Annotated in this window: 52 protein-coding genes and 2 tRNA genes (1 of these 54 cut by a window edge); 31 read left to right on the forward strand and 23 right to left on the reverse strand. The window is 66.7% G+C overall.

Annotation, left to right across the window (positions count from 1 at the left end; all coding sequences use genetic code 11):
* Positions 1–128 precede the first annotated feature (128 nt).
* The 3 genes from ACWEOI_RS25425 to ACWEOI_RS25435 all read right to left on the reverse strand — a co-directional run bounded on the left by ACWEOI_RS25425 (position 129) and on the right by ACWEOI_RS25435 (position 2966).
* The gene (locus ACWEOI_RS25425) at positions 129–449 is read right to left on the reverse strand and encodes a hypothetical protein (protein ID WP_433671900.1); all 321 of its coding nucleotides are present in this window, start codon (positions 447–449) and stop codon (positions 129–131) included.
* Positions 450–465: 16 nt separating this feature from the next.
* Positions 466–2307: a dihydroxy-acid dehydratase gene (ilvD, locus tag ACWEOI_RS25430; protein WP_452361236.1), complete on the reverse strand. Its 1842-nt coding sequence runs from the start codon at positions 2305–2307 to the stop codon at positions 466–468.
* A 158-nt stretch (positions 2308–2465) separates the two neighbouring features.
* Positions 2466–2966, reverse strand: coding sequence for a PH domain-containing protein (locus ACWEOI_RS25435; protein WP_433671902.1), 501 nt, complete (start codon positions 2964–2966; stop codon positions 2466–2468).
* A 321-nt stretch (positions 2967–3287) separates the two neighbouring features.
* On the opposite strand from ACWEOI_RS25435, the gene ACWEOI_RS25440 reads away from it, so the two are divergent.
* The 3 genes from ACWEOI_RS25440 (at position 3288) to ilvC (ending at position 6821) form a co-directional block, all read left to right on the forward strand.
* Positions 3288–5246: an acetolactate synthase large subunit gene (locus ACWEOI_RS25440; RefSeq protein WP_433671903.1), complete on the forward strand. Its 1959-nt coding sequence runs from the start codon at positions 3288–3290 to the stop codon at positions 5244–5246.
* Positions 5243–5746, forward strand: coding sequence for an acetolactate synthase small subunit (ilvN, locus tag ACWEOI_RS25445; protein WP_040860049.1), 504 nt, complete (start codon positions 5243–5245; stop codon positions 5744–5746). Before ACWEOI_RS25440 ends, ilvN begins: the two co-directional genes overlap by 4 nt.
* Before the next feature lie 73 nt (positions 5747–5819).
* Positions 5820–6821: a ketol-acid reductoisomerase gene (gene ilvC, locus ACWEOI_RS25450; protein WP_357097642.1), complete on the forward strand. Its 1002-nt coding sequence runs from the start codon at positions 5820–5822 to the stop codon at positions 6819–6821.
* Positions 6822–7026: 205 nt separating this feature from the next.
* Here ilvC and ACWEOI_RS25455 read toward each other — a convergent pair whose 3' ends face one another.
* Positions 7027–8463, reverse strand: a complete 1437-nt coding sequence (locus tag ACWEOI_RS25455; RefSeq protein ID WP_452361237.1) for an RNA-guided endonuclease TnpB family protein — start codon at positions 8461–8463, stop codon at positions 7027–7029.
* Between ACWEOI_RS25455 and ACWEOI_RS25460 the strand changes: the two genes are divergently transcribed.
* The gene (locus tag ACWEOI_RS25460) at positions 8447–8740 is read left to right on the forward strand and encodes a hypothetical protein (protein WP_452361238.1); all 294 of its coding nucleotides are present in this window, start codon (positions 8447–8449) and stop codon (positions 8738–8740) included. The genes ACWEOI_RS25455 and ACWEOI_RS25460 overlap by 17 nt on opposite strands.
* 79 nt (positions 8741–8819) lie before the next feature.
* Here the strand turns inward: ACWEOI_RS25460 and ACWEOI_RS25465 are convergent, their stop codons facing one another.
* On the reverse strand, positions 8820–9125 hold the full coding sequence (locus tag ACWEOI_RS25465; protein ID WP_452361239.1) for a hypothetical protein: 306 nt from the start codon (positions 9123–9125) through the stop codon (positions 8820–8822).
* Positions 9126–9306: 181 nt separating this feature from the next.
* On the reverse strand, positions 9307–10077 hold the full coding sequence (locus tag ACWEOI_RS25470) for an SDR family NAD(P)-dependent oxidoreductase (protein WP_213557158.1): 771 nt from the start codon (positions 10075–10077) through the stop codon (positions 9307–9309).
* Between the two features lie 123 nt (positions 10078–10200).
* On the opposite strand from ACWEOI_RS25470, the gene ACWEOI_RS25475 reads away from it, so the two are divergent.
* On the forward strand, positions 10201–10839 hold the full coding sequence (locus ACWEOI_RS25475) for a TetR/AcrR family transcriptional regulator (RefSeq protein ID WP_452361240.1): 639 nt from the start codon (positions 10201–10203) through the stop codon (positions 10837–10839).
* A gap of 227 nt (positions 10840–11066) precedes the next feature.
* Here the strand turns inward: ACWEOI_RS25475 and ACWEOI_RS25480 are convergent, their stop codons facing one another.
* Positions 11067–12362: a DNA cytosine methyltransferase gene (locus tag ACWEOI_RS25480; RefSeq protein ID WP_452361241.1), complete on the reverse strand. Its 1296-nt coding sequence runs from the start codon at positions 12360–12362 to the stop codon at positions 11067–11069.
* A gap of 146 nt (positions 12363–12508) precedes the next feature.
* Here ACWEOI_RS25480 and ACWEOI_RS25485 point away from each other — a divergent pair, with 146 nt between their 5' ends.
* Positions 12509–12961, forward strand: coding sequence for a very short patch repair endonuclease (locus ACWEOI_RS25485; protein ID WP_452361419.1), 453 nt, complete (start codon positions 12509–12511; stop codon positions 12959–12961).
* Between the two features lie 80 nt (positions 12962–13041).
* On the opposite strand, the gene ACWEOI_RS25490 is transcribed toward ACWEOI_RS25485, so the two are convergent.
* Positions 13042–13827, reverse strand: a complete 786-nt coding sequence (locus ACWEOI_RS25490; protein WP_452361242.1) for a hypothetical protein — start codon at positions 13825–13827, stop codon at positions 13042–13044.
* Positions 13828–14074: 247 nt separating this feature from the next.
* Between ACWEOI_RS25490 and ACWEOI_RS25495 the strand changes: the two genes are divergently transcribed.
* The 3 genes from ACWEOI_RS25495 (at position 14075) to ACWEOI_RS25505 (ending at position 18090) form a co-directional block, all read left to right on the forward strand.
* Positions 14075–14749 carry a hypothetical protein gene (locus ACWEOI_RS25495; RefSeq protein ID WP_452361243.1) on the forward strand — a complete coding sequence of 225 codons (675 nt, stop codon included), beginning with the start codon at positions 14075–14077 and terminating at the stop codon, positions 14747–14749.
* Positions 14750–14836: 87 nt separating this feature from the next.
* A complete protein-coding gene (locus ACWEOI_RS25500) occupies positions 14837–16270 on the forward strand; it encodes a transcriptional regulator (RefSeq protein WP_452361244.1) in 1434 nt (477 codons plus the stop codon).
* Complete coding sequence (locus tag ACWEOI_RS25505) at positions 16267–18090, forward strand: DEAD/DEAH box helicase (protein WP_452361245.1); 1824 nt, start codon at positions 16267–16269, stop codon at positions 18088–18090. The genes ACWEOI_RS25500 and ACWEOI_RS25505 overlap by 4 nt, the downstream gene beginning before the upstream one ends.
* Before the next feature lie 407 nt (positions 18091–18497).
* On the opposite strand, the gene ACWEOI_RS25510 is transcribed toward ACWEOI_RS25505, so the two are convergent.
* On the reverse strand, positions 18498–19361 hold the full coding sequence (locus tag ACWEOI_RS25510; RefSeq protein ID WP_452361246.1) for a DUF559 domain-containing protein: 864 nt from the start codon (positions 19359–19361) through the stop codon (positions 18498–18500).
* Between the two features lie 125 nt (positions 19362–19486).
* Between ACWEOI_RS25510 and ACWEOI_RS25515 the strand changes: the two genes are divergently transcribed.
* From ACWEOI_RS25515 to ACWEOI_RS25525, 3 genes are all read left to right on the forward strand, one after another.
* A complete protein-coding gene (locus tag ACWEOI_RS25515) occupies positions 19487–20362 on the forward strand; it encodes an alpha/beta fold hydrolase (RefSeq protein ID WP_452361247.1) in 876 nt (291 codons plus the stop codon).
* Positions 20363–20632: 270 nt separating this feature from the next.
* Positions 20633–22702, forward strand: coding sequence for a neutral/alkaline ceramidase (locus tag ACWEOI_RS25520; protein WP_452361420.1), 2070 nt, complete (start codon positions 20633–20635; stop codon positions 22700–22702).
* Positions 22703–22706: 4 nt separating this feature from the next.
* Positions 22707–23204: an N-acetyltransferase family protein gene (locus ACWEOI_RS25525; RefSeq protein ID WP_452361248.1), complete on the forward strand. Its 498-nt coding sequence runs from the start codon at positions 22707–22709 to the stop codon at positions 23202–23204.
* Between the two features lie 116 nt (positions 23205–23320).
* On the opposite strand, the gene ACWEOI_RS25530 is transcribed toward ACWEOI_RS25525, so the two are convergent.
* Positions 23321–24328 carry an MBL fold metallo-hydrolase gene (locus tag ACWEOI_RS25530; RefSeq protein ID WP_452361249.1) on the reverse strand — a complete coding sequence of 336 codons (1008 nt, stop codon included), beginning with the start codon at positions 24326–24328 and terminating at the stop codon, positions 23321–23323.
* 276 nt (positions 24329–24604) lie between these two features.
* Between ACWEOI_RS25530 and ACWEOI_RS25535 the strand changes: the two genes are divergently transcribed.
* Complete coding sequence (locus tag ACWEOI_RS25535) at positions 24605–26650, forward strand: ATP-binding protein (protein ID WP_379347923.1); 2046 nt, start codon at positions 24605–24607, stop codon at positions 26648–26650.
* A 375-nt stretch (positions 26651–27025) separates the two neighbouring features.
* Positions 27026–27244, forward strand: a complete 219-nt coding sequence (locus ACWEOI_RS25540; RefSeq protein WP_452361250.1) for a cold-shock protein — start codon at positions 27026–27028, stop codon at positions 27242–27244.
* 237 nt (positions 27245–27481) lie between these two features.
* Here ACWEOI_RS25540 and ACWEOI_RS25545 read toward each other — a convergent pair whose 3' ends face one another.
* Both ACWEOI_RS25545 and ACWEOI_RS25550 read right to left on the reverse strand, forming a co-directional pair.
* Positions 27482–27934 (reverse strand): hypothetical protein, encoded by a 453-nt coding sequence (locus ACWEOI_RS25545; RefSeq protein WP_452361251.1) that lies wholly within the window; start codon positions 27932–27934, stop codon positions 27482–27484.
* Between the two features lie 163 nt (positions 27935–28097).
* Positions 28098–28901, reverse strand: coding sequence for a nucleotidyltransferase domain-containing protein (locus tag ACWEOI_RS25550; RefSeq protein WP_452361252.1), 804 nt, complete (start codon positions 28899–28901; stop codon positions 28098–28100).
* A 735-nt stretch (positions 28902–29636) separates the two neighbouring features.
* Here ACWEOI_RS25550 and serA point away from each other — a divergent pair.
* Positions 29637–31235, forward strand: a complete 1599-nt coding sequence (serA, locus tag ACWEOI_RS25555; RefSeq protein WP_433671921.1) for a phosphoglycerate dehydrogenase — start codon at positions 29637–29639, stop codon at positions 31233–31235.
* An 82-nt stretch (positions 31236–31317) separates the two neighbouring features.
* On the opposite strand, the gene ACWEOI_RS25560 is transcribed toward serA, so the two are convergent.
* The gene (locus tag ACWEOI_RS25560) at positions 31318–31551 is read right to left on the reverse strand and encodes a hypothetical protein (protein ID WP_404205294.1); all 234 of its coding nucleotides are present in this window, start codon (positions 31549–31551) and stop codon (positions 31318–31320) included.
* A 181-nt stretch (positions 31552–31732) separates the two neighbouring features.
* On the opposite strand from ACWEOI_RS25560, the gene ACWEOI_RS25565 reads away from it, so the two are divergent.
* Positions 31733–32740 (forward strand): 3-isopropylmalate dehydrogenase, encoded by a 1008-nt coding sequence (locus ACWEOI_RS25565; RefSeq protein WP_379277562.1) that lies wholly within the window; start codon positions 31733–31735, stop codon positions 32738–32740.
* A 227-nt stretch (positions 32741–32967) separates the two neighbouring features.
* Here the strand turns inward: ACWEOI_RS25565 and ACWEOI_RS25570 are convergent, their stop codons facing one another.
* Positions 32968–34146, reverse strand: coding sequence for an MFS transporter (locus ACWEOI_RS25570; RefSeq protein ID WP_433671922.1), 1179 nt, complete (start codon positions 34144–34146; stop codon positions 32968–32970).
* A 326-nt stretch (positions 34147–34472) separates the two neighbouring features.
* Here ACWEOI_RS25570 and ACWEOI_RS25575 point away from each other — a divergent pair, with 326 nt between their 5' ends.
* The 4 genes from ACWEOI_RS25575 to ACWEOI_RS25590 all read left to right on the forward strand — a co-directional run bounded on the left by ACWEOI_RS25575 (position 34473) and on the right by ACWEOI_RS25590 (position 37098).
* Positions 34473–35246, forward strand: coding sequence for a fumarylacetoacetate hydrolase family protein (locus ACWEOI_RS25575; protein ID WP_452361253.1), 774 nt, complete (start codon positions 34473–34475; stop codon positions 35244–35246).
* Positions 35247–35259: 13 nt separating this feature from the next.
* A complete protein-coding gene (gltX, locus tag ACWEOI_RS25580; protein WP_433671924.1) occupies positions 35260–36726 on the forward strand; it encodes a glutamate--tRNA ligase in 1467 nt (488 codons plus the stop codon).
* A gap of 159 nt (positions 36727–36885) precedes the next feature.
* Positions 36886–36957, forward strand: a tRNA-Gln gene (locus ACWEOI_RS25585).
* Positions 36958–37025: 68 nt separating this feature from the next.
* Positions 37026–37098, forward strand: a tRNA-Glu gene (locus ACWEOI_RS25590).
* A 54-nt stretch (positions 37099–37152) separates the two neighbouring features.
* Here the strand turns inward: ACWEOI_RS25590 and ACWEOI_RS25595 are convergent.
* Entirely contained in the window at positions 37153–37653 is a 501-nt protein-coding gene (locus ACWEOI_RS25595; protein WP_357279204.1) for a pyridoxamine 5'-phosphate oxidase family protein, read from the reverse strand.
* Between the two features lie 242 nt (positions 37654–37895).
* A complete protein-coding gene (locus tag ACWEOI_RS25600) occupies positions 37896–38597 on the reverse strand; it encodes an IclR family transcriptional regulator (protein ID WP_357097580.1) in 702 nt (233 codons plus the stop codon).
* A gap of 135 nt (positions 38598–38732) precedes the next feature.
* Between ACWEOI_RS25600 and leuC the strand changes: the two genes are divergently transcribed.
* The 3 genes from leuC to ACWEOI_RS25615 all read left to right on the forward strand — a co-directional run bounded on the left by leuC (position 38733) and on the right by ACWEOI_RS25615 (position 41622).
* Positions 38733–40157 (forward strand): 3-isopropylmalate dehydratase large subunit, encoded by a 1425-nt coding sequence (gene leuC / locus ACWEOI_RS25605; RefSeq protein ID WP_433671925.1) that lies wholly within the window; start codon positions 38733–38735, stop codon positions 40155–40157.
* 57 nt (positions 40158–40214) lie between these two features.
* Positions 40215–40823 (forward strand): 3-isopropylmalate dehydratase small subunit, encoded by a 609-nt coding sequence (gene leuD / locus ACWEOI_RS25610; RefSeq protein ID WP_357097576.1) that lies wholly within the window; start codon positions 40215–40217, stop codon positions 40821–40823.
* Positions 40824–40980: 157 nt separating this feature from the next.
* Positions 40981–41622, forward strand: coding sequence for an HU family DNA-binding protein (locus ACWEOI_RS25615; protein WP_452361254.1), 642 nt, complete (start codon positions 40981–40983; stop codon positions 41620–41622).
* 199 nt (positions 41623–41821) lie between these two features.
* Here ACWEOI_RS25615 and ACWEOI_RS25620 read toward each other — a convergent pair whose 3' ends face one another.
* From ACWEOI_RS25620 to cofC, 3 genes are all read right to left on the reverse strand, one after another.
* Positions 41822–42784 (reverse strand): NUDIX domain-containing protein, encoded by a 963-nt coding sequence (locus ACWEOI_RS25620; RefSeq protein WP_433671927.1) that lies wholly within the window; start codon positions 42782–42784, stop codon positions 41822–41824.
* Positions 42781–44988, reverse strand: a complete 2208-nt coding sequence (locus ACWEOI_RS25625) for an RNA degradosome polyphosphate kinase (protein WP_433671928.1) — start codon at positions 44986–44988, stop codon at positions 42781–42783. Before ACWEOI_RS25625 ends, ACWEOI_RS25620 begins: the two co-directional genes overlap by 4 nt.
* Positions 44989–45050: 62 nt before the next feature.
* Positions 45051–45767, reverse strand: coding sequence for a 2-phospho-L-lactate guanylyltransferase (gene cofC / locus ACWEOI_RS25630; protein ID WP_433671929.1), 717 nt, complete (start codon positions 45765–45767; stop codon positions 45051–45053).
* 104 nt (positions 45768–45871) lie between these two features.
* Here cofC and ACWEOI_RS25635 point away from each other — a divergent pair, with 104 nt between their 5' ends.
* From ACWEOI_RS25635 to ACWEOI_RS25645, 3 genes are all read left to right on the forward strand, one after another.
* Positions 45872–46867: an NAD(P)H-dependent glycerol-3-phosphate dehydrogenase gene (locus ACWEOI_RS25635; RefSeq protein WP_452361255.1), complete on the forward strand. Its 996-nt coding sequence runs from the start codon at positions 45872–45874 to the stop codon at positions 46865–46867.
* Between the two features lie 65 nt (positions 46868–46932).
* Positions 46933–48030, forward strand: coding sequence for a D-alanine--D-alanine ligase family protein (locus ACWEOI_RS25640; protein WP_452361256.1), 1098 nt, complete (start codon positions 46933–46935; stop codon positions 48028–48030).
* Between the two features lie 106 nt (positions 48031–48136).
* On the forward strand, positions 48137–48433 hold the full coding sequence (locus ACWEOI_RS25645; protein ID WP_433671932.1) for a DUF6191 domain-containing protein: 297 nt from the start codon (positions 48137–48139) through the stop codon (positions 48431–48433).
* 27 nt (positions 48434–48460) lie between these two features.
* On the opposite strand, the gene ACWEOI_RS25650 is transcribed toward ACWEOI_RS25645, so the two are convergent.
* A complete protein-coding gene (locus ACWEOI_RS25650; protein ID WP_433593465.1) occupies positions 48461–49153 on the reverse strand; it encodes a DUF3515 domain-containing protein in 693 nt (230 codons plus the stop codon).
* A 188-nt stretch (positions 49154–49341) separates the two neighbouring features.
* Between ACWEOI_RS25650 and ACWEOI_RS25655 the strand changes: the two genes are divergently transcribed.
* The 3 genes from ACWEOI_RS25655 to ACWEOI_RS25665 are packed head-to-tail and all read left to right on the forward strand — an operon-like array spanning position 49342 to position 51317.
* On the forward strand, positions 49342–50301 hold the full coding sequence (locus tag ACWEOI_RS25655; RefSeq protein ID WP_433673280.1) for a thiamine-phosphate kinase: 960 nt from the start codon (positions 49342–49344) through the stop codon (positions 50299–50301).
* Between the two features lie 47 nt (positions 50302–50348).
* Positions 50349–51026, forward strand: a complete 678-nt coding sequence (locus tag ACWEOI_RS25660) for a uracil-DNA glycosylase (protein WP_357279964.1) — start codon at positions 50349–50351, stop codon at positions 51024–51026.
* A 33-nt stretch (positions 51027–51059) separates the two neighbouring features.
* Complete coding sequence (locus tag ACWEOI_RS25665) at positions 51060–51317, forward strand: hypothetical protein (protein ID WP_357097557.1); 258 nt, start codon at positions 51060–51062, stop codon at positions 51315–51317.
* Between the two features lie 16 nt (positions 51318–51333).
* On the opposite strand, the gene ACWEOI_RS25670 is transcribed toward ACWEOI_RS25665, so the two are convergent.
* The 3 genes from ACWEOI_RS25670 to tnpB form a co-directional block, all read right to left on the reverse strand.
* Entirely contained in the window at positions 51334–51834 is a 501-nt protein-coding gene (locus ACWEOI_RS25670; RefSeq protein ID WP_452361257.1) for an N-acetyltransferase family protein, read from the reverse strand.
* 86 nt (positions 51835–51920) lie between these two features.
* Complete coding sequence (gene rpmB, locus ACWEOI_RS25675) at positions 51921–52112, reverse strand: 50S ribosomal protein L28 (protein ID WP_011210730.1); 192 nt, start codon at positions 52110–52112, stop codon at positions 51921–51923.
* 195 nt (positions 52113–52307) lie between these two features.
* Positions 52308–53747, reverse strand: coding sequence for an IS607 family element RNA-guided endonuclease TnpB (gene tnpB / locus ACWEOI_RS25680; RefSeq protein WP_379101727.1), 1440 nt, complete (start codon positions 53745–53747; stop codon positions 52308–52310).
* A 224-nt stretch (positions 53748–53971) separates the two neighbouring features.
* On the opposite strand from tnpB, the gene ACWEOI_RS25685 reads away from it, so the two are divergent.
* Both ACWEOI_RS25685 and recG read left to right on the forward strand, forming a co-directional pair.
* Positions 53972–55870 carry a DAK2 domain-containing protein gene (locus ACWEOI_RS25685; RefSeq protein WP_452361258.1) on the forward strand — a complete coding sequence of 633 codons (1899 nt, stop codon included), beginning with the start codon at positions 53972–53974 and terminating at the stop codon, positions 55868–55870.
* Positions 55871–56551, forward strand: partial view of an ATP-dependent DNA helicase RecG gene (gene recG / locus ACWEOI_RS25690; RefSeq protein WP_433671935.1) — the beginning only. Its footprint extends 1587 nt past the window's final position; 681 of the gene's 2268 nt are visible here — the first part of the coding sequence; the start codon lies at positions 55871–55873; the stop codon falls past the right edge of the window.

Below are 56551 nucleotides of genomic sequence, written 5' to 3' on the forward strand. Positions count from 1 at the left end.
GGGGCGGGGAAAAAAAAAACACCGCGGCCGGCCCCCCCCCCCCGCCGCCCCCCCCGGCCGATTCGTATCCGGGGTGCGGGGCAGGCCCCGCGAATCTCCTCCGGGGGTGTGGGGGCTAGCCCCCACCCTCACTGGCGTGCGGTCCAGGCTTCCCATTCCTGGAAGGTCTCCTGGTGGAGCTGGAGCACCCGGCTCGACTTCGCGTCGATCTCGCGCTGCAGCAGCGCCCGGTGCGCCCCGATCCGAACCTGCTCGTCGGGAGCCGCCATGAACTCGGCATTGTCGAGGTCGCGCACCTCGGCCGCCAGGGCCTCGGCGTCGGCGAGCAGTTCGCGGGCCTCGGCATTGCGGGCGTCGGAGCGACGCAGCATCGCCGTGTACTCGGCCAGCATGGAGTCGGCCTTGCCGACAAATTCGGTGTCGGCCTGGCCGATGTATTCGATTGTCATTCCCTTGCTTTCTCGATTACGGCACGCGCCGGACGGCACCCTTGTCGGCGGAAGTGGCGAGCGCGGCGTACGCGCGCAGCGCGGTGGTGACCGGACGCTCCCGGTTCACCGGCTGCCACGGCCGCTCGGAGGCTTCCATCTTCACGCGGCGCTCCGCGAGAACGTCTTCGGGAACCAGCAATTCGAGTGCGCGGGTGTGCACGTCGATGCGGATGCGGTCACCGTTCTCGATGAGCCCGATGGACCCGCCGCCGGCGGCCTCCGGGGACATGTGGCCGATGGACAGGCCCGAGGTGCCGCCGGAGAAGCGGCCATCGGTGATGAGCGCGCAGACCTTGCCCAGGCCCACGCCCTTCAGGAACGAGGTGGGGTGCAGCATCTCCTGCATGCCCGGACCGCCGCGCGGACCCTCGTAGCGGACCACGATCACGTCGCCGGGCTGGATCTCCTTGCCCAGGATCTTGGAGACCGCCTCCTCCTGGGACTCGACCACCACGGCCGGGCCCTCGAAGGTGAACAGGTCCTCGTCGATGCCGGCGGTCTTGAGGATCGCGCCGTCGGGAGCGATATTGCCGCGCAGCACGCACAGGCCGCCCTCGACGGTGTAGGCGTGCGCCACCTCGCGGATGCAGCCGCCCTCGGCGTCGGTGTCCAGCGAGGACCAGCGGTTGGCGGTGGAGAACGGCTCGGTGGTGCGGACCCCGCCGGGCGCGGCGTGGAACAGCTGCACGGCCTCGTCGGACGCCTTGCCCGAGCGCACATCCCAGGTGTCGAGCCACTCGTCGAAGGAGGCGGTGTGCACGGTGGTCACGTCGGTCTCCAGCAGCCCGCCGCGGCGCAGCTCGCCGAGGATGGCCGGGATGCCGCCGGCGCGGTGCACGTCCTCCATGTGGTAGTCGGAGTTGGGGGAGACCTTCGACAGGCAGGGCACGCGACGCGAGATCTCGTCGATGGTCTGCAGATCGAAGTCGATCTCACCCTCCTGCGCGGCGGCCAGGGTGTGCAGCACGGTGTTGGTGGAACCGCCCATGGCCACGTCCAGCGCCATGGCGTTGCGGAAGGCCTTGGCGTTGGCCACGTTCCGCGGCAGCACCGAGGCGTCGTCGTCGCGGTACCAGCGGGTGGCGATGTCCACGATGACCTTGCCGGCCTTCTGGAACAGCGCGCGCCGCGCCTCGTGGGTGGCCAGGGTGGAGCCGTTGCCCGGCAGCGCCAGGCCCAGCGCCTCGGTGAGGCAGTTCATCGAGTTGGCGGTGAACATGCCCGAGCAGGAGCCGCAGGTCGGGCAGGCGGAGCGCTCGACCTCGCTGAGGCCCTCGTCGCTGACGGCCTGGGAGGCGCTGGCGGAGATGGCGGTGATCAGGTCGGTCGGGGCCTGCGCGACGCCGTCCACGATCACGGCCTTGCCGGCCTCCATCGGGCCGCCGGAGACGAACACGGCCGGGATGTTGAGCCGCATGGCGGCGTTCAGCATGCCGGGGGTGATCTTGTCGCAGTTGGAGATGCACACCAGCGCGTCGGCGGTGTGGGCGTTGGCCATGTACTCCACCGAGTCGGCGATGATCTCGCGCGAGGGTAGCGAGTACAGCATGCCGCCATGTCCCATGGCGATGCCGTCGTCGACGGCGATGGTGTGGAATTCGCGCGGGACGCCACCGGCCGCCCGCACCGCCTCGGCCACGATCTCGCCGACGTCCTTCAGGTGCACGTGGCCGGGTACGAACTGGGTGTAGGAGTTCGCGATGGCGACGATCGGCTTCCCGAAGTCGGAGTCGGTGAGGCCGGTCGCGCGCCAGAGCGAGCGAGCGCCCGCGGCATTGCGTCCGACGGTGGTGGTGCGTGAGCGAAGCGGTGGCATTGGTCCTCGGTTCGTGTCGCAGGGGGCTGTTGAGCGACTGGCCGGCGGTTCGCGACACGAGAATTCGGGTCTCGCGACGTTCCTCCGGCGGGCATCAACGTTACTCCCGGCCTATGACCCCGATTACCTCCGGTGGAAACTCTGCACCCCCGAAACGCCTACGACTTGCCGGATTCGCCCTCGGCCTCGGTGCCCTCGGTGTGAGATTCGTCCGCTTCGACCGGTTCGTCGGTTTCCTCCGGCTCCTGGGCGAACGGGTCCGGGATGCGCCCGCCCGAGGCGTCCACGAGGTCGGCGAGCCGGTGGTAGCCGACTGCGGGCAAGGTCACATCGGTGTCGTCGGCCAGGTGCAGCCGCAGGTACCCGCGCTTGGGGATGACCAGCCCGCGTACGTCGGCCCAGTCGATGTGCCGGGAGCCGACCAGGGTGCGGGTGTCGATGCCGTTGTCCGAGACGGTGGTCCGGGTCCGCTCGATCCAGACCACCAGCGCGGCCGGGATCGCGAACAGGATCCACAGCACCTTGGGCGCCCCGAAGAACGGGAAGGCCACGGAGAACAGCAGGATGAACACCCCGAGGTGAGCGAGCCGGGGGATGCGGATCACGCGACCCGCGTCCGATTCGGCGCCGGGAGTATGGGACGATCGAGCAGGTGGCACGGACTGATGCTGTGAGGACACACCCATATCCTCGCATCATGGTGAACGGACCCGAACAACCGCACTGTCTCACATAATGAGACCCCATAGGTCAGCTGTTTGACTGAACGACTAGCGCGCGCATACCGTCGAGCGCGTGAATCGAATCGAGTTGCTCGTAATCGGCCGGCGCGTCCAGCGCTGAGCCGACGACTATTAGGTCCATTACGTCAGCTCGCAGCTGCGACGCGCCACCCTCGAACAGCCCATGGCTGTCGGGGGCTTTTTTGTGTTCAGGCAAGTCCCTCGGACTGGAACGACAAGCAGTAAGGAACCAAGACGGTGAGCGCACCTACCGCCCGGCCCGGGCCCTCGGCCCGCAGGCCCGCGCCTTCGGCCACTCAGCCGACCGCGGCTCCGGCCGCGACCCCGAACCGCCGCCAGGTCCCGCCCGAGCGGGTCACCGGCGCGCAGTCGGTCGTCCGTTCGCTCGAGGAACTGGACGTCGACACGGTATTCGGTATTCCGGGCGGTGCGATCCTTCCCGTCTACGACCCGCTCTTCGATTCCACCAAGGTCCGCCACGTGCTGGTCCGCCACGAGCAGGGCGCGGGTCACGCCGCGACCGGCTACGCGCAGGCCACCGGCAAGGTGGGTGTGTGCATGGCCACGTCCGGTCCGGGCGCGACCAACCTGGTCACCCCGATCGCGGACGCGCAGATGGACTCGGTGCCGCTGGTCGCCATCACCGGCCAGGTGGGCCGGTCGCTGATCGGCACCGACGCCTTCCAGGAAGCCGACATCTCCGGCATCACCATGGCGTGCACCAAGCACAACTTCCTGGTCACCGACCCGATCGACATCCCGCGGATGATCGCCGAGGCGTTCCACATCGCCTCCACCGGCCGTCCCGGCGCGGTGCTGGTCGACATCCCGAAGGACGTGCTGCAGGCGCAGACCACGTTCTCGTGGCCGCCGGAGATGAAGCTGCCCGGCTACCGTCCGGTCACCAAGCCGCACGGCAAGCAGGTCCGCGAGGCCGCCCGCATGATCATGGAGTCCAAGGCTCCCGTGCTCTACGTCGGCGGCGGCGTGATCAAGGCCGACGCCTCGGCCGAGCTGCTGGAACTGGCCGAGCTGACCGGCATCCCGGTGGTCACCACCCTGATGGCGCGCGGCGCGTTCCCCGACACCCACACCCTCAACATGGGTATGCCGGGTATGCACGGCACCGTGGGAGCCGTTGCGGCGCTGCAACGTTCGGACCTGCTGATCACCCTGGGCGCGCGTTTCGACGACCGCGTCACCGGCCAGCTGGACTCGTTCGCGGTGAACGCCAAGGTGATCCACGCCGACATCGACCCGGCCGAGATCGGCAAGAACCGCCACGCCGACGTGCCGATCGTGGGTGACTGCCGCGAGGTCATCACCGAGCTGATCGAGACCCTGAAGGCCGACCCGGCCACCGGCGGCAAGACCCCGCTGCTGGACCTGACCGAGTGGTGGGGCTACCTGAGCGGTATCCGCGACGCCTACCCGCTGGGCTGGAAGACCCCGTCGGACGGTTCGCTGTCGCCGGAGTTCGTGATCGAGAAGCTGGGTCAGCTGGCCGGTCCCGAGGCGATCTACTGTGCCGGCGTCGGCCAGCACCAGATGTGGGCCGCGCAGTTCATCAAGTACGAGAACCCGCGCACCTGGCTGAACTCGGGCGGTCTGGGCACCATGGGTTACGCGGTGCCCGCGGCCATGGGCGCCAAGATGGGCATGCCGGACTCCGAGGTGTGGGCCATCGATGGTGACGGCTGCTTCCAGATGACCAACCAGGAGCTGGCCACCTGTGCCGTCGAGGGCGTGCCGATCAAGGTCGCGCTGATCAACAACGGCAACCTGGGCATGGTCCGCCAGTGGCAGACCCTGTTCTACGAGAAGCGCTACTCCAACACCGACCTGGGCACCCACACCCTGCGCATCCCCGACTTCGTGAAGCTCGCGGAAGCCTTGGGCTGCCACGGTATTCGCGTGGAGAAGGAAGAGGACGTGGAGGCCGCGATCCGCGAGGCGCAGTCGATCAACGACCGTCCCGTGGTGATCGACTTCATCGTCGGCAAGGACGCGCAGGTGTGGCCGATGGTCGCCGCCGGCACGTCGAACGACGAGATCATGGCCGCGCGCGGCATCCGCCCGCTGTTCGACGACGACGAGCAGGCTTCCGAGCCGGCCGTCATCCACGAGGCCATGTCGCACGAGAAGGCTTCGCTGAACGCTCACGAGCGCGCTTCCCAGAAGGGGACCGAGGAATGACCACCACCCACACCCTCTCCGTGCTGGTGGAGGACAAGCCGGGCGTGCTGGCCCGGGTGGCTTCGCTGTTCTCCCGGCGTGGCTTCAATATCCAGTCCCTCGCGGTGGGTGGCACCGAGATCCCCGAGATCTCGCGCATGACCATCGTGGTGACCGTGGAGGACCTGCCGCTCGAGCAGGTCACCAAGCAGCTCAACAAGCTGGTCAATGTCATCAAGATCGTGGAGCAGGACACCGATTCCTCGGTCGCCCGTGAACTGATCCTGGTGAAGGTGCGTGCCGACGCGAGCGTGCGCACCCAGGTGATCGAGGCCGTGAACCTGTTCCGTGCCAAGGTGATCGACGTGTCGCCCGACGCGCTGACCATCGAGGCCACCGGTACCCGCTCCAAGCTGGACGCGCTGCTGCGCATGATGGAGCCGTACGGCATCCGCGAGATCGTGCAGTCCGGTGTCGTGGCCGTGGGCCGCGGACCGAAGTCGATCACCGCTACCCGCTAGGTCCGGCGAATTCCGCCGACCGGATACTTCTCACTAACCAAACAATCTGAAGGGAACCACAGTGGCAGTCGAGATGTTCTATGACGACGATGCTGACCTGTCGATCATCCAGGGCAAGAAGGTCGCCGTCATCGGCTACGGCAGCCAGGGCCACGCTCACTCGCTGAGCCTGCGCGACTCCGGCGTCGACGTGCGCATCGGCCTCAAGGCGGGCTCGAAGTCCATCGCCAAGGCCGAAGAGGCCGGCCTGACCGTCGGCACCCCCGCCGAGGTCTCCGAGTGGGCCGACGTGATCATGGTCCTCGCGCCCGACACCGCGCAGGCCTCCATCTTCACCAACGACATCGAGCCGCACCTGAAGGACGGCGACGCGCTGTTCTTCGGCCACGGCCTGAACATCCACTTCGGTCTGATCAAGGCTCCGGCCAACGTCACCGTCGGCATGGTCGCCCCCAAGGGCCCCGGCCACCTGGTGCGTCGCCAGTTCGCCGACGGCAAGGGCGTTCCGGCCCTGATCGCCATCGACCAGGACCCGACCGGCACCGGCCAGGCGCTGGCCCTGTCCTACGCCAAGGGCATCGGCGGCACCCGCGCGGGCGTCATCAAGACCACCTTCAAGGAAGAGACCGAGACCGACCTCTTCGGTGAGCAGGCCGTGCTCTGCGGTGGCACCGAGGAACTGGTCAAGACCGGTTTCGAGGTCATGGTCGAGGCCGGTTACGCGCCGGAGATGGCCTACTTCGAGGTCCTGCACGAGCTCAAGCTGATCGTCGACCTCATGTACGAGGGCGGCATCGCCCGCATGAACTACTCGGTCTCCGACACCGCCGAGTTCGGTGGCTACCTGTCGGGCCCGCGCGTCATCGACGCCGGCACCAAGGAGCGCATGAAGGCGATCCTGACCGACATCCAGGACGGCACCTTCGTCAAGCGCCTCGTCGCCAACGTCGAGGGCGGCAACAAGGAGCTCGAGGGTCTGCGCAAGGCCAACGCCGAGCACCCGATCGAGGTCACCGGCGCGCAGCTGCGCAGCCTGATGAGCTGGGTCGACCGCCCGATCACCGAAACCGCGTAGCGGCTCAACGATCTGAAACTAGCCCGGCACCTTGGTGTCGGGCTAGTTTCTTATAGCCAGGTAGCCCGTAGCTTCAACCCCTGACCCTCGAAAGCCTTGCCATGCTGGTGATCTGGCATCAGGCTCACGGATCACCGAAACCGCCTAACAGCATGTCCGATAGCCTGTTGGTTGTCGGACACCGCCCTCCTCGGGCGTCGTCGATTCACTCACCGAATGTGGTGTGAACCTCGGTTCTCGCGTCTTCCGGGCCGGTTTCACCGACACCCAGAGGGCATCGGTCAGCGCCTTCCCGTCGGCGAGCCTTGGTTACCCGGCCTCCTGCTTGGGGGTCCGGGGATCGAGGAATGTTTTCGTGTCGGATCATCGGCCATGCAGCGAGGTTCACTGCGGCATTGTGGTCGCGGTCGGCGTGGAATCCGCACCCGCAGGTGAACACTCGATCCGACAGGGTCAGCTCCGTCTTTACTGCCCCGCAGCCCGCGCAGCGCTTGCTCGAAGGGAACCAGCGGTCGGCGGTGACGACGGTGCCGCCGCGCCACTGTTGCTTGTAGCGCAGCAGACATTCGAAATCTGCCCAGCCGGCGTCACCGATCGCATGCGCCAAATGGTGATTGCGGAGCATGCTCGCGACATTCAGGTCCTCGACCACGAGCCGGTCGTGGGTTTTAACCAGCGTGTTGGTGACCTGATGCAGGAAGTGACGGCGGATGTTGGCGACACGGCTATGATGCCGAGCCAGGCGGGCGACGACAGCTTGGTAGTTACGTGATCCTTTCTGCTTGCGGGACAACGATTTCGCCAGCCGCCGCTGTTTACACCGCCCGGCCGCTAGAGGCTTGGGTGGCTTGTCTATGCGGACGATTTCGGTGCCGTCCGCGCTGGCAGCGACCAAGTATGTCGTCAACCCGCGGTCGATGCCCACCCAGTCTGTGTGGTCGTCGGCCGCCCGTGGCCGGTGGTGCAGAGACGAGTGGAGGTCTGCGGCCTCGACGGTCACGCTGAGCTGCCAACGACATGTCCGGAAAGACACAGTGACGAAAAGGATTTTGGCACGCCCGTTCGCAAGCATGCGCCGCAAGCGCCGAGTGTCCTCCCGCACCCGCAAGGTTCCGATTCCGGGCAGGACTACCGATCGCGGAATTCCCTTGTCACCGACGCGAATTCCCGCGCGACCGGACTTTGTAATCCTGTTGCGCAGCCGGAACGTCGGTGTCGTCGAATTCTTCCTCTTGAAGCGGGGGAATCCGACTCGTCTGCCTCGGCGTTTTCCGGCGCGGGAGTCCGCAAATGCGCTCAGGGCGCGGCCGCAATCCACGGCGGCTTCTTCGAACACTTGCTGGCACACTTCGCCGCGCCATGCCAGACCTGTCACCTCGATCTCGGCGATCCCGTCCGAGTCGACGCGGATCACCCTGCCGGCGGCTTCGGACTTCTTCCACGTGTTGAAGGTGTTGATCAGGCTGAAGCCGGTCCATGGAACCTGATGATCGGGATCGGTTTCACGTTGGTTAAGTGCGGTTTTCACGAAGTCGAGCGACTTGTTGAACGCGAACCGGGCCGCACCGGCATGGCGGTCGAGCACCAGTTGCTGCTCGACCGTGGGGTCGAGGCAGTAGCGGAAGGTGGTGTGGCGGCTCATCATCGGCGAGTGTGACACAGGACACCGACAACAACTGTTCGACCAGCCCTCACTGCTCGCCGCGCGGCTCGCGGGCATGACGATGTTCGGCCGGCATCTCCTCGACACCGGCCAACTGCGCGACGGCCTCGACCTCGACGAAGTCCGCGACATCCTGTGGACCTACATCGCGGTGGAAGTTCTACGAACTGCTGGTGCTCGCCCGCGGCTGGTCGCTGGATCGCTACGCGCAGTGGACCTCTCACGCCATCGCCGCGGCCCTGACCTGAGGTCGTGACGGCGAAGGCCCGGCGGGAGTGTTCCCGCCGGGCCTTCGCCGTTCGCGCGTGAAGGGGGTTACGCGCGAGGAGGTCTCGTCACCAGCTGCCGAGGGCGTCCGGCAGCATCTGCCGCCACCACCCGTCGTTGTCGTGGCGGTGTCGGTTCCAGTCGTCGCGGTCGCGGTCGCGGTCGTGACGCCAGTCGTCGCGATCCCGGTCTCGATCGCGGCCGTGGTCCCACCAGGGGTTGCTCGGCTGGTGCGGCCACGCCACATCCGCCGGCGCGTTGTCGACGGGAACGTCCGCGCTGGCCGGAATCGTCACCGCCGCAAGCGGAATCAGAGCAATAGCACCGGCGACGGCAACGCGAGCCGCGGTCCGGCGTAGAAATGTCGACTTCATGGTGAGCAACTGTGCCCCAGTAACCTCCGACTGAGGAACGTTTTTCCTGTGAATTCAGGGCCGAATGGTCCTCATGTATGACCGCCCACCCTGAGCAACCCCGAAACCCATTGCACAGCAACGGCCCCGCAGAATAATTCCCGCAGGGCCGTTCGCAATTCGACTGTGGCAGTCAGGTTTATCAGTAGTGCGTGCCGCCGTCGATCCGAATCTCGGTGCCGGTGATGAACGCACCATCATCCGACGCCAGCATGGCGACCACACCGGCCACGGTGTCCGGCGAAGCGAAGCCCTGCCCGATACCGGGGGCCAGCTTCATGAACAGGCTCAAGTCGGCATCGGCCGGCAGACCCGGGCCCTTGCCGGAGGTCATGTCACTCGAAATCGACCCCGGCGCAACAGCAACCACACGCAGGCCCTGCTTCGAGTACTCCGCCGCCAGCGCGTGGGTCATGGACATGATCCCGCCCTTGGACGCGGCGTACGCGGACATGTACGGGTGCGCGAAGAACGCGGACGTAGAGGTGAAGTTGACGATCACACCCTTGTCCGAAGCCAGCAGCTGCGGCAGCGACTCCTTGATCATCAAGAAGGTGCCCGTCAGGTTGATGGCAATGATCTTGTTGAAGTCCTCGACCGGCTGCTCGTGCGTGTGCGCCGACCGCAGAATTCCGGCCGCATTGATCAGCGCATCGATCCCACCGAGCGCCTCGGTAGCGGCGGCAACGCCGGCCTTGACCGACGCCTCATCGGAGATGTCCACGGTCAGGGTCGTAAGCCGATCCCCATTCCCGTTCTCCGCCGCCTGCTTGGCAGTCTCCGCCAGCCCCGCCTCATTGACGTCAGCCCCCACAACCTGCCCACCCTCGGCCAGGATCCGGTGCACGGTAGCCCGCCCAATCCCCGACCCAGCCCCGGTAATCACTACTCGACGCCCGTCAAAACGCTCCATCGCGACTCTCCTTAGCTATGTTCCAGCCCCTGCAAGACACGTTACGCCTATGTGGCACGTCATGCCAGACTGGCATCCCGTCAACTAGGATTAGTTCAGCCAGCCCGCCCAAAGGAGGTGAAAATGTCCGCCCACCCCATACTCCGCCCCACCCTCGCCGAACGCCGCAAACAAGAAACCCGCATGGACATAGCCCGAACCGCCGCCCGTCTGTTCGCGGAGTACGGCACCGCAGCGGTGACAGCGGAGCAGATCGCCTCCGAATCGGGCGTGGCATTGCGCACCTTCTACCGCTACGCCCGCACCAAGGAGGAAGCGGTAGAACCCCTCCTCGCCACCGGCGCCCAACGCTGGCTCGAAATTGTTGCCGCGGGTCCGCGCCGCCTCCCGACTGTCCTCGAACTGCAAGAGGCCATCCAGACCTCCTTGACTTTCGAGGGCGCCCCCGAAGACCTCGAAACCACTCGAGGCCTGATCCGTGCCATGGCCGACGACCCAGTCCTGCGCACCGTCTGGCACCGCATCAACATGGAAGCCGAACGCGACCTACTTGCCCTTCTTACCGACCTCGCAGGTCCCGCCGAAGATCTGCTCCAGCGCCGCTTGCTCGCCGCGGCGACTGCTGGAGCGATCCGAATCGCAGTGGAGCAGTGGGCGTCCGGCGACGGACCACCGAGTGGGGATGGCTCTCCCGCGGATCTCGCGGTGCGTTCCCTCCGCGCTCTCGCCGACGGAATCGGTCGCTCCACTGATAATTCATGACAGCGCCTGACCTTGAAACCTGTTGTACGGCAACGCCTCCTGCGGGGCCGTTCGCAAATCTGGCTGTGTTCGTCCGTATGCGGACCGCCGTTGATCCGAATCTCGTTCCCGGCGATGAACGCCTGTCATCCGAGGTCAACATGGTGACCTCGCCCGCCACAGTGTCGGGTGAGGCGAACCTCCGCCTGATGACGGGGTCTCGCTAGACCCAGGCGTAGCTCGCCGAGCTATGATGCGCGCGGGATATCCAACTCCAGCCCTAGCTGATTGCCAGAACGCGATTCGCGCTCGCGTGCAATTTTCAAGACATCGATGATCGACCTGCCCACGGCGGCCGCGACCGGCGGGGGGAAGGCGTTTCCGACCTGTCGATATTGGGCCGTCTTCCCACCTGAGAAGTCCCATTCAGCTGGGAAGCCCTGGATAGTTGCAGCCTGCTTTACGGTGAGCATCGGTCCGTCGGGGCCGAAGAGATCCCGATCCTCGGTCTGCTTGCGAGCACAGGTCTCGATGTCGTTGGCAACGCCCATACCCGAGATTCCCAGCTGTATCCATGCTGCCTTCGCGCGACTAGGGCCGAGGTCCGCGCCTCCGTGCTTCTTCGACCCGCCGACCAGGGTGGGTGCGACGCCACCACCTTTTTCCTTCAGCGCGGCATCCCGCTCACTCGCCGTTCGCTGCCATCGAGCGAAGGCTTTGTGAGCCCGCTGTGAATGAGGTCCTTCGAAGTAGCGTGCAAACCGTTCATGCATCGAAGTCTTGAGAGCCGCTGCGACACTGATCGGTTCATGATCAGGCGAAGGCGTGGGCCATTCGTATTTGATGTCTGCTATGACATCGTTGCGGAACGCAACAAGGATCGCACGGGGGCGAAGCTGTGGTACCCCGAAATCGCTCGCTTCGAGGATTCCCCACTTGCTGACGGTGTACCCGAGACCTTCCTCCTCGACCAGTTGGCCGTCCTCGCCAAGGTGGGTTCCTCCTTGCAGCCTTGCTTCGATCCACGCGCGATAGGAGGCGAACTTTGGGTCCATGATTCCACGGACATTTTCGATCATCACGGCGCGCGGCTTGAGGATTGCCACCAGTTCCAGCATGCGGGGGAACAGATCTCGCTCGTCGTCCTTGCCCAGCTGCTTGCCGGCGTGTGAGAACGGCGGGCATGGCACGCCACCTGCGAGTAGATCGAGTTCGCGGTTCCGTAGTAGAGCGGCGCCCTTCTTCAGATCTTCGCGAGGATTGAATTCTTTGACATCGGTGGACAGGATGTCGCAGTGCTCCCGCTCCCATGCCCACAGCTTGTGGTCTTCGATGTTCAGCCTAAGGGTCTCCGCAGCGTATTGGTCGATCTCGACCAGAGCCAAGTGACCGAACCCAGCTTGGTGCAGGCCAACGGCTTGCCCGCCCGCGCCGGCACAGATCTCGATCGATGTGAACTCGGGGCCTGTTCGCACCATTGTCGCCGAGCTCGGCGACTGATCGTGTGCGCCGACGTGGCTGCTTGTGGCGCCAGGGTTGGTCACGCTGCTGCCTTTCGATGTGGGGCTAGGATCGGTAAGCGGACTGTGCAGGAGTATCTTTCCTCACGACCTGCAGCTGGCTCGCACTGGGAACCGACGTGACCGAGAGCAAATCGCATAGGGCCCGGAGAGAGGCCCACGAACGAGGCATCTACCCCGCGCCTCTCAACGAGGGGCGTTCGCGGAACATGCAGGCAAACCGTCGATCTGGTACCAAACCGGAGATCGCGTTGCGTAGCGCACTGCACCGCCTGGGGTACCGATATCGCAAGGACTTCAGACTCGACCTCGGCTCGGTGAAGGTCCGCCCGGACATCGTCTTCACAGCGCGCAAGGTCGCCGTGTTCGTCGATGGCTGCTTCTGGCATGTCTGTCCTGAGCACGGTCGTCAGCCGGCAACGAACGACTGGTACTGGGCACCAAAGCTTCGCCGGAACGTGGAACGTGATCAAGCGGCGAATGCTGCCCTGGTAGCGGCCGGCTGGCAGGTTATCCGCCTGTGGGAGCACGAGAGCCTGGACAGTGCTGTGAGCACTGTCACCAGGGTCTTGGCAGGCGAATGCGAACATGTGAGCGATCATATGGGACAGATCGATCGCTAATCGCGGTATGCACTCGACACGCGGGATTCCCTTGTGGGGGTGGGCCGGTCAGTCTCGGCCTTGTGTGCCGACGGCCCGTTTCACATGGATTCGTCCGCAATTACTCGGCGTAGAAGGGAATCTGCCTCGGTGCGCTTGCCGACTTCACTCAAGGCGTGAAGTACGTGGAGTACATCGCGGTCCCTTCGTCGTGCGGCGTGGCTGATTATTGACGCCACGACGTCAGGCATGTCCATGTCACTGAACGACCTGATCGCGCTGGCTGTTTCGACGGCCGGCGCCTCCATGCCGACGTGTCGAAGGATGCTGCCGAGACGGGGGAAGTCGTCGGTGGCGATGATCTTGATCACATCGTATGCGGCTGGCCATGCTACGTCGGCAAACGCTGTGTTGTGCCGGTCCCCGTCGGGGGAGGGGACCGGCACAACAGAAATGTCTGAATTGGCTGGTCCTGTGGCCGGCTTCATCGAAGTCGGCTGCTCTGCAGCGTCGGACGGCGGGTTGCAAGCCGAGCAATTCGTGCCGCATGACACGCAGCAACCGCCGGGCAGGTATGGCGTCGATGAAAGTGCTAGTCGTCGACGGAGAAGCTCCTCCCATGTGAACGGGATGCTGCTCGCGCCAACGGCGTTGGATGCCAGTTCGTATAGAGCCAGAAGCGTTTTGTGCTCGGCATCGTCCGGTGCGAGCTTGCATTTCGCCCGCGCGAGATTCCCAAGTGCGGACTTGCTGAGGTGGACCTCTGGGGCGATCGTGCGAAGTCCTCGCCCATCGAGGCGGATCAGTTCCTGTATCGCCTGGGCAAAAGCGCGCTCAGCCTGCGAATGGCTGGCATCGAGGTCATGGAAATCTCCACGTTGCGGCAAACCGACTCCCCCTGGCTGAAACAGCTGAAAACGTCTGTACGACGGCCATTCTCGTCCATGGGGGTGGAACATTACACGGCCAACGTGTCCATCTTTCGTGGACACGTGTCCTCACGTTATGGACGCTCAAGGGCTTCTCATTTCGCCCCAGTTGCTGTTGAGTCGTTGATGAAACGATGCACGGCGGGGGCGCGACCCGCTGCGCTCGGAGATAACTTCTCAATGAGATGAAAGGGTGGATGTCCGCATGAACATGCCCTCTTGGAGTGATTCGACGCTCGGTACGATGAAGCGCGTAGCGCTCTGGCTTGTGCAGGAGGTCGGGGCCGGAGAGATGTTCACTAAAACCCAGCTTCGCGAGGCATTCCCCGACACGTCGCAGATCGACCGCCGGATGCGGGACCTTCGTGACTTCGGGTGGCGTATCGACACCAATAGGGAAGACCCCATGCTGGGAGCTCACGAGCAGCGGTTCGTCACCCAGGGGACTGCTGTGTGGGAGCCCGGCAAGGGGACGAGGAGGACCGGCACAACAGTGAGCGCTTCTGAGCGTCATGCTTTGCTGACGCGGGACGGTCACAAGTGCCGGTCGTGTGGGATCGGTCCGGGTGAGCAGTATCCCGGCAGTTTCGTTGCCTCTCAGCTTGACGTTGCCCGCCGCCCGGTCCAGTTGCCCAGCGGGGAGACTGTGGAGCAGTTGGTTATCGAGTGCAATCGCTGCCGGGTTGGGGGTCGGGGTTTGACTGCGGATCTTGGCGATGTGCTGTCGCGTATCGAGCGGTTGCCCGTGTACGAGCGTCAGATGCTGGCTGCATGGGTTAGCCGCGACGCTCGTAGTTTCAGTGAGGCGGAAGGTATCTGGGCTTCGTATCGGACATTGCCGGCGGATTCCAGGGATCGGATTCGTAAGATCCTCCAGTAGAAGATTCCGGATTGCAGTCATCTTGCAGGCAATCCGTTACTTCTAGTCCAATGTATAGTTCTCTCAATTTCTTAGGAGAATTCGGGTATGTTCAAGGACTTCGGGAAGCCCTCGACTGCTGCTGATGTTCGATCAATCGTCGACGAGCGGATCCGGGAGCAACATGAAAAGACTGGCGTGGCAGAGACTTTGACCGTGGAATGGCGCGGTAAACCTATACATATCGAAGTTATCGACATGCCGTTGAACTCCCTGTTCTACAATCCGGGAACACACCGGATTCGTGCGCAGCGGAGCCTTGATCCGCAGCGCGATGTGCTGGTAGAGGATAATCCGTGGAGTCCGGAAAGTCAGGACTACCTGGAGCATTTGCTGAAGGTCCGGCCGTCGGAACCTGATCACCGTGATCCAGCATTTGACGATCTGATGCGCAGCCTCGACGAGCACCAGCAGAATGAACCTGGATTGATCACGCGTGATGGGATCCTGGTCAACGGAAACACCCGCTGCGCGGCACTGCGGGAACTTAAATCCACCAATAGCATTCGAGTTGGCGTCTTGCCGGTGTCGTGCACATGGGAGGATATAAACGACGTCGAGCTTTCATTGCAGCTTCGGCCTGACAAGCGACGCGACTACTCCTATATTAATCGGTTGCTCGCCATCGAAGAACTGCGTGATCAGCTCCAGCGTGATCTGACGGTGATCGCGAAGGCATTCCATAGCACAGCGAAATCTGTTGAGCGGGATCTCTGGATACTCGCTCAGTTGCGGGATCTGATTGTGCGGAGCCAGACGTCCGATGGGAAGTCTTTGCGGCTCATGGATCTTGAGCGGTCCAAGGAGAGCCTTTTTGAGCTGCATCGTACCTACGAAAAGGAGCATGCGAAGAGCAAGGAGAAGGCCGATCTCCTGAAAGAAGCACGCCTGGCGGCGATCGTGCTCGACTTAGCGAAGACGGATGTTCGCTTTATCGAGACTGATTTCCACAGCCGCTACCTCGACAAGGTACTGCCTGAGGAGTACAGAACTGCCCAGAATGCCGCTCCGACTACCGTAGCGATTCCCGGGCTTAATCGTGAGGTCAAGGCTGCGGGAGTGAATGTCGCTGCGGCGAGGCACATTACGGATGCGCTGCTCAAGGCCCAGGCTGTGAAGGCTGCCGGCGATAGTGCCGCACCGGGCGAACAGGCCGCGGCCGCGAGCGTGATCGAATCAATCAAATATGCCTTCAATGAGGCGATTGATACTGCAGGACGTGAGGCCCGCCTGAAGAGAAAGCGTCTTGCAGCTCCCGACCGGATTCGCGATGCCTGTAAGGATCTCGATCAGGCGATTACGGATTTGGTGTTGTCTCGCGCCAATTCAAGTCTCGATGAGGAGGCTTTCGATGATGCGCTCGAACAGTTGCGGGAAGCGTTGGGAAAACTGGCAATCGAGGCGCAGCGCAGTATCGAACTTCCTGGTACAGGACTGGCATGGTTGATTGCCGCCGCTGAATTGGAGACTCCGCAGCCATGACGAATTCCGGGACCGAGTGGTCACTGCGGCTGGGGTTCGATGTCACGCGCACCCGTGTCGAACTGCGCACCCAGTCGGTGCATCAGAATGACTTTGCCCAGCTCACTGCGCGTATTGCCACGCGCGGTCAGCGGGGTCCTGTATCCGCGGAGGTCGATCTCGACGACTTTCTGGTGAACCTCAGTGAGCTGGCTACCTGGCCGCACGCGGGAGTCGTCTGGGATGACGATCTCATCGCACTGGTCAACGGAGTCCTCGATGACTCCGAAACGGTCGAGCGTAGCCTCCAGGAGAGGCCGGCTGATGAGGGTGCCGAAGCAGTTCACTCGGACGAAGTAGTCGGCCTGCTCGGAACAGATTGGACGGCAGACCTGACGTCATTTCAGCGGCGTGACATTGCCAGGCTGTTGTCACTTCGTCACGGTGCCAACTTTAGTGTTCCGGGTGCTGGTAAAACCCGTGTCGCACTTGCTGTCTACGCGGCGATGCGCGAACGCGGGGAGGCACAGCGTCTCCTGGTCGTTGGGCCAAAGGCGGCCTACGAGTCCTGGGAGTACGAGAGCGCCTTCTGCTTCAAGGAACCGTTGCGTGTCGCCGTGAACGGCAAGCCGGAAGACCCGCTCGCAGACTTGCGCATCGTGAACTACGAGAGGCTGGATCGCTCGCTGAAAAGTCTGGCAACCTGGCTGCGGTCGGCACCCTCGATGATCATCCTGGATGAAGCGCACCGGATGAAGCTCGGTGCCAGCGGTACTTACGGTGCTGCCTGCCTCGCTCTGGGACCGCTGGCCGATCGCCGCCTCATCCTTACCGGTACACCGGCACCGAACGGAGCGAAGGACCTTGAGAGTCTCCTATCGTTCGTCTGGCCGGGCCACGGCAAGCGCGTGGTGACCGAGGCGGTTGGCGGCGGTGACCTGGCTCATGCCAGTTCGGTGCTCCGACCGCTCTTCACGAGGACAACCAAGCGCGAGCTCGGCTTGCCGCCTTTCGAACCCAGGGTTCGCTACCTAGATATGCCGCCGATCCACGCGGAGATCTACGAGGCGCTGAAGGGAAACTTCACGGCCAGGGCGGAGGGTTCGCGTGCGAATATCGAAGGTCTGGGCCGAGCCATGTTGCGCCTACTGATGGCCGCGACGAGTCCGGCGCTCCTCCTGGAAGGTTCGAGTCAGTACGAGCCGCTCGAATACCAGCTGCCACCGCTTGAAGCGTCACCCGGCGACTCACTGTACGACCTGTTGAGAAATCTTCCGAGCTACGAGCTCTCGCCGAAGTACCGGGAAACCTTGAAGATTGTCGCGGACAACGCATCTCAGGGCCGGAAGACGATAGTGTGGACGACATTCGTTCGCAGTCTCAGGACGATCGAGAAGCTGCTAGAAGGTTACGGACCGGCGGTGGTCTACGGCGGTACAGCTGATCGCGAAGAGCAGTTGCGGCGGTTCCGTCAGGACCTGGACTGTCATGTGCTGATTTCCAACCCGGCCACTCTCGGCGAGGGAATCAGCCTCCATCAGGTATGCCACGATGCTGTCTATGTCGACCGCGACTTCATGGCCGGCCGGTTCTTGCAGAGCCTAGACCGCATTCACCGCCTCGGCCTGGCTCCGGGTACTGAAACACGGGTGACGGTCCTCGCCACCCGCAAGACCATCGATGAAGTCGTGCGGGCGCGACTGGAGATGAAACTGGAGTTCATGGGCCGGATCCTGGATGACCCCGACGTCCGGCAACTTGCCGATTTGCAAGAGGAACCCGCATCGGGCACCGGCATGGACGCCGCGGATGTACGGGCTCTCCTGCTGCATCTCGGCTGACCTTCTGGCACTGCGTAATTCGCATTGCCGCGGCTGCCCGCAGAGCGCTCTGGAAGTTCGGTGCTCAGTTGTGCGCGGCGGAGTTGACTAGGCGGGGGGGGGGGCATCGAGTGCTTCATATCCCGATGGCGAGCGCGTGGATTCGCCTGTCGAACAGTCCTATACGCCGGGGCGGGTGTAGGTGCCGCGCCGCATTTGCTGTCGATGGTGGATGCACGACGGGTACGAAGCGTCCCATCGGGCGAGCGCTGCTGTCGCGGGAGCAGTGGTCGTCGGTTGACGGTGAGCACGATTGGGTTTGACCCGAGGAGCGTGCACCGTGACTCGTTTGAGCTTATTCGTGCACAGAATCGGAGGACTTGGCAGGAATTGCCATTTGGGCGCGGATTGTGCACGAATAGGCCCATTTAGTTGCTGCGGTATCGGCGGCGTCGGTGTTTGATGACCGCTGCAGCCTCATCCGCGCACTTGTCCAGGGAGCCGTAGACGTCGGATGCTGCGTAGCGGAGGACGAGCCAACCTGCGAGGAGCAGGTGGTTCTGCTGGCGGCGGTCTTGGCGGAAGACTGCTGAGGCGCTGTGGAATTCGCGGCCGTCGATTTCGATGATGGTGTAAGAGCGTTCGTCGACCAAGTCGCAGATGAATTGACCCACTGGATGGTTCGCGAGCAGGGTGAGGCCGCGGTGGTGCAGGGCTCGGGTGAAGAGGCGTTCGGGTTCTGAGGCTGCGCGTGTTGATGCTTCGCGGAGGTGGCGGCTGAAGGCGGTTCGGCCTGGGATTTTGGAGTGGGACAGGCGGAGTGCATCGTGGGGGCTTACTGTGCGGCCGAGGTGCTCGTCGATCATGGCTTCCGCGGTGGGGCGGGGGAGGACTGCGATGCAGTCGAGCAGGGTGAGGGCGGGGTGGGTGCTGGGGAGGTCGTGGGTTTCGGTGGCCCAGCCGGCGGGGAGGTTGCGGCGATAGAGGTGGAGCCAGGGTGGGGTTTTGCGGTACAGGGGTTTCGGGACGGTTGCTTCGAAGAGCGTGGGTTCGGTGGGGTGCATGCCTTGCAGCCACGCTGCGGTGCGGTGGCTGAGCAGGGCTTGGGGGAGCCACGTGGTGATGGCGCGGCATCGGGCGATGGAGTCCGGCGTATTCGTGCTGTACACGCCAGGGAGCAGGCGGATGTAGGTGCCGCTTCGGCATCTGTTATCGATGGTGGAGGTGGGAATGCCGGCGGCTGACAGTTCTGCCCTGGTCACGATCATGTGCTGAGGGTGGCAGCGGGGCACGTCAACCGATGGGCGCCGAACTCAGGATTCTCGGAGGGTGTGGATAAGGCCGGGATGTGGATAATCGCTGCAAATACGCTGGCAGAGGCCGTGCTCTGGGCTTGTCTGCTGGGTTAGCGTGGACTATGGCTGCGGATCAACCACCTGTCATTCCGAACGTCCGTCGGAGTTTCGTTGAGGCGCGCGGGGTGCGATTTCACGTAACCGAAGCGGGGGAAGGGCGGCCGGTACTTGTGCTGCATGGGTGGCCGCAGCATCACTACGTCTATCGGGATCTGCTGGCGGATCCGCCGGAGGGGTTGCGAATCGTCGCGCCGGATCTGCCGGGGTATGGGTGGTCGGGGCCGGCGCCGCATCGGTGGGCGAAAGAGGATGTGGCGTCGGATCTGTTGGCGCTCATGGATGTGATGGGGCTCGGCAAGGATGTGTTGCTGGTCGGGCATGACTGGGGTGGGTTTGTGGGGTATCGGATGGTGCTTCGGGAGCCGGAGCGGTTTCGGGGGTTTCTCGTCATGAACATGGCGCATCCTTGGGCGCCGAAGGGGGATGTGGCTCGGCAGGGTTGGCGGTTGTTGGCTTATCAGCCGTTGATGGCGAGTGTGGGGGTGCCGTTGCAGCGGCGGACTCGGTTCTTGGAGAGGCTGTTCGAGGCGGGGACGGCGGGGCGGAATCGGATGGATCGGGAGACTGCCGGGATTTTCGCGGAGCGGTTCAGGGATCCTTTGGTGGCTCGGACGGCTCGGGATACGTATCGGACGTTCTTGTTGAAGGAGATTCCGGGTTCGGTGCGGGCGCCGGAGACGCGGCGGGCGACTGTGCCGGTGCGGGCTTTGTTCGGGAAGGGGGATGCGGCGGTGCATTACTCGTTGGCCGCGGCGGAGACTGCTCGGGCGGATGACTACACGCTGGAGTTGGTGGAGGGGTGTGGGCACTTCATTGTCGATGAGCGGCCGGAGTTGGTTCGGGAGCGGCTGGTGGAACTGGATCGGGCCACGCGGTGACGTTTCGGGCCTGCAAACTCTTTGGTGGGGCTCGCTGACGCGTCGGGTTGCTGGGGGTGGAGGGAAGTGGGTTTGACCTGGGGAGGTCGGCGTGTGCGGGGGCGTCGATAGCGTGTGCGCGGATAGGGTGGCGGCGGCGATTCTGGACGGATGGCTAGAAATTGGTCAAGTGACCGACTAGTCTTCGGGCAACCTGAAATGGAACAGGTTCACTCTTTGGCGTCCGGCGGCTGGGGTCGTATTGGCGCGGTGAAGGATAGTGAGGGTCTTATGAGTCTGTCCCGGCGGGCTGTGTTGGCCGGCGCTGCTGTCGGCGGCGTGGGGGCCAGTGTGGCGTTCGGTGCGAATATTGTTGGGGCGCAGCCCATCAAGCATCGGGAAGCTGGGGCCGGCTATTTGGTTGGCGTGGGTATCGCTGATATCACCGGGGCCCCGGCGGGTCAGGGGATGATGGGGTACTCGGAGGCTGATCAGATCACCACGGGGCTGCTGTCGCGGTGTTACGCGCGTGCCTATGTTGTGGTGGATCAGGCGACGGGGGATCGGGTTGTCTTCGTCAATACGGACAATGCCTGCTTGTTCCAGTCGGTGCATCTCGTGGTGATGCAGCAGTTGCAGCAGCGGTTCGGGGGGTTGTACACCGAGCGGAACGTCAACCTCAATGCGACGCATAACCACAACTCTTGTGGTGGTAGCGCGCGGGAGTACGCGTATTCGCTGGCGGCCATGGGGTTCCAGCAGAACTCGCATGATGCCGAGGTGAGCGGGATCGTCAAGGCGATCGTCAATGCGCATGAGAACTTGGCGCCGGGGGCGATCACACTCGGGCGGGGGGAACTGCACGATGCCAGCGTGAACCGGTCGCGAGGGGCGTTCGAGGACAATCCGGCGGAGGACAAGGCTGCCTTCCCGGACGCCATCGACCCGCAGCTCACGGTGTTGCGATTCCGGCAGGGCGGCAAGGACGTCGGGGCGATCACCTGGTTCGCCACCCACGGCACCTCGATGACCGACCGGAACACGCTGATCTCACAGGACAACAAGGGGTACGCCAGCTACCGCTGGGAGCACGACGAGATGGGGGTGCGGCACCTGGACGGTGCGCCCGCGTTCGTGGCGGCGTTCCCGCAGACCAATGCCGGCGACATGACGCCGAACCTGTGGATCAAGAAGATGCATCCCTCGGGGCCCACCGAGGACAATCGCACCAACTGCGCCATGATCGGTGAACGCCAATATCAGGCGGGCCGAAAGGCCTTCGACGCCGCGGCGCCCATGAGCAGCACCGGTGTCGACTCCGTGCTGCACTACGTGAACCTGGCCGACACCGCCATCGACGGCGACTACACGCCCGACGGCAAGCCCGCCCGCACCGCGCCCGCCATGATGGGTGCGGCCGCGATGGCGACCAGCACCGAGGACAACTGGAACTCGCAGCTGTCGTTCCTGCAGGAAGGTGACGCCAACCCGATGGTGGCGGCCCTCGGCGGACTGAACTCGCCGGTCGAGCAGTGGATGCAGGATGTGCAGGCGCCCAAGCTGGTTCTGGCCCCGCTCGGCATCCTGCCGCCGCGGCCGTGGGTGCCGCAGGTGGTGCCGTTGCAGCTGATGCGGATCGGCGACCTGGTGCTGGCCTCGGGGCCGGCGGAGTACACCGTGGTGTCGGGTCTGCGGATTCGGCGACTGGTGGCGCGGGCACTGAACGTGCCGCTGGAGAACGTGCTCCTGCAGGGGTACGCCAACGGCTACTGCGGGTATGTCACCACCCCTGAGGAATACGCCTCCCAGCAGTACGAGGGCGGCGAAACCCTGTTCGGCCGCTGGACGCTGTCGGCGCATATGCAGGAATTCGACCGACTGGCAAAGGCTTTGGCGGCGCGTATCGACCTCGGTCGCGGGCCCGCTCCGCTCGACTGGTCCTTCGGATTGCAGCCTAACCTGCTCGCCCCGGTCCCGGCCGACACCCCGCACGCCGGTCGCGCCTACGGCGACGTGCTGACCCAGCCGCAGGCGAACTACGCGGCGGGACAGACGGTTTCGGTGGAGTTTGTCGGCGCGCACCCGAACAACAACTTCCGGCTCGACGGCACCTACTTCGAGATCCAGCAGAGTTCGGGCGGCGACTGGCGGCGCGTCTACGACGACAACGACTGGTGCACCGAGCTGCACTGGTCGCGTCCCGCCGGTCAGGACGCCGCGTCCACCATCGCCATCCAGTGGACGGTGCCGGACGGCGCCCCCGCGGGCACCTATCGCATCCAGTACACCGGTGACAGCCGCGACGGCACCGGCGTCAACCATGAATTCACTGGAACATCAGCGGAATTCGTGATCGGCTGAGGTCATGTTCATCAGACCCGCCGAGATCGCCGACGAGAAGCTGCTCTGGGCGATGCTCTACGAGGCGTCCTATGCCCGCGACGGCGGAATGGACTCGCCGGACCAGCTCCGTGACGTGCCCACCCTGGCGCATTACGTCGAGGACTGGGGAGCCGCAGGCGATCTCGGTGTGGTCGGGGGATTCGACGGCGTCGCGCTCGGTGCGGCCTGGCTGCGCTTGTTCAACTCCGAGGACCCGGCTTACGGCTGGATCGACGCCGACACTCCGGAGCTGGCCATCGGTGTCGCGCCCGAGACCCGCGGCACCGGGCTAGGAACCGCCCTGATGTCCGCGCTCCTCGATGCCGCCCGCGAGAAATTCGACGCCGTCAGTTTGAGTGTGCGGCTGGAGAATCCGGCGGTGCGGCTGTATCAGCGACTCGGCTTCGTCGAGGTGGAGGGTTCCGGCAAGGTCAACCCGGCCGGAACTACCAGCGTCACAATGGTTCTCCGCTTTCGCTGACCCGTCAGGACCTGTGCCGACCCACGCACCGCTCGAATGCGACTCGTGTGGAAAGGAACTCGACGCACCCGACGTCGCGCTGAACACCGGCCCGGCCTGACCGCGGTAATCGGCGATCAGGAAGCCGGAAGGTCGAAGACCAGCCGCCCGGGCGCGAGGTAGTCGTCGCGGTCCAGCAGCATGCGGACCTCCGGACGCGTGCCCTCCGGCATCCGCGCCAGCTCCGCCTGCAGCGGTGACACGAACGCCTCACCTCGCGCGGTGATCAACGGCAGCCAATTGTCGTGGTGGTTGGGCACGAACACCTTCGGACGCAGGGCCTCGATATAGCTGCGCGGGTCGCGCAGGCCGTTGGTGAACTGGTTGTAGCCCTGGACCGCGCCGATATGCACGTCGGAGGCGGGGAGCGTGCGTAGCACGTCGAGGACGTGCGGAGCCTTGTCCAGCAGTGGCCCCGAGGAATCGTGCCAGGTCAGCGTGAAATCGCCGAGCCGGAACTGGTACAGCAGCACCCCGCCCTCCGGGGCGAGCAGGTTGCGCGCCAGATGGCCCGCCTCGGATCGTCCCGGGGGATAGGCCCGGATGTCGCACAGGCACGGCTTGGGGCGCACCGGTGTCGAGGCGTCCGTGCCTTCGTGGCGGGGCGTGCGGGACGAGTGCAGGTGGCGCACAGCCGTCACCGACAGGCCGGGCGCGAGGTCGAAGTCGTAGCGATCGCCGGGTGTGGAGGCGGCGGAACCCAGTTCGTGGCAGGCCAATTCGGCCCCGCCGACCTGCTTGCGGGCGGTCGCGCAGTGCTCGGCCGTCCCGTGCACGACCGCTCCGCTGGCCAGCGCGATGGCCCCGGCGTCCGCGGCGTGGTCGAAATGCCCGTGGCCGATGAAGATCGCCGCGGGATCCAGCGCCGCGACCTCGTCGGGCGTCGTGGGCACGTATCCGGCGGTGAGGCCGCGCGGCACCCACGCGTCGAGCAAGAACACCACCCCGCCCAGGGCGACCGCGAAACTGGCGCACCCGAACCAGGACACGAGCACCCGGTCCGCCCGCACCGCCCCGCTGACCGGATCGACCGCGTCGTCGCCGAAGAAGCGCCGGCGTGCGGCGATCGTTTCGATACCGGCCACCTGGATTCCCCTCGTCGCACTGGGTGGCGGACCACGCTGTCCGCCGCCACGCATTCTGCCCGGAACCGACCGGACTGTCACTCAATGGTTTCCATAGCGCCACAACACAGGTTGCCGAGACCTTGCCGTTGCCGTGGGCTATCCCCAGGTGAATCCTGGAATCACACCGTGACGAAGTGGTGGGTGAATGTTCAGCCCGTTGTTAATCAATCGGCGTTGCATCGTATTCAGAGGTAGCTGAACGGCGGCTGCCCCGAGGGCAATTGGGGGCCCACCATGTACAACGACGTGCATGTGGCCGCGCAGGATCGCGAAGACCGCAAATACACGATGCGCATCAGCCGGCTGGCGATCGACAAACTCGGCATCCGGCTCTACGACCGGGTCTCGGCGGTGCTGGCCGAACTGATCGCCAATTCCTACGACGCGGACGCCACCGAGGTCGAGGTGGTGCTGCCGTGGGGTGCGATGCTGGCCGGAACCATCAGGGCCGCAGACGAACCCGCGTACGAGATCGTGGTGTCCGACAACGGGCACGGCATGACGGCCGCCGAGATCAACGAGCACTATCTGCTGGTCGGATCGGATCGGCGGGTCCGGACCGGCTCGGACCTGTCGCGGGAGCGGCGGCGTCCGGTGATGGGGCGCAAGGGTATCGGGAAGCTCGCCGCCTTCGGCATCTGCCGCACCATCGAGGTGATCACCGCCGGCAGCCGCGACGCCGACCGAACCCCGCTGGGCTGGACCGTCTCCCATATCGTCATGGACCTCGACGACATGCTCTCCGACACCGAGAGCGACTACTTCCCGCGCCCCGGCGCCCTGGACGGCACGTACACCGCCAAACGTGGCACCACCATCATCCTGCGCGATTTCTTTCGCAAAAGGGTGAATTCGGGGACCGAGCTGAACCGTCAGCTGGCCGCGCGGTTCGGCATCGAGCGCACCGACTGGCGGGTGGAGGTGCGCAACGCGATCGGCCGGGAGAGCTTCGTGCTCAGCCGGTTGCCGATCGACGTGATCGAGGAGACCCGCATCGACGTCAGCCGCGTCCCGGTGCGATTCGGGCGGCAGTACCTGCCCGTCACCGGCTGGATCGCCTACTCGAAACAGCCCTACCGCGACGAGGCCATGGCCGGGGTGCGCATCTACGCGCGCGGCAAGATCGTCGCGCAGACCCGGGATTTCGGCATCTCCTCCGGATTCACCGGCGAATTCAAACTGCGCTCCTACCTGGTCGGCGCGATCGAGGTGGACTGGCTCGACGATGACGACGACCTGGTTCGCTCCGACCGCCAGGACATCATCTGGAACTCCCCGCGCGGCGAGGCCCTCGCCCAGTGGGGTCAGGCCCTGATCAAGGAGATCGGCCGGCTCGGCGAGAAGTCCATTCGCCGCCGCGTCTGGGAGGAGTTCGTGGAACGCTCCCGCATCCACGAGACCCTCGACGCCATCGCCCCCGGCGACCGCCTGTTCCGCGAGTCTGTGCTCGATGCCGCGCGAATCCTGGTGGCGCACAAGGATCGAGCCTCGCTCGACGATCCCGCGCACCTGCAGAACATGCTGCGGCTGGCACTGTCGCTGGGCCCGCAGCGCAGCCTGCTCGACACCCTAAAGGAGATCGCCGAGGACGCCGACCCCGAATTGGACGTGGTGGTAGCGCTGTTCGAGCGGGCCCGGGTGGCCGAGATCTATTCGCTGGGCCAGATCGCCAGTGAGCGGGTCGCGGTGGTGGATCGGCTACGCTCGCTCATCGACGACCGCCGCTCCCTGGAACGGCCTTTCCAGGAGCTGATCGAATCCGCGCCCTGGCTGCTGGCGCCGGAATGGACCCCGCTGGGCATGAACGAATCTCTCAAACGCGTGCGCGCCAGCTTCGAACGCTGGTACGCACAGAAATTCGGGGCCCCGCTGCTGACCACCACGATCGGCAGCGAGAAACGCGAACCCGATTTCGTGCTGCTGCACGATTCCGGCGAGCTGTGGATCGTCGAGATCAAGCGCATGGACTACCACCTCACCGACGAGGAGTACAACCGCGCGGTCAACTACCTGTACGAACTCGACCACTTCCTCGACGAGAACCCGCGCATCGGTGCGCAATTCCCGCGCCGGCGGCTCACCTTCATCGTGGACCACATCGACCGGCTCGGGCCCGCGTCGCTGTCCTCCCTGGTCAGCGACCAGCGCGTGGACCGCCGCACCTGGCGCGAGCTGCTCGACGCCACCCTGCGCGCACACCGCGACTTCCTCGAACGGGTTTACGCCATGCGCGTTTCCGAGCCGCCGGGGGACGCGGCCTCGAATACGAGAGCGGGCTGAGCGGCCACCGCGCCGCACCGCCGCACCGGGCCGGATGGGCGCGACTCGGGAGAGGGCGGCGGTGCGAGGTGCGGGAAATGCGGGTGTCCGGGTCGCAGGGAAGGGCCGGCCCGGACACCCGCCCCGGCGTGCCTCGAAACCTGGTGCACGCGTGCGGGTCCGGCGGGCGGACGCGCGCGCAGCGGTTATCGGGGACGGCCGCTGATACGCGGCGGCTCCGTTTCTCGATAACTGTGCAAGGGAGCGCGCGGCGAAGCACAGTCGAATCAGGGCTGGCAGAGCGCGCGACCACCCGCGAAATCCGCGGCCGTGACACCATGGACCGCGGCGCGCGCGGGGACGCGATTTGTCCGGTCGGCTCGAGAAGGTTTGGTAATGGTGCACGGCACGGTGAAGTGGTTCGACAGCGAGAAGGGGTTCGGGTTCCTGACCCCGGACCTCGACGGCCCCGACGTGTTCGTGGAGTACACCGCGCTACCCGGCGCCGGATTCCGGTCACTGGCCGAGGGCCAGCGCGTCGAGTTCGAGGTGCGCGGCTCCAAGCCGGGGCCGGAGGCGGTGGCCGTGCGGGTCATCGCCGGCGCCGACCACTGACGCCCACCCGCACCGGCCGCCGGGACAACACCGGCCGGCCGGTGCGGGTGCTCCGCGGCGGATTCCGTCAGCCGCGCACGTGACGCCGGAAGAAGTCGGCCGAGCGGGCCCGGGCCTACTCGCGCCGGGCCGGATCCACCCTCACGAACTCCAGTGCCGCCCGCTCGAACTCGACCTCGAACGGCAGCGACTCGTGGGAGACCTGGCGGGCGAAGCCGCGCGTGTCCGCCATGGCGATTATGAACTGCCGGTCGGGAACAGGCTCGACAAACTGCAGCCGCCTTGTGCGACAGGGGTGGCAGGCGTGCTGCCAGGCAGGGCTGCCTCGACGTCGACAGCGAGCGTCTTCGTGGACTTACCGTCATCGACCGTGATGACGTGGTGCCCCGCCGTCGCCGGGACCCACTCCACGACTGCGGCGAAGGTTTCGCCCAGTATCGAATTGTAGTGTGCCGCTGACTTTCCGATGCACTGGCCATTGTCATAGAAGGCCATCATCGATTCGGGGTCGGATCCCGCCGTGATGCGGTAGTCGGTTCCGACGTAATAGGTTTGCGCCGGCGTCTCGAATTTTACCCACGTGACGGCGGCGGATGCGGTAGGTGCGGCGCCCGTGACGATGGCGACCGTCGCGGCCAATCCGGTGATGCCACAGCCGATTCGGCGGCCGTGGCGGGTATCTGTGATCATCGTTCTCCTGTTTCGAACCCGAGGTTCCGGGCCAGGAGAAGCTATCGCTCGACCGAAGTGAAACGTATGGATTTCAGCATCTGGGGGTAACCCAATCTGGGGCGGTCACCGCGGACGACATCGCGGCCCCCGGCCGGCCGGGGGCCGCGATGTCCGGAGGATCTCAGTCCCGCACGTGGCGCCGGAAGAACTCGGCTGAGCGGGCCTGCGCCCGCTCCCGCCGGACCGGATCCACCTTCACGAACTCCAGGGCGGCCCGCTCGAACTCGGCCGAGATGAACTCGGCGATCGGTGCGGGCACCTCACCGGAACCCATTTCGCGTGTCCGGGACTTCAATTCCGTCAATTCCTGGACGGACTCCATGAAGTCACTGTTCAGCTCACATTCGCCGAGCAGGGTCGGTAAATGCATCGGGGCGACCGAATTGTCCGGATGTTCGTGTAGCCACCGCAATGCCATTGCGGGACGCAAAGAATAGAACACCTTTTTCAACGAGCGGTTGGAATCGAAGAGACGCCACTGCCGGCGGCCGAGATGCAGGTAGTGGCGAGCCACCCGATCCCGGTCCGCGACCTCGTCCGCCAATGCACGCAATTCGTCCCGGAATCCGCTGTCACCGCGATACGCGATCGGCGACATCAGCCATTCGATGAGCACTGCGTTGCCGTTCACCAGCAGGCGCAGCGCCTTCACGAGATCCCATCCGTTGACATCCAGCAGGCCCACCAAGGGCGTCTCGATGACGTCGCGGCCGGGCCACGGCGTCAGGTAGTCGTCGACCGGCCGGAGGTAGACGAAACGGCAGTCGTAGTCCGAGTCGGGTGACGGAAACCCCCAGGCGCGGCTGCCGCTTTCGATGGCGAGCAGCACGTCGACGCGGTGTTCGCGCACGATCCGGTCCAGTTCGCCGTCGATCGTGGCGACCACCGCCGGGTCCATGGAGGTGGGGATCGAGCGCAGGGTCATGGCAGGCGACGGTAGCGTCCGGGATCGCGCTGGTCCATGCGTTTTTCGCGCGGCGAGCCCCCAGAATTAGGGGCGTGATAGCCGCGTTATATGGCGGGAATTCGACACGCATATGAACGGGACCACAGAATTCCGAGGCTGTGACGCCGGTCACATCGTGTTAATCCCCCGTAACGGGCCGCGAAATCGGCCCGATAGGCTCCACGTCAGAAAGTTCGTACGGATTTCAGAAGAGGTATTTCCATGATCCCCGTTATCATCGACACCGGTTCCGCTGCTCTGAGTGGTCTGCTCGACACCGGTTCGGCCGCTCTGCACGGCATCCTGAACACCCTGTGGACCGGCTCTTTCGGTCGCTAAGGACTACTGACGTCGATTACTCGACTTTCGAAAGCCCGGCCTCGGACTCCGTAGCTCCGAAGCCGGGCTTTCGGCTATCTCGAGTGCCTGTGCGCCGAGACCTGATTCCGCGGTAGTGCGCCCCCGTTGCCGGTGTGACCAGGGGTCTCGCGAGCCCGAACCTGAACGCCTGCCCAGGAATAGCGGCCCGAATCACATCGCCCCAACCGAGCCGTACCGCGCGGCCTGTACCCCGTGAGACCCGCGCGGCCCTCCGGAAACCCGCAGTTCACGGCTTTGATGGCAGTTGCCTACCAGGCGGTAAAGCGCCCCGATTCCCAGCCCACTAAGCTGACGCCCGTAAATCCCGGATCCCTTCCTCAGGAGTAACCCACCGTGAGCCAAGCAGGCCGTCCTGTTGTTCTGATCGCCGACAAGCTCGCCCAGTCGACCGTCGACGCGCTGGGCTCCGGCGTCGAGGTTCGCTGGGTCGACGGCCCGAACCGTCCGGAGCTGCTGGCCGCCGTGCCGGAAGCCGATGCGCTGCTGGTCCGTTCGGCCACCACCGTCGACGCCGAGGTGCTCGAGGCGGGCAAGAACCTCAAGATCGTCGCGCGCGCCGGCGTCGGCCTCGACAATGTCGATGTGCCCGCGGCCACCGAGCGCGGCGTCATGGTCGTCAACGCGCCGACCTCCAACATCCACACCGCCGCCGAGCACGCCGTCTCGCTGCTGCTCTCGGCCGCGCGCCAGATCCCGGCCGCCGACGCCACCCTGCGCGAGCACACCTGGCAGCGCAGCAAGTTCAACGGTGTCGAGATCTTCGGCAAGACCGTCGGCGTCATCGGCCTGGGCCGCATCGGCCAGCTGTTCGCGCAGCGTCTCGCCGCCTTCGAGACCAAGATCGTCGCGTACGACCCCTACACCTCGCCGGCCCGCGCCGCCCAGCTGGGCATCGAGCTGCTGACCCTGGACGAGGTGCTCGAGCGCGCCGACTTCATCTCCATTCACCTGCCCAAGACTCCTGAGACCAAGGGCATGCTGAACAAGGAGACCCTGGCCAAGACCAAGAAGGGCGTCATCATCGTCAACGCCGCCCGTGGCGGTCTGATCGACGAGCAGGCCCTGGCCGACGCCATCCTCTCGGGCCACGTGCGCGGCGCCGGTATCGACGTGTTCGAGACCGAGCCGTCCACCGACAGCCCGCTGTTCGAGCTGCCGCAGGTCGTCGTCACCCCGCACCTGGGCGCCTCCACCGCCGAGGCCCAGGACCGCGCCGGCACCGATGTCGCCAAGTCCGTGCAGCTGGCCCTCGCGGGCGAGTTCGTGCCCGGCGCGGTGAACGTCACCGGTGGCGCGGTCAACGAGATCGTCGCCCCGTGGCTGGACATCGTCCGCAAGCAGGGCGCGCTGCTGGGCGCCCTCGCCGACGAGCTGCCGGTCTCCATCGAGGTCCAGGTGCGCGGCGAGCTGTCCTCGGAAGACGTTGCGGTGTTCGAGCTTTCGGCGCTGCGCGGCGTGTTCTCCGCCCTCATCGAGGACTCGGTCACCTTCGTCAACGCCCCGTCGCTGGCCAAGGAGCGCGGCCTCGAGGCGTCGGTCACCACCCACACCGAGAGCCCGACCCACCGCAGCCTGGTCGACCTGCGCGCCGTGTTCGGCGACGGCCGCACCCTGAACGTGGCCGGCACCCTGACCGAGCCCGCCCAGGTCGAGAAGATCGTCAACATCAACGGCCGCAACTACGACATGCGCGCCGAGGGCCTGAACCTGGCCGTCCTCAACTACGAGGACAAGCCGGGCCAGCTGGGCCGCCTGGCCACCAAGCTCGGCGACGCGGGCATCGACATCCTCGCCGCCCAGCTGACCCAGGACCTGGAGGCCGAGGGCGCCACCGTCGTCCTGCGCGTCAACAAGGACGTCCCGGCCGAGGTGCAGTCCGCCATCGCCGAGGCCGTCGGCGCCGCCAAGGTCGCCCTGGTCAGCCTCGACTAGTCGATCTCGCACAACGCGATCCGGGCCCCCTCCACGGAAAGTGGAGGGGGCCCGGTGCGTTCGGTGGGGTGGGTGACCGCCGTCAGCGGCGACCGCGGGCTTCGACCGCGTCGCGCGCCTCGACCAGACTGGCCGTCGGATCCTGCTCGCGATACGCCTTGATGGCGTGGATCTTCTTGCCGCGCAGCAGATGCTCGTCGATCGCGGTGTAGTCGATGGCGTGGTCGGGATCGTCGATGCCGAGATGCTCGAGGATCAGATCGATCTTGCGTTCCAGCCGGCGGAGTTTGCGCTCGAAGCGGAGATTGTCGAACATCCCCCGACACTACCGGCGCGATCCGCCGATCGAGAGCTCCGCGCGACCGCGTCGATCCCACTGGTTGGGAGCGATTCGCCCTGGTGAAAGGGGTCATGGCGGCACCCGCTATGGTGGCCGGGACTCTCCTGTCAGCGCGGAGAGGACCACCCGCGCGTTATCGAAACGGAGCATGGATTTCATGAAACTCGCTGTCATTCCGGGCGACGGTATCGGCCCCGAGGTCATCGCCGAGGCCCTCAAGGTGCTCGATGTGGTGGTGCCCGGTGTCGAGAAGACCGCATACGACCTGGGAGCCAAGCGGTTCCATGCCACCGGCGAGATCCTCCCGGAGAACGTGATCCCGGAGCTCAAGCAGCACGACGCCATCCTGCTGGGCGCCATCGGCGACCCGTCGGTGCAGTCCGGCCTGCTCGAGCGCGGCCTGCTGCTGCGCACCCGCTTCGAGCTCGACCACCACGTGAACCTGCGTCCCTCGAAGCTGTACCCGGGCGTCACCAGCCCGCTGGCCTCGAACCCGGACATCGACTTCGTGGTCGTGCGTGAGGGCACCGAGGGCCCGTACACCGGCACCGGCGGCGCGATCCGCGTCAACACCCCGCACGAGGTGGCCACCGAGGTCTCGACCAACACCCGCTTCGGCGTCGAGCGCGTGGTCCGCTACGCCTTCGAGACCGCCCGCAAGCGCCGCAAGCACCTGACCCTGGTGCACAAGAACAACGTGCTGGCCTTCGCCGGTTCGCTGTGGTCGCGCACCGTGGCCGAGGTCGGCGCCGAGTACCCGGACATCGAGACCGCCTACCAGCACATCGATGCCGCCACCATCCACATGGTCACCGATCCGGGCCGCTTCGACGTGATCGTCACCGACAACCTGTTCGGCGACATCATCACCGACCTGGCCGCCGCCGTCTCCGGTGGCATCGGCCTGGCCGCCTCGGGCAATATCGACGCCTCGGGCGTCAACCCGTCGATGTTCGAGCCGGTCCACGGTTCGGCCCCCGACATCGCGGGCCAGTCCAAGGCCGACCCGACCGCCGCCATCCTGTCGGTGTCGCTGCTGCTGAACCACCTCGGCAAGACCGAGGAGGCCGCCCGTATCGAGGCCGCCGTCGCCAAGGATCTGGCCTCGCGCTCGGGCGCCGCCTCGACCGTCGAGGTCGGCGACCGGATCGCCGCGTCGCTCTAGGGTTCACGCGCCGCCGATTCACCCCCGAAGCCCCCGTCCCGCGACCGCGGAACGGGGGCTTCGTCGTCGTGCCCGAGCCTCGCCGGAGTGCCATCCTGGAGTGGATTCGGTGAAATGAACTGGGGCAGTGGGGCGTTTCGTCCGGATAGTGAGGCGTATCGCACAAATGCATTCGGATGCGAAAACGTAACGGGCGCAGGTCTTCCTGATTTGCCGCGAATCAGCCGCTACCGGGAACCCCTGGGTACCAACGGGACTGCCGCCAGTGCGATCAGCGCCGTCAGCAGGTAGGTGACCGGAAAACCGGCCGCCGTGATCAGTGCGCCGAAGGCCGGGGCGATCGCGGCCGCCGCCAGGTTCTGGCCCGTGTTCTGGATACCCAGCCCACGACCCGACCAATACGGCCCCGCGATCTCGGCCACCGCCGTGAAGGCCAGGCCATTGTCGGCCACGGTGATGACCGAGGCCGCGATCAGGATCGGGATCGCAGCCCACCACTGCTGCGTCCAGGCCGCTACGGCCAAGGCGGACAGGGAGATTACCGCCGCCACCGCCACCGTGCGCAGCGGCCGCAGACGGCTGCCCACCCGGTCCGACCACACGCCCGCGCCGATCCGCCCGGCCGCGCCCAGGATCTGGGTCACCGTCACCAGCGCGCCCGCCGCGGGCAGCGACAGGCCCACATCGCGGTGCAACCACAGCAGACCGAACGTCCAGATGGTGGCCTGGGGGATGACCAGCAGCACCGACACCACGTGGATGCGCAGCAGCGTGGAGTCCCCGCGGTACGGATTCGCGGGACGCCCTGAGCCCCCGGCGGATTCGGGTCGCGGCGGATCCACAATCCCGACCAGGCAGCCGATCGCGGCCGCGCCCGCCAGTACCGCGGGCACCAGCACCGCCATCGAGAACCCGTGTGCCGCAGCGATGGCCGGGATCGCCAGCGCCCCGATCGCCACGCCCAGCGGCTGCGCGGTCTGCCGGATGCCCATGGCCAGCCCGCGCTGATCGATCGGGAACCAGCCCACGATGACCCGCCCGCTGGCGCCGTTGGTACTGCCCGCGCCCGCCCCGGCCAGGAACAGCAAGGCCCCCAGCGCAACGTAGTTCGAGACGGTGGCGGCGGCCAGGCCGGCCGCGAACATGACCGCCGGACCGGCCACCAGCGCCTTGCGCTCGCCGACCTGATCGACCACCCACCCCCACGCGATCAGCGTGCAGCACAGGCCGACCAGGGGCATGGCCACCAGCAGACCGGCGGTGGCCAGCGCCATTCCGCGCTGGGTCAGGGCCGGCAGCAGGAAGGCGGCGCCGTTCACCATCACGGCGCTGGCGGTCTGGGCGAAGACGCCGAGGCCCAGCATGGTCCACCGTCGTGTCGTGCCCATCTCCGTCACGGTGGTCATGACCTCACCTCGCGTCTCAGTATGTGGAATCAATGTCCTACAGTTTGAACATCGGGTCTTACGGTACACCTGGGGCGCAAGACGATTTCCGGGGCGAGCTGTCTGTTTGCTCACATTCGGGCGCTGATCTCGTGAGTGCCGCGGACCGGTCCGAGATCGCTTGCGTATAAGGGCATTCCACATCCGGCCCGGGGCGGTGCGGGCCGGTATGCCGCACCGGCCCGGGGCCCGCGCGGGCGTCCCCGCCGCCATCGCGCCCCGGCCCGGTCCCGCCCCGCGGTCGGGCGCGTTCGGGCAGGTCGAAGCCGGTCGATAGGATGCCAACCATGCGCCTAGGTCGAGTTGCCAGCCCAGATGGAGTCGCTTTCGTCAGCATCGAAGGGGACGGCTCCGCCGCCGTCGCCCGAGAAATCGCCGAACACCCGTTCGGTACCCCGACCTTCACCGGTCGCAGCTGGCCGCTGGCCGATGTGCGCCTGCTGGCCCCCATCCTGGCCAGCAAGGTGATCTGCATCGGCAAGAACTACGCCGCGCACGCCGAGGAGATGGGCGGCCCGGCCCCGGCCGACCCGGTCATCTTCATGAAGCCCAGCACCTCGATCCAGAGCCCCAACGCCCCGATCATCCTGCCGCCCAGCTCTTCTCAGGTGGACTACGAGGGCGAACTGGCGATCGTGATCGGCCGCCCCTGCAAGGACGTGCCCGCCGCCCGCGCCAACGAGGTCATCCTGGGCTACACCGTCGCCAATGACGTCACCGCCCGTGACCAGCAGCGACACGACGGCCAGTGGACCCGCGCCAAGGGCTACGACACCTTCTGCCCGCTCGGCCCGTGGATCGAGACCGCCCTGGACCCTTCGGATCTGGAGATCGTCACCGAGGTCGACGGCCAGGTCAAGCAGCGCAGTCGCACTTCACTTCTGCTGCACGATATTCCGAAGCTCATCGAGTGGGTCACCACCGTAATGACCTTGCTTCCGGGCGATGTCATCCTCACCGGCACCCCCGAGGGCGTCGGGCCGCTGCAGGACGGTCAGACCGTGTCGGTGACCGTGTCCGGTATCGGCACCCTGTCCAATCCCGTTGCCGCCAAACGCTGAACGAAAGAGAGCCATGTCTGACGTCCGGGTTCGTTTCTGCCCGTCACCCACCGGCACGCCGCACGTGGGTCTGGTCCGCACCGCCCTGTTCAACTGGGCCTTCGCGCGCCACCACGGCGGCACCTTCGTCTTCCGCATCGAAGACACCGACGCCTCACGCGATTCCGAGGAGTCCTACGCCGCCATCCTCGACGCCCTGCGCTGGCTCGGCCTGACCTGGGACGAGGGGCCCGAGGTCGGCGGCCCCTACGCGCCCTACCGGCAGTCGCAGCGGCGCGAGATCCACCTCGACGTGGTGCAGCGCCTGCTGGCCGCGGGGGAGGCCTACGAATCCTTCTCCACTCCAGAGGAAGTCGAGGCCCGCCACAAGGCCGCCGGCCGCGACCCCAAGCTGGGCTACGACAACTTCGACCGTGACCTGACCGACGAGCAGATCGCCGCCCACAAGGCCGAGGGCCGTCCCGCGGTGGTGCGCCTGCGCATGCCCGACCGCGACCTCACCTGGAACGACCTGGTGCGCGGCGAGACCACCTTCCGCGCCGGCGTGGTTCCCGACTTCGCGCTCACCCGCGGTAATGGCGATCCGCTCTATACGCTGGTCAACCCGGTCGACGACGCGATGATGAAGATCACCCACGTGCTGCGCGGCGAGGACCTGCTGTCCTCCACTCCGCGTCAGCTCGCGCTCTACGACTCCCTGAAGCGAATCGGGGTCGCCGAGTTCACCCCGGAGTTCGGGCACCTGCCCTTCGTGATGGGCCAGGGCAACAAGAAGTTGTCCAAGCGCGATCCCGAGTCGAATCTGTTCCATCACCGCGACCGCGGGTTCATTCCGGAGGGTTTGCTGAATTATCTGGCACTGCTCGGCTGGAGCATCGCCGATGATCATGACCTCTTCTCCATGGCGGAGATGGTGGCGGCGTTCGATATTTCGAAGGTGAATTCGAATCCGGCCCGATTCGATCAGAAGAAGGCCGACGCACTCAACGCCGAACATATTCGGATGCTCACTCCCGGTGATTTTGCTCACCGGCTGCGGGAGTACCTCACCGGACAGGGACATATCGGCGCCGAGATCGACGAGAAGCTGTTCGAAACCGCGGCCGATCTCGTTCAGACGCGCATCAAGGTGCTCGGGGATGCCTGGGATCTGCTGAAGTTCCTGTTCATCGCGCCCGCGGACTTCGCGATCGACCCGGCCGCGAAGGAAAAGAATCTCGGCGCCGATGCCGCTCCGGTGCTGCAGGCGACGGTGAAAGCCCTCGAAGGCGTCTCGGAATGGGCCACGGCCCCGCTGGAGACCGCGCTGAATACCGCGCTGATCGAGGAGCTCGAGCTCAAGCCGCGCAAGGCGTTCACCCCCGTGCGCGTCGCGGTGACCGGATCCCACATCAGCCCGCCGCTCTACGAGTCGATGGAACTGCTGGGTCGCGAGGTCACCATGGACCGGTTGCGCGGGGCCCTCGCGGAGATCGGCTGACGCCGGTGTCCCGCCGGGCCTGAGGTAAGCCCGAATTGATACACAAACCGGCCTCTGACCAGCCGGTTTGTGTATCTACCGGGGGATGCTGCTAATCTTCTTCTCGGCCGCAGAGCAGCCAGGAACTTCCTCCGGGGAGATCCTGAAAGCCCAGGTCAATGGGGTATGGTGTAATTGGCAACACAGCTGATTCTGGTTCAGCCATTCTAGGTTCGAGTCCTGGTACCCCAGCTGCGAGAGCTCCGGCTCTCGAATTCGAGAAGGCCGGTGGATTGCCAAATCCGCCGGAATCTCATCCTGGTCCCGTCGTCTAGCGGCCTAGGACGCCGCCCTCTCAAGGCGGTAGCGCGGGTTCAAATCCCGTCGGGACTACAAAGTGAAGGCCCCCAGCCAACCGGCTGGGGGCCTTCACTGTTTCCGGGGTTCTTACGGCTCCTGGCCGTGGGTGCTGCCGCCCAGCGGCATGGCGGGCAGGCCGAGTTTGCGGTGATCCCAGCTGCGGGTCCGCTCGGGCACCACGCGCACCGCCACCCGCTTGTGCAGCATCTGCTCCACGAACGGCTTCATCTCTTCGCTGTAGGGCCCGGTATAGCGTTCCCACACGCTGATTCCCACTTTGAACAGCGCTTCGGGGTCGTCGACGACCTCGGCGCGGCCCTCGATGGAAATGCCGCGCAACTGGTCGTAGGTGTCGCCGGCCTCGACCATCACGGTGATGCGCGGATCGCGCCGCAGATTCACCGTCTTCTGGGCCTTGGCCTTGGTCTCGAACCAGATCTCGCCGTCGATGAGCGCGTACCACATGGCCACCAGGTGCGGCCTGCCCTCGGCGCTCAGCGTGGCCATGGTGGCGACCCGGCTGCGCTCGAGGAATCCCGTGATCTCCTCGTCGGACATCACGATCTGCGCGCGTTGATTAACTCCCATGGGCCGACTGTAATTTACGGCGTATGAGCGCGGTCACACCGGCCATTTCCTGCCATGCGCGGGGCTTCACCGGCGGTTTGCCGGGCCGCGGAAACGCCGCAGCCCCCGCCGGATCCGGCGGGGGCTGCGATCGGCGCCCGGGTCGTGGGCTGTCGGGGACTGTCGGGCGGCCGCTGAGGCTGTCGTGACGGCTGAGGCCACCCCGAGTGTCACCCGGGGCCGCAAAGTCCGTCAGCGTCGCGTCAGAGGCGTTTGTGGAGGGCGTCGGCGGCGGCCACCAGGTCCGCGGCCCAGCGCGCGCCCGGGCGGCGGCCCATGCGGTCGATGGGTCCGGAGACCGAGACGGCCGCGATCACGCCGCCCGCCGCGTCGCGCACCGGCGCGGAGACGCTGGCCACCCCGGCCGCGCGCTCGGCCGCGCTCTGCGCCCAGCCGCGGCGGCGGACCTCGGCCAGCGCCCGCTCGCCGAACACGGCCTCGGGCAGGATGCTGCGCTGCGATTCGGGATCGGCCCAGGCCAGCAGGACTTTCGCGGCCGAGCCGGCGGTGAGCGGTAGTCGGGCCCCGATGGGCACGGTGTCGCGCAGGCCCGCGGCCGGTTCCATGGCGGCCACGCAGACGCGGGCATTGCCGTCGCGGCGGTAGAGCTGCACGCTCTCGCCGGTGATCTCGCGCAGGCGCGGCAGGATGGAGGAGGCGGCGTCCAGGAGCGGGTCACTGGCGGTTGTCGCCAGTTCCGACAGGGCCGGACCGGGCCGCCACAGTCCCTGGCTGTCGCGGGCCAGCATGCGATGCGTCTCCAGGCCCACGGCCAGGCGATGCGCGGTGGCGCGGGGCAGGCCGGTGCGGGCGCACAGCTCGTTGAGGCCGCAGGGTTGCTCGGCTACGGCGTGCAGGACGGCCATGGCTTTGTCCAGAACCCCGATACCGCTATGCTGTCTCATAGAACGATATTAGCGTCTCGCATGTTGGGAAATGCAAATTGACTGCGCGGCAAACCGGCCGCTCCCCGGCTTCGGACGCGAGCCACCGTGTCACCAGCCCGGGCACGGGAATGTCTATCGAGAGGTGATGGAGCTATGGCCGACCGGCCACGCACTCTGGCGGAGAAGGTCTGGGACGAGCATGTCGTCGTGCGCGGCGAAGGCGAGGGCGAGCACCGCCAGCCCGATCTCATCTACATCGACCTGCACCTGGTGCACGAGGTCACCAGCCCGCAGGCGTTCGACGGCCTGCGCGCCGCGGGCCGCCCGGTCCGCCGCCCGGATCTCACCATCGCCACCGAGGACCACAACGTCCCCACCGTCGACATCGACAAGCCGATCGCGGACCCGGTCTCGCGCCTGCAGGTCGAGACGCTGCGCAAGAACTGCGAGGAGTTCGGTGTCCGCCTGCACTCCATGGGCGATGTCGAGCAGGGCATCGTGCACGTGGTGGGCCCGCAGCTGGGCCTGACCCAGCCGGGAACCACGGTGGTGTGCGGTGATTCGCACACCTCCACCCACGGTGCGTTCGGCGCGCTGGCGATGGGTATCGGCACCTCGGAAGTGGAACACGTGCTGGCGACGCAGACGCTGTCGCTGCGCCCGTTCAAGACCATGGCCATCAATATCGACGGTGAACTGCCCCACGGCGTCACCTCCAAGGACGTGATCCTGGCGGTCATCGCGCAGATCGGCACCGGCGGCGGTCAGGGCTATGTGCTGGAGTACCGCGGCGAGGCCGTGCGCTCCATGTCCATGGAGGCCCGGATGACCATGTGCAACATGTCGATCGAGGCCGGCGCCCGGGCGGGCATGGTGGCCCCCGACGAGGTCACCTACGAGTACCTGAAGGGCCGTCCGCACGCCCCGCAGGGCGCGGACTGGGATGCCGCCGTGGCGGCCTGGGACGCCCTGAAGAGCGACGAGGGCGCGGTTTTCGACGCCGAGGTGCACCTGGACGGCTCGGCGCTGACCCCGTTCGTCACCTGGGGCACCAACCCGGGACAGGGTGCGCCGCTGGGCGACTCGGTGCCGGATCCGGAGCAGATCCACGACGAGAACGAGCGCGCGGCGGCCGAGAAGGCGCTGGAATACATGGATCTGACCCCGGGTACCCCGCTGCGGGACGTCGCCGTGGACACGGTTTTCGTGGGTTCGTGCACCAACGGCCGGATCGAGGATCTGCGCGCGGTGGCCGACATCCTGAAGGGCCGCAAGGTCGCGGGCGGGGTGCGGATGCTGATCGTGCCGGGCTCGATGCGGGTGCGGTTGCAGGCGGAAAAGGAGGGTCTGGGCGAGATTTTCACCGCCGCGGGCGCGGAATGGCGTCAGCCGGGCTGCTCGATGTGCCTGGGCATGAACCCGGATCAGCTTTCCCCCGGTCAGCGCTGTGCCGCCACCTCGAACCGCAACTTCGAAGGGCGCCAGGGCAAGGGCGGCCGTACGCACCTGGTCTCGCCGCTGGTCGCGGCGGCCACCGCGGTGCGCGGAACCCTGTCCTCACCTGCGGATCTGAACTGATCGCCCGCCGGTAGCGGCCCAGATTCCGCTGCCCCCACTGACTCAGGAGAAACAACGATGGAAGCCTTCAAGGTCCACAAGGGGATCGGTGTTCCGTTGCGCCGATCCAATGTCGACACCGACCAGATCATCCCGGCCGTCTATCTGAAGCGCGTAACCCGAACGGGTTTCGAGGACGGTCTGTTCGCGGCATGGCGGACGGATCCGAACTTCATTCTGAACACCGAGCCTTACAACCGGGGTAGTGTTCTGGTCGCCGGTCCGGATTTCGGGACCGGATCCTCACGTGAGCACGCGGTTTGGGCCCTCAAGGACTACGGCTTCCGGGTCGTGATCTCGTCTCGCTTCGCCGACATCTTCCGCGGGAACGCGGGCAAGGACGGGCTTCTGACGGCCCGGATGGCCCAGAGCGATGTGGAATTGCTCTGGAAGTTGCTCGAGGAACAGCCGGGTTTGGAATTGGCGGTGGACCTCGAGGCGCGCACCGTGTCGGCCGGAACCGTCGTGTTGCCGTTCGATATTGACGACTACACGCGGTGGCGCCTGCTGGAAGGCCTGGACGACATCGGTCTCACTCTCCGGCACAGCGACGAGATCAGCCAGTTCGAAAACGCAAGGCCGACTTGGAAACCCGCAACCATTCCGGCCCGTATTTCGCAGACGTAATCATTGATGGGCGTTAGCTGGACGCCCTCAAACCCGGTAGCTGAGCGTGTGCCATGCGTCATGTATTTCCGCGTGGCACATAGACTCTTGCCCCGAAAGGGTTTACCGTGGTACCTAGTCGGTCCGACGACGGGCCAATTAGTCTGCGGAGGATTCAATGAACAAGGCGGAACTGATCGATGTTCTGACCGAGAAGTTGGGTACTGACAGGCGCACCGCTACTGCAGCTGTCGAGCAGATGGTCGACACGATCGTGCGTGCTGTGAACAAAGGTCAGAGCGTCACCATCACGGGATTCGGCGTCTTCGAGCAGCGGAAGCGCGCGGCGCGTGTCGCTCGCAACCCGCGCACCGGCGAAACCGTCAAGGTGAAGCCGACTTCGGTCCCGGCCTTCCGTCCCGGTGCGCAGTTCAAGGCGATCATCGCGGGCAAGCAGAAGATCGCCTCGAGCGGCCCGGCCGTGAAGCGCGGTGTGGCTGCCCCGGTTTCGGGCAAGGCCGGTGCGAAGAAGGCCGCCGCCAAGAAGACGGTGAAGAAGGCCGCCACCAAGGCTCCGGCCAAGACCACCGCCAAGAAGGCGGCGTCGAAGGCTCCCGCCAAGAAGGCCGCCGTCAAGAAGGCAGTCGCCAAGAAGGCCGCCGTCAAGAAGGCGGTCGCCAAGAAGGCTCCGGCCAAGGCCGCCGTGGTCAAGAAGGCCGCCGTCAAGAAGGCAGTCGCCTCGAAGGCCACCACGGCCAAGAAGGCTGCCAAGAAGGCTCCCGCCAAGAAGGCCGCCGCGAAGCGCACCGCGCGCCGCTAATCCGGCGACAACCCGTCGCTGACGGGGGTTTTCGAGCAGGACGACACGTGAGACGGCCCGGCATCGCCGGGCCGTTTCGCTTGTCCGGGGCCGGTAGGGGGCCGGAATCGGCCGTCCGCCGGGTGGATTCGGCCGGACAACGGCCGGTACGGCGGCGTTCCAAGGGTTCTGGGCGGCCGCCGGACGACAGATGACCCGGTCAGCCCTGGGGTAGGTCGGCGGGGACGAGAATGCGGTCGAGATGGTCCGCGGCGACCAGCCGGCCGCCGTGGAAGGACAGCACCCACACGCTGCCCTTGCGGTTGCGGGCCGGTGGCAGGCTCACCCCGTCCTCGGCGGCCCACCACTCCAGCAGATCCGGAATCACCTTGCCCTGACTGGAGATCACCCGCACCGAGTCGGTGGAGACCAGGTCGCGGGCGCGTTTGCGGGCGGCATCGGGTGCTGCCGCGTAACCGGATTCGGAGAACAACGGCTCCAGTTCGATATCGACACCCAGTTTTTCGGCCAGCGGGGTCACGGTTTGGACACAACGAGACGGTGGGGCCGAGATGATTTCGGCCGCGCCGAAGGCGAGCAGGTTGGGCACCAGGGCGCGAGCCTGTGCGCGACCGGCCTTTTCGAGCGACCGCAGGTCGTCGTCCCCGGCGTAGCGGTCGTTGCGGCCGGCCTTGGCGTGCCGGACGACCAACAGGGTGGCGGTGTCGGCGGGCTGGCGCAGGAAATTGCGGATGATGGTGCGATCCATGGGATAGGAGACGGCGTCCATCACCCGGTCGAGGCGGTACCAGTGCAGGACGTCGACTTCCGAGTTGGACTCGAAGGCCCCGTCGACGACCTCGGCGGCCCAGTAGTCCACCCGCTTCAGCTTCCGATGGCCCGGGATCGGATACGTCACGTGGCCGAGATAGCGCCCCAGGCGCGAATTCAGCCCGGTCTCCTCGGTGACCTCGCGCACGGCCGTGATCACCGGCGTCTCACCGGGATCCAGCTTGCCCTTGGGCAGCGACCAATCGTCGTACTTGGGGCGGTGCACGAGGGCGATCTCGACGGCATCGGTGCCCGGGGCGTGCCGCCACAACACCGCCCCCGCCGCGAGGATATTGGCCTTGACCGGTGGATCGGTGAATTCGGCGGCGGGGTCCTTGGCGGGTCTGCTCACTGGCGGTCCGGACGACGCAGCCGCATGAGGTACTCCTGGTGGTCGCGAATCTGGTCGGAGGGCACGTCGGGGCCGGGCTGGGCCTGCCAGCTGCCGTCGGGGCGCAGCACCCAGCAGCGGGTGGCCGGATGGGTGGCGGAGTCGAACACCTGTCCGAGCTGGTCGGCCAGACGCGGATCCTTCACCTGCGCCAGCACTTCCACGCGCCGGTCGAGGTTGCGGTGCATCATGTCGGCCGAGCCGATCCAGTATTCGTTCTGGGCCTGGAAGTGCAGCACCCGCGAATGTTCCAGGTACCGCCCGAGAATCGAGCGCACCTGGATGTTGTCGCTCATGCCGGGCACGCCGGGGCGCAGGCCGCAGATGCCGCGCACCACGATCTCGACCGGCACCCCGGCCTGGGAGGCCCGGTAGAGCGCGTCGATGACCTGTTCGTCGACGATGGCGTTGGCCTTCACGCGGATTCGCGCGTCGGCGCCCTCGCGCGCCAGTTCGATCTCGCGTTCGATCCGCTCGATGATCCCGGCGCGGACGCCGACGGGGGCCACCAGCAGGTTGCGGTAGTTGGCCTTTCGCGAATAGCCGGTCAGCGAGTTGAACAGGTCGGTGAGGTCCGCGCCGATCTCCGGTGCGGCGGTGAGCAATCCGACGTCCTCGTACAGGCGCGCGGTCTTCGGGTTGTAATTCCCGGTGCCGATGTGACAGTAGCGACGGATGGTGGCTCCCTCGCGCCGCACCACCAGGCAGGTCTTGCAGTGGGTCTTGAGCCCGACCAGGCCGTAGACCACGTGCACGCCCGCCTGCTCCAGCGCCCGCGCCCATTTGATGTTGGCCTGCTCGTCGAAGCGGGCCTTGATCTCGACCAGCGCCACCACCTGCTTGCCGGCCTCGGCGGCGTCGATGAGGGCGTTGACGATGGGGGAGTCACCGGAGGTGCGGTACAGGGTCTGCTTGATGGCCAGCACCTGCGGGTCGGCGGCGGCCTGTTCGATGAACCGCTGCACGCTGGTGGAGAAGGAGTCGTAGGGGTGGTGCACCAGCACGTCGCCCTCGCGCAGGGCGGCGAAAACGTTTCGGGGCGTTTCACGTTCGCCGAAGGCGGGCGGCGTGGCGGGGACGTAGGGGGCGTCCTTGAGGTTGGGCCGGTCCACACCGTAGACCTGCCACAGGCAGGACAGGTCGAGCAGGCCCGGCACCTGGATGACGTCGGCGGGGTCGACGTCGAGTTCACGCAGCAGCAGATCGAGCATGTGCTCGGTCATGTCGTCGGAGACTTCCAGGCGCACCGGGGAGCCGAAGCGGCGGCGGGCGAGTTCGCGTTCGAGGGCCTGCAGCAGGTCCTCGTCGCGGTCCTCCTCGACCTCCAGGTCGGCATTGCGGGTGATGCGGAACGAATGCTGTTCCACCACTTCCATTCCCGGGAACAGCTGATCCAGGTGCGCGGCGATCAGCTCCTCCATCGGGAGGAAGGCGGCCATGGACGGGCCCTGCGCGGCGCCGGACGGGCCTTGTGCCGCACCGGATTCACGGCTGCCGGCGCGGCGGACCCGCACGAAGCGGTCCACATTGTCGGGCACCTTGACGCGGGCGAAGTGCTCGCCGCCGGTCACCGAATCCTTAACCGTCACGGCGAGATTCAGACTCAGGCCGCTGATGTAGGGGAACGGGTGGGCCGGGTCGACCGCCAGCGGGGTCAGCACCGGGAACACCTGATCCTGGAAATATCCGGACAGGCGTTCCTTCTCGCTGTCCACCAGGTCGGCCCAGCGGATGATGTCGATGCCCTCGGCGGTGAGCGCGGGCAGCACCTGGTCCAGGAAGACGCGGGCGTGCCGCGCGGCGATCTCCTGGGTGCGCACCGCGATCATCTCGAGTTGCTCGGTGGGGGACAGGCCGTCGGCGGACCGTACCGACAGCCCGGTCTCGGCGCGGCGCTTGAGGCCCGCGACGCGCACCATGTAGAACTCGTCCAGATTCGACGCGAAAATGGCGAGGAATTTGGCTCGTTCGAGCAGCGGCTGGGACTGGTCCTCGGCCAGCGCGAGCACGCGGGCGTTGAAGTCGAGCCAGCTGAGTTCCCGATTGACGTACCGGTCGGCGGGCAGCGGCGCTATCGCGGTGGGCGGTGGGGTTGCCGCGGGCGGCGCCGCCGGTAGTAGCGGCGATTGCTTGACGGTTTCCGTATCGCTCACTCTCACGATCATTCCTTATGTCGTGGGTGTGGTGCGGTTCTGACACCGTCCAGTGCAGCGCAGATCACGCCGCGTCAGGACAGTGATGATTCGGCCCGGCACCCGTTCCCGGTTTCGTGACACGCTTGCGACACGCTGATTTCTCGGAGTAGCGCGCTGGTCGCCCGCCCGACGCCGAGCGCGGCGGCGCGCTCGAGATCCGCGGCGGTATCGACGTCCTGACGTAATCCAGGCCAATCGCCCGGCAACTCCACCGCGCCCCCGGCGATATGGCGGCGGGCGGAGTCCGGACCGAAGAGCGGGTTCAACGCGGCGGTCAGCGGATCGTCCCCGCCGCCGCGCACCAGCAGGGCGACGGTGCCACTGCCCTCGTGATCGGTGACCACCGACCGGCGATACCCGGCGCTCGCGAGCAATTCGCCCAGTTCTGCGGGACGCAGCGCGGGCAGATCCGCTTGCAGGGCAAGCAGATCGACCGGGCCGTGCGCCCGCCGCACCGCGTCCGCGCCCGCGGCCAGCGCCGCGTTCAGACCGGTGGTGTGCGCGGGGACGACCTCGGGTTCGGGATGCACGAGCGCGCCGAGTTCACGAACCAGATCCGACACGGCCGGGTCGGGCGTCACGACGGTCACCGAGGCGATGCCCGGCGTGGTCGCGGCGGCGGTCACGGTATCGGCCAGCATCGCCAGCACCAGCCGCGGCCGGTATTCCGGACCCAGCCCATCACCCAGCCGACTCTTGGCGAGTCCCAAGCTCTTGACCGCGATGACCGCGTGCACGGACGAGTGCATGCCCGAATCCTCCCACTCCAAGATGACGGGCGCGTGAGCGGCGTCGAATTTCGGGGAGACGCCACAACGGAGTGGCTCACAGCGTGCGCGCATATATTTGTCTGATGGCAAGGGCAGCGGTGTTGGGAGCGGGGTCATGGGGGACCGCGTTCGCGAAGGTGTTGGCGGAGGCGGGAACCGAGACCACCATGTGGGCTCGGCGGCCGGAGGTGGCCAAGGTGCTGGCCACCGAGCATCGAAATCCCTGGTATCTACCCGAGGTGGTGTTGCCGCCGCTGGCCGCGTCCGATGATCCGGCCGTCGTGCTGGACGGGGCCGACATCGTGGTGCTGGCGGTGCCGTCGCAGTCGCTGCGCGCCAATCTCGCGGCCTGGAAGGATCTGATTCCGGCCGATGCCACGCTGCTGAGTCTGGCCAAGGGCATCGAGACCGGGACGCTGCTGCGGATGAGCGAGGTGATCGCGGAGGTCTCCGGCGCGGATCCGAGCCGGATCGCGGTGCTGTCGGGCCCCAACCTCTCGCACGAGATCGCGGCCGGGCAGCCCGCCGCGACCGTGATCGCCTGCCCGGACGTGGCGCGCGCGGAGGCGGTGCAGCACGCCTGTGCCACCGGCTATTTCCGGCCGTACACCAATTCCGACGTGATCGGCTGCGAGATCGGCGGGGCGTGCAAGAACGTCATCGCGCTGGCCTGCGGGATCGCCTCGGGCATGGGGCTGGGCGACAACTCGATCGCCACGCTCATCACGCGCGGGCTGGCCGAGATCATCCGGCTGGGGGTGGCGGTCGGCGCGGAGCCGGTGACGTTCGCCGGACTGGCCGGTGTCGGTGATCTGGTGGCCACCTGCACCTCGCCGCTGTCGCGCAATCGGTCCTTCGGGCGCGCGCTGGGCGCGGGCGGCACCATGGAGACCGCCCTGGAGGCGACTCATGGCCAGGTCGTGGAGGGTGTGAAGTCCTGCACATCGGTGCGGGCGCTGGCCGCCGCGCACGGGGTGGAGATGCCGCTGACCAACGCGGTGCATCAGGTGTGCCACGAGGGGCTCTCGGCGGCGGAGGCGGTCGGGCAATTGCAGGGCCGCCGTCTGAAGTCCGAGTGAACGACCCCCGGTTCGGGACGACCGCGTAACACTGCCGCCACAATCGACCGGGTACGGTTCGGGGCATGACCAACAGGACCAGGGTGGCGGTGGTGTTCGGCGGCCGCAGCAACGAGCACGGGGTGTCGTGTGTGTCCGCGCGCACCGTGTTGGCGTGCCTCGATCCCGAACGCTACGAGGCTGTTCCGATCGGCATCACGCGGGACGGCACCTGGGTGCTCGGCGACGCCGACCCGCGGACCCTGTCCGCGCAGGATCGGGCGCTTCCCATGGTCGACGACAAGGGCACCGCGCTGGCGCTGACCGCGGATCCCTCGCGGGCGGGCGCGCTGGTGCCGCTGGACGGCGCGCAGACCGTGCTCGGCGCCGTCGACATCGTGTTCCCGGTGCTGCACGGCGCGTTCGGTGAGGACGGCACCCTGCAGGGTCTGCTGGAACTGGCCGAACTGCCCTACGTCGGTCCGGGCGTGCTGGCCAGCGCGGCCGGCATGGACAAGGAATTCACCAAGAAACTGCTTGCGGCCGAGGGGCTTCCGATCGGCGTGCAGATCGTGCTGCGCCCCGGCGTCGCGACCGTCTCCGCGGCCGACCGCGATCGCCTGGGCCTGCCGGTTTTCGTGAAGCCCGCCCGCGGCGGCTCCTCCATCGGCATCACCAAGGTGGACAGCTGGGACCTGCTCGACGCCGCCATCGAGGAGGCGCGCCGCCACGACCCGAAGGTGATCGTGGAGGCCGGGATCGTCGGTCGTGAGGTCGAGTGCGGCGTGCTGGAGTTCCCGGACGGCCGGGTGGAAGCCAGTGTGGTGGCCGAGATCCGGATGCCGGAGGACGACGCGCAGGCCCCCGACTTCTACGACTTCGACACCAAGTACCTCGACGACGTCTGCGAGTTCGACGTCCCCGCCAAGCTGGACGACGCTGTGTCCCAGGAGATCCGGGAGCTCGCGGTGCGCGCCTTCCGCGCCCTGGACTGCCAGGGCCTGGCCCGCGTCGACTTCTTCGTGACCGCCGACGGACCGGTCATCAACGAGATCAACACCATGCCCGGATTCACCTCGATCTCCATGTACCCGCGCATGTGGGAGGCCGCGGGGATCGACAACCGGACCCTGGTGAGCACCCTCATCGAGACCGCCCGCGCCCGCGGCACCGGCCTGCGCTGACTTCCCCGTCGACGGCCCGGTTCATCATTTCGGATGATGAACCGGGCCGTTCGCGTGCGACCGCGGGGCGACGCCGCGAGCCGGGTCCGCGCGTAGCCTCGACGGTGTGCTCGTCGCCCTCACGATTCCCGGTCTGGCCCTGCTGATCATCGCGGTGGCCTTCGCCGACGTGGCGTATCGCAAGCTGACCGGGCGCACCGCGCTGCCGTGGATGCGGAACGAGGACGGCCGGGGCGCGGCGGCCATCGGCCTGGAACAGTTCGACGCGGCCTTCAGCTCCGGCAAGCGGCTGGAGATGGAGCAGCGGCAGTCGGTGCTCATGCACCGGGAGAATCCGGGTGACGGCGACGACGGACCCGAGATCGATCTCACCGCCGGGAAGGCCACGCTCCGCAAGCTCTGAGCGACCCGGCTTCTCCGTATATATCTGTCAGTTGGGGATCGGGTTCGGATCCATCGGCTTCTCGGGCATGGCCTTCTTGATGGCCTCCGAAACTTCCTGCAGCGGAGTCGCTCCGGCATTGTCGGGCATGGTCAGCGCGACATAGGTGCCGCGGTCCACGGCCCACCAGGTGCCGGAGGTGACGCCGCTGGTCTGGTCGCGCAGCTCGAACCAGTTGACCCCGTTCACCACCTGCAACGGCGAGGACTTGGTGAATTCCAGCGGCCGGTCCAGCCCGCAGCGCACCACGATGGCGTCGCCGCCGTCGGGCAGCTGCCAGGCGTGGGTGGCGGGCGGCGCGGGCTGCACCAGTTCGGCGGTGGTGTAGTCGCCGATCGTGTCGGGCAGGGCGGGGAGCAGCGCGGTGCATTCGGGTCCGGCGGCCGCGGGCGCGGGCACCGAACCGAGGGCCAGCGCGTCGCGGCTGTGGTGCCGGTTGGCCAGCACGCCCATCACGATCAGTCCGACGACCAGGGCGACCGGCAGCGCGACAGCGGTGGCGATGAGCGCGGGCGAACGACGCATCTCGTACTCGCCGTCGGAGTCCCCGGCGTGCGCGGACTCCGGCTTCGCGTCGGCGTCGGCCTCGGTGGCGGGCGTCTCGGCCGCCGTGTCCTCGAGGGCGTCGGGCGCCGCCGCGTCGCTGTGGTCCGGTTCGGTGCCGCGGGTGTCGTTGCTCATCCGGTCGTCGATCCCCGATCGTGCCGTGCCGGGTGTGCGCGTCCTCGCGGTGTGCTGCCCGGCTGCTGGTCGTCGATTGCGGGTTCGAGGGTACCGTCGAGCGGTCGGCCGCCCGCATCACACTCGCCCCGAAGGAGACCGCCATCACCACCGCCAGCGATCCGCAGTCCGTTCCGGCCGCCCGCACCGTGGGCGAGCTCGGCGAGTTCGGGCTCATCGCGCTGGTGAACGCGGGGCGCACGCAGACGCCGGGCGTGCTGCTGGGCCCGGGCGACGACGCCGCTGTGATCGCCGCGCCCGAGGGCCGCTTCGTGGTGACCACCGACATGCTGGTGCAGGACCGCCACTTCCGGACCGACTGGTCGAGCCCGCAGGAGATCGGCCGCAAGGCCATCGCCCAGAACGCCGCCGACGTGGTGGCCATGGGCGCGGTGCCGAGCGCGTTCGTGGTGGGGCTGGGCTGTCCCGCCGAGACGCCGGTCGAGTTCGTGCGCGCGCTCGCCGACGGGATGTGGGCCGAGGCCGGGCGGGCGGGCGCGTCCATCGCCGGCGGCGACATGGTGCGCAGCCCGCTGATCATCATCAGCGTCACGGCCTTCGGGGATCCGCGTCGCGCGCCGATCAAATTGTCGGGTGCGCGGCCGGGTGATGTGGTGGCGGTGGCCGGGCCGCTGGGGCATTCGGGTGCGGGGTTCGCGGTGCTGTCCGCGGGCACGGCCGGGAACGCCGAGTTCGCGGACGTGGAGACGGAGTTCGCGGACGTGGTTGCCGCGCACCGGGTTCCGCGGCCCCCGTACGAGGCGGTGCTGGAGCTGCCCGATACCGCGGAGATCACCGCGCTCACCGACGTGTCGGACGGCTTGCTGGCCGATCTGGGGCATATCGCCGAATCCTCGCGGGTGGCCATCGATCTGGAGTCCGAAGCCCTGGCCGACCCGGAGTTGGAGGCGGTCGGCAAGGCGCTGGGCGTCAGCCCCCTGGACTGGATTCTGGCGGGCGGCGAGGACCACGCCTTCGCCGCGACGTTCACCGATTCGGGCGATTTGCCGGAGGGCTGGCGGCGCGTCGGCCGGGTTGTCACGGGCGAGGGCGTGACGGTGGACGGAACCTCCCGAACCGGACCTGCCGGTTGGGATTCCTTCGCATAGCAGGGTCCGGTACCGCGATGAAACTCGACACGATAAGTTTTCCCGACATGGGCGCGAAACCACTGTCGGAAGTCATCGATACGGGCTGGGCCGAGGCCCTCGAACCGGTGGCCGACCGTATTGCCGCGATGGGTGAATTCCTGCGAGTCGAAAACGCCGAGGGGCGTGGCTATCTCCCGAAGGGGGAGAACGTGCTGCGGGCCTTCCAGCGGCCGTTCGACAAGGTGCGGGTACTCATCGTGGGTCAGGATCCGTATCCGACGCCGGGGCATCCGGTGGGCCTGAGTTTCTCGGTGGCCCCGGACGTTTCGCCGATTCCGCGCAGCCTGACCAATATCTACTCCGAGCTGACCAAGGACCTCGGCCTGCCGATGCCGTCCAACGGTGATCTGTCGCCGTGGTGCGATCAGGGCGTGCTCATGCTCAACCGCGTGCTGACCGTGCAGCCGGGCCAGCCGGCCTCGCATCGCGGCAAGGGCTGGGAAGCGGTGACCGAGCAGGCAATTCGCGCGCTGGTTGCCCGGGACCAGCCGCTGGTGGCGATCCTGTGGGGCCGTGACGCGTCCACGTTGAAGCCGATGTTGGGCGATACGCCGTACATCGAATCCGCGCACCCGTCACCGCTGTCGGCTTCGCGAGGATTCTTCGGATCTCGGCCTTTCTCCCGAACCAACGAATTGCTGGGTACCCTAGGGGCCGCGCCGGTCGACTGGCGTCTGCCGTAGCGCTGATCCGTTACCTGATTCAGGAGCATGTGTATGCAGAAGAAGACTGCCCGTGGTGTTTTCGTCGCTCTGGCCGCCGGTGCCGCGCTGGCCTCGGCCCCGGCCATCGCCAATGCCGAGCCGTTGACCCTGGACCCCTACGTCCCCGAGTCCACCTCCTCGGTCAAGCCCGTCGGCAGCCTGCTCGACACCAACAGCGTGAGCGGACTCTCGTCCAACGTCACCTCGCGGACGGCGTGCCTGCTGCAGTCGATCAGCCAGCAGGTGGATTGCCTCAACGGCGCGGCGTGATCCGCGGCGCCGGGCCTCACCCCGTCAGGGCCCGGCGCACCATCCGCACTTGCAGTGCGGGAGAGAAGGCTTCGACCCGGCGTTCGCCGTCGGGTTCGAAGCCGTATTTCGTATAGAAGGCCCGCGCGCGGGGGTTCTCCTCGAACACCCACAGCGCGATATCGCCGGTCTCCGGCAGTACCTCGTCCATCAGCGCCTGGGCCACGCCTGTGCCGTGGTAGGTCGCGCGGACGTAGAGGGCGCTGAGCTCGTATTCGGCGGCGGGTGATTCCTCGCGGTTCTCACCGCTGCCCGCGAAGCCGATGACGGTGCCGTCGTCGAGCACGGCGACCCGGATCCGGCCCGGGTACTCGAACAGGATCCGGCTCCACGCCGCCGCCCGCCGGTCCACGTCGAAGGCGTCGAGCACGTGCTGGGGCACCAGCCCCTGGTACGCCTCCCGCCAGCAGGCGATGTGGCATTCGGACATGCTGTGGACGTACTTCGGTTCGAGTGGAACGACCTGCCACTCACCCATGATTGCCACCCTGTCTCGTCCCCGGAACGACAAAAGCCCCGGTTCACCCATTCTGGGTGCCGGGGCTTCCGACGAAAAGCGCTTTATCAGCCGCGAACGACCTTGCCCGCCTTCAGGCAGGAGGTGCAGACGTTCATGCGGCGGGTGTTGCCGGGGGCAACCTGGGCGCGCACGGTCTGGATGTTCGGGTTCCAGCGACGGTTGGTGCGCCGGTGCGAGTGCGAAACCGACTTACCGAAGCCGGGGCCCTTGGCGCAGACGTCACAGACGGCAGCCATAGTCGCGAGCTCCTTCATGTCATAGAGGGACCCGCTGCACGACGTACAGCGTGTCCGAAAGCCTAATGTCTTGGACCGTACCTACCGGCTGAGAGCCGGTGAACGCATGCCGATACCTGAGCGAGCAGGACCGTGCCTGCGTGAGGCAACCGCCCAAGAGTAGCCAACCCGTCCCGGGCGTGTCCAATCAGCCGTTCACGGAATGTGCAGTTCCGGTCCGTGACCTGCCCGATTGCTCGAGCAGGGTTGACCCGCAACCACAGTCTCGGGTCTTCCCGTGGCAATACCACTGCCCGGCGAACCGGGTCTGACATGGTTTCCATCGGGCAAGTTTTCCGTCCCGCCGCAACTCTGCGAGGACGCCAACACCGCTAAATTCCGGGCGGCGTTGAGATCGCGGTCCAGTATCAGCCCGCATTGATCACAGATGAACACCCGCTCCGACAGGTCCAGTTTGGCTTTCACCGCACCACACGAGGGGGACGAACACTTTTTCGAACTCGGGAAGAACCGATCCGCCACCAACAGGCGACCACCATGGCGGAGGGTCTTGTAGCTGAGTTGGCGACGAAACTCACCGAACCCGGCATCAGCGATATGTGTGGCCAGGCACCGATTCTTCAGCATCCCCGCCACATTCAAATCCTCCACAACGATGTTGCCGAACCGGGCCGCGAGCGCGGTGGTGAGTTTGTGCAGGCCGTCACGGCGCATCGCAGCGACCCGCGTCTCGAGCCCGGCCACCTTCGCATTCGCCTTGCACCACCGTCGTGACGGTGGCACCCCACGGCGGTGGTCGGGCCCTCGGCGGCGGGCACGAGCACGAGCCAGACGCCGCCGAGCCCGCTGCACCCGCTGATAGTGGCGTGGATTGAGCACCCGCCCTTCAGTATCGGTCACCCCCGGCACCGGTTGGGAGACAACCGCGAGGGCTTTCACCCCGACATCCGTCCCTACCCGCGCATCGGGCCGGACCGGCGGCCGGTCACGGCGCTGCACGTGGACGGTGAACGACACCCACCAGCGGCCACCCCGCCGAGAGATGATCATCGACCCGATCCGGGCGGTCCCGTTCACCAACCGCCGCGCGAGTTTGCGGGTCGATTCCCCGGTCCGCACCAACCCGATGCGCGGAATCTTCACCCGGCGACACCCCTCGGCGAGGCCGTAGGACCCGGTGGTCACAGTGAACGCGGCCCGCGATTGCTTTCTCTTCCAGCGCGGCAGTCCCATCCGTGGCCCGGCGCGGACACCACGCTTGGAGGCGGTGTAGTTCGCGAACGCGGTGGCGAGTTGGGCGAGTCCGCTCGCGTAAGCCTCCTTGCTGTTCTCTATCCACCAGGGTGCGACCCGGTCCTTGTCGGCGTTCCACGCCTTGCGCAAGCTGTAGGCGGACGTGCTGACCCGGGGGGTGAGATGTTCGGCCGCGATCCCGTAGCTGGTTTCTGCGGCACGTTGGTCCCAGTTGGCGAGGACGTGCCGCAGGCCCCAGTTGTAGGCGAAACGGGCTGCCCCGCAATGGGACCGCAACAACTGTTCCTGATCGCTGGTCGGTTCCAACGCGAACCGGTAGGCCTGCACCGTCGGCTCCGACACCACCTCTGGTGACGCGGTCTCGGGCCCGGTTTCGCTCACGTGTTCGAGGCTAGGTAATTCCTCGGCGACACGGCAAACCCCAACCAGTCGACACGCCACACCGATTCGCCCGGTGACGGCACGAAATTTCGCAGAACACACAAATTAGCCCAAATCGCCCAGCAGCTCGAATCCCTGGCATCAGGTTCGTATGCGGTGTGCGAATGTCAGGCGAGGGTGCGGTGTCGGTTGCCCCGACTAGGCTGGCGAGGGGATTTCACGACGTGAGCGGAAGGACGGTGACGGTGCCCGGGGTAGCGGACGCGCTCGACGGTACGGCCCTGTTGAACTGGGGTCGCCACACCCTCACCGCCCTGGAACGCCACCGGGACGAGATCAACGCCCTCAATGTCTTCCCCGTCGCCGACTCCGACACCGGCACCAACCTGTTGAGCACCATGCGGGCGGCAGTCGGCGGGGCCGAAGCCGCGGCCCGGTCGGGCGCTGCCGCCCCGACGGGCGACTCCGACCTATCGGTCCGGGGCGCCGCCGACCTATCGGCCCGGGACATCGCGGCCGCCATGGCGCGGGCGGCGACCGTCGGGGCCCGCGGAAACTCCGGGATCATCCTGTCGCAGGTATTGCGCGGCATCGCGGACGCGGTCGCCGAGGGGCCGCTGACCGAGCGGGCGTTGCGGGTCGCGCTGCGGCAGGCGGCGCGGCTGGTGCGGGAGGCGTTGAGCTCGCCGGTCGAGGGGACCATGCTCACCGTGCTGGACCGGGCCGCCGAACGCGCCGCCGATACCACCGAGCGGGATCTGCTGGGGGTGGCGCTGGCGGCGGCGGACGGGGCGGTCAAGGCGCTCGGGGAGACGCCGACCCAATTGGGTGTGCTGGGCGAGGCCGGGGTGGTCGACGCGGGAGCGCGCGGATTGCTCGTGCTGTTGGACGAATTGGTGGTGTCCGCCGGGGGCAGCGCGCCCGCGCGCCCGGTGTACCGGCGGGGCGCGCCCGAAGGGCGGCCGTCCCGGATCCCGGACCGCGAGGCGCGGAGTACGGAACCCGCGTCCTGGACGGGCGTGAACGGTTCCGGGTCCTCGGCATCACCGAGCCGTTCCGAGTTCTCGGCGGCGGAGGACGAGTACGGCCTCGGTGCGGCCGGTCCGGACGGCGATCACGTCGATCATCCGGCAGCCGCGCACGCCTCCGGCGTATCCGCATCGAATTCCATTGCGGCGGTACTCAATTCGGGTGCGCATGCGCTGCGCTCCGCGGTCGGCGGTGGTGTCCCGCACTACGAGGTGATGTTCCTGGTGCGCGGGACCGAGGAGCAGCGCATCGGCGAGCTGCGGGATCGGCTGGGAGCGCTGGGGGATTCGGTCGTGGTCGTGGGCGACGGCGCGGAAACCTGGTCCGCGCACGTGCATTGCGGGGACGCGGGCGCGGCGGTCGAGGCCGGGCTGGCGGCGGGGGCGTTGAGCGGGATCCGGATCGAGGTGCTCGACGATTCCGGGCACAGGCCGGCGGGAAGGGTCGATCGCGCGATCCTGGCGGTGGCGTCGGGGGTCGGGGCGGTGCGCTTGTTCGAGGACGCGGGGGCGGTCGTGATCGAGGGGGCCGTCACCTCGGAGGTTCTGCTCGAGGCGATCCGGCGCATCCCGCATCGGGAGGTGCTGGTGTTGCCCAACGGGGCCCTGCCCGCGCACGAGCTGGTCGCGGTGAGTGTGGCGGCGCGCGACGGGCAGCGCGAGGTGTTGATGCTGCCGTGCGGGTCCATGGTGCAGGGCCTGGCGGCGCTGTCGATGCACGATGCCGGACGGGCCGCGGCCGACGACGCGTTCGCCATGTCGGAGGCGGCGGCCGGAACCCGGTGGGGTGCGCTGCGGGTCGCGCCGGAGCGCGCGCTGACCATGGTGGGGATGTGCGCGGCGGGCGACGGGCTCGGATTGGTCGGCCACGATGTGGTGGTCATCGATTCCGATGTGCGGGCCGCCGGTCGCACGCTGCTTGACCGAATGCTGGGACTGGGCGGGGAATTGGTGACCATGCTCCTGGGCGGCGATGCGCCCGAAGGGCTTTCCGACGACTTGACCGCGCATGTGGCGGCCGGCTTCCCGGGTGTGGAAGTGGTGGTGTACCCGGGCGGTCAGGCCGGTGACCTGGTGCAGATCGGGGTGGAATAGATGGCGACGCTGGCTGATCGGCTCGATCACGTGCTCGGGGTGAAGGCGGCGGAATCGCTGCAGGAGCACTTCGACATGCAGACCGTCGAGGATCTGCTGCGGCACTATCCGCTGCGCTATGCCACCCAGGGGCAGCCGCTCACCGAGGAGCAGCCGGAGGAGGGCCAGCACATCACCGTGATGGGCCGGGTCACCAAGACCGATCTGCGCCCGATGAAGAATCGTCGCGGCAGCCTGCTCAAGGTGAACCTGGACACCGGCGGCCCGCGCCCGGTGGAGATCACCTTCTTCAATGGTGACAAGGTCCGCTATCTGGTGAAAGACGGTGTGCGGGCGATGATGTCGGGCACCGTGCACTGGTGGCGGCCGGACCGCTGGAACCTCTCGCACCCCGACTATCTGATCCTGCCCGAGCAGGGCGAGTCGATCGAGAACCTCACCTCGGTGCGCGGCGGCGGCGCGCTGCGCGGGCTGGCGCAGACCGCGAAAGGCGCCGGGGGAGTGGATGTCTCGTTCTTCGAGCGCGAGTTCATCCCGGTCTATCCGTCGACGGCGAAGGTGCAGAGCTGGGATCTGCTGCGCTGCATCCGGCAGGTGCTCGATCAGCTGGACCCGATCGACGACCCGCTCCCGGAATCGCTGCGCACCGAGCATTCGCTGCTGCCGGTGTCGGACGCGCTG

The sequence above is a fragment of the Nocardia sp. NPDC004340 genome, assembly GCF_053602575.1.

Coding starts and splice junctions, on each gene's coding strand:
- rpmB (WP_011210730.1), bottom strand. CDS start 52,112: ATGGCTGCCGTCTGTGACGTCTGCGCCAAGGGCCCCGGCTTCGGTAAG.
- ACWEOI_RS25500 (WP_452361244.1), top strand. CDS start 14,837: ATGTTCAAGGACTTCGGGAAGCCCTCGACTGCTGCTGATGTTCGATCA.
- ilvC (WP_357097642.1), top strand. CDS start 5,820: ATGTTCTATGACGACGATGCTGACCTGTCGATCATCCAGGGCAAGAAG.
- ACWEOI_RS25670 (WP_452361257.1), bottom strand. CDS start 51,834: ATGGGTGAGTGGCAGGTCGTTCCACTCGAACCGAAGTACGTCCACAGC.
- ACWEOI_RS25660 (WP_357279964.1), top strand. CDS start 50,349: ATGGGCGCGAAACCACTGTCGGAAGTCATCGATACGGGCTGGGCCGAG.
- ACWEOI_RS25565 (WP_379277562.1), top strand. CDS start 31,733: ATGAAACTCGCTGTCATTCCGGGCGACGGTATCGGCCCCGAGGTCATC.
- ACWEOI_RS25595 (WP_357279204.1), bottom strand. CDS start 37,653: ATGGGAGTTAATCAACGCGCGCAGATCGTGATGTCCGACGAGGAGATC.
- ACWEOI_RS25455 (WP_452361237.1), bottom strand. CDS start 8,463: ATGAGCCGCCACACCACCTTCCGCTACTGCCTCGACCCCACGGTCGAG.
- ACWEOI_RS25665 (WP_357097557.1), top strand. CDS start 51,060: ATGCAGAAGAAGACTGCCCGTGGTGTTTTCGTCGCTCTGGCCGCCGGT.
- ACWEOI_RS25515 (WP_452361247.1), top strand. CDS start 19,487: ATGGCTGCGGATCAACCACCTGTCATTCCGAACGTCCGTCGGAGTTTC.
- leuD (WP_357097576.1), top strand. CDS start 40,215: ATGGAAGCCTTCAAGGTCCACAAGGGGATCGGTGTTCCGTTGCGCCGA.
- ACWEOI_RS25600 (WP_357097580.1), bottom strand. CDS start 38,597: ATGAGACAGCATAGCGGTATCGGGGTTCTGGACAAAGCCATGGCCGTC.
- ACWEOI_RS25545 (WP_452361251.1), bottom strand. CDS start 27,934: ATGATCACAGATACCCGCCACGGCCGCCGAATCGGCTGTGGCATCACC.
- gltX (WP_433671924.1), top strand. CDS start 35,260: ATGTCTGACGTCCGGGTTCGTTTCTGCCCGTCACCCACCGGCACGCCG.
- ilvN (WP_040860049.1), top strand. CDS start 5,243: ATGACCACCACCCACACCCTCTCCGTGCTGGTGGAGGACAAGCCGGGC.
- ACWEOI_RS25505 (WP_452361245.1), top strand. CDS start 16,267: ATGACGAATTCCGGGACCGAGTGGTCACTGCGGCTGGGGTTCGATGTC.
- ACWEOI_RS25575 (WP_452361253.1), top strand. CDS start 34,473: ATGCGCCTAGGTCGAGTTGCCAGCCCAGATGGAGTCGCTTTCGTCAGC.
- ACWEOI_RS25625 (WP_433671928.1), bottom strand. CDS start 44,988: ATGATCGTGAGAGTGAGCGATACGGAAACCGTCAAGCAATCGCCGCTA.
- ACWEOI_RS25535 (WP_379347923.1), top strand. CDS start 24,605: ATGTACAACGACGTGCATGTGGCCGCGCAGGATCGCGAAGACCGCAAA.
- ACWEOI_RS25615 (WP_452361254.1), top strand. CDS start 40,981: ATGAACAAGGCGGAACTGATCGATGTTCTGACCGAGAAGTTGGGTACT.
- ACWEOI_RS25570 (WP_433671922.1), bottom strand. CDS start 34,146: ATGACCACCGTGACGGAGATGGGCACGACACGACGGTGGACCATGCTG.
- leuC (WP_433671925.1), top strand. CDS start 38,733: ATGGCCGACCGGCCACGCACTCTGGCGGAGAAGGTCTGGGACGAGCAT.
- ACWEOI_RS25425 (WP_433671900.1), bottom strand. CDS start 449: ATGACAATCGAATACATCGGCCAGGCCGACACCGAATTTGTCGGCAAG.
- ACWEOI_RS25495 (WP_452361243.1), top strand. CDS start 14,075: ATGAACATGCCCTCTTGGAGTGATTCGACGCTCGGTACGATGAAGCGC.
- ACWEOI_RS25470 (WP_213557158.1), bottom strand. CDS start 10,077: ATGGAGCGTTTTGACGGGCGTCGAGTAGTGATTACCGGGGCTGGGTCG.
- ACWEOI_RS25540 (WP_452361250.1), top strand. CDS start 27,026: ATGGTGCACGGCACGGTGAAGTGGTTCGACAGCGAGAAGGGGTTCGGG.
- ACWEOI_RS25465 (WP_452361239.1), bottom strand. CDS start 9,125: ATGAAGTCGACATTTCTACGCCGGACCGCGGCTCGCGTTGCCGTCGCC.
- ACWEOI_RS25550 (WP_452361252.1), bottom strand. CDS start 28,901: ATGACCCTGCGCTCGATCCCCACCTCCATGGACCCGGCGGTGGTCGCC.
- ACWEOI_RS25650 (WP_433593465.1), bottom strand. CDS start 49,153: ATGAGCAACGACACCCGCGGCACCGAACCGGACCACAGCGACGCGGCG.
- ACWEOI_RS25520 (WP_452361420.1), top strand. CDS start 20,633: ATGAGTCTGTCCCGGCGGGCTGTGTTGGCCGGCGCTGCTGTCGGCGGC.
- ilvD (WP_452361236.1), bottom strand. CDS start 2,307: ATGCCACCGCTTCGCTCACGCACCACCACCGTCGGACGCAATGCCGCG.
- ACWEOI_RS25475 (WP_452361240.1), top strand. CDS start 10,201: ATGTCCGCCCACCCCATACTCCGCCCCACCCTCGCCGAACGCCGCAAA.
- cofC (WP_433671929.1), bottom strand. CDS start 45,767: ATGCACTCGTCCGTGCACGCGGTCATCGCGGTCAAGAGCTTGGGACTC.
- ACWEOI_RS25635 (WP_452361255.1), top strand. CDS start 45,872: ATGGCAAGGGCAGCGGTGTTGGGAGCGGGGTCATGGGGGACCGCGTTC.
- ACWEOI_RS25525 (WP_452361248.1), top strand. CDS start 22,707: ATGTTCATCAGACCCGCCGAGATCGCCGACGAGAAGCTGCTCTGGGCG.
- ACWEOI_RS25560 (WP_404205294.1), bottom strand. CDS start 31,551: ATGTTCGACAATCTCCGCTTCGAGCGCAAACTCCGCCGGCTGGAACGC.
- ACWEOI_RS25640 (WP_452361256.1), top strand. CDS start 46,933: ATGACCAACAGGACCAGGGTGGCGGTGGTGTTCGGCGGCCGCAGCAAC.